This is a genomic window from Neptunicoccus sediminis (assembly GCF_001719615.1).
Classification (GTDB): domain Bacteria; phylum Pseudomonadota; class Alphaproteobacteria; order Rhodobacterales; family Rhodobacteraceae; genus Amylibacter; species Amylibacter sediminis.
In genome coordinates this window covers 1-55,526 of record NZ_MDVX01000016.1, presented here as the reverse complement: position 1 = coordinate 55,526, position 55,526 = coordinate 1, and the positions used below count along the sequence as shown (strand labels likewise).

At 58.1% G+C, this 55,526-nt stretch carries 55 protein-coding genes (1 of these 55 running past the window's edge); 30 read left to right on the top strand and 25 right to left on the bottom strand.

Annotated elements, in window-relative coordinates; genetic code table 11:
* The 4 genes in view from dapE to rnr are tightly spaced (at most 56 nt apart) and all read left to right on the top strand, a layout consistent with a single transcriptional unit that may run on beyond the window.
* On the top strand, positions 1 to 366 hold the 3' portion of the coding sequence (gene dapE / locus BFV97_RS15065) for a succinyl-diaminopimelate desuccinylase (protein ID WP_069301217.1). The gene continues 786 nt to the left of window position 1, outside the view; 366 of the gene's 1,152 nt are visible here — the last part of the coding sequence; the start codon falls outside the window, past its left edge; its stop codon occupies positions 364 to 366.
* On the top strand, positions 366 to 782 hold the full coding sequence (locus tag BFV97_RS15060) for a GNAT family N-acetyltransferase (protein WP_342672151.1): 417 nt from the start codon (positions 366 to 368) through the stop codon (positions 780 to 782). The genes dapE and BFV97_RS15060 overlap by 1 nt, the downstream gene beginning before the upstream one ends.
* A gap of 17 nt (positions 783 to 799) precedes the next feature.
* On the top strand, positions 800 to 1,369 hold the full coding sequence (locus BFV97_RS15055) for a TIGR04282 family arsenosugar biosynthesis glycosyltransferase (protein ID WP_069301269.1): 570 nt from the start codon (positions 800 to 802) through the stop codon (positions 1,367 to 1,369).
* Between the two features lie 56 nt (positions 1,370 to 1,425).
* Entirely contained in the window at positions 1,426 to 3,648 is a 2,223-nt protein-coding gene (gene rnr / locus BFV97_RS15050) for a ribonuclease R (RefSeq protein ID WP_069301215.1), read from the top strand.
* A 12-nt stretch (positions 3,649 to 3,660) separates the two neighbouring features.
* Here the strand turns inward: rnr and BFV97_RS15045 are convergent, their stop codons facing one another.
* Positions 3,661 to 4,410, bottom strand: coding sequence for a sulfite exporter TauE/SafE family protein (locus BFV97_RS15045; protein WP_083225674.1), 750 nt, complete (start codon positions 4,408 to 4,410; stop codon positions 3,661 to 3,663).
* The gene (locus BFV97_RS15040; RefSeq protein WP_069301214.1) at positions 4,403 to 4,804 is read right to left on the bottom strand and encodes a VOC family protein; all 402 of its coding nucleotides are present in this window, start codon (positions 4,802 to 4,804) and stop codon (positions 4,403 to 4,405) included. Before BFV97_RS15040 ends, BFV97_RS15045 begins: the two co-directional genes overlap by 8 nt.
* Before the next feature lie 67 nt (positions 4,805 to 4,871).
* Between BFV97_RS15040 and BFV97_RS15035 the strand changes: the two genes are divergently transcribed.
* Positions 4,872 to 5,687 carry an HTD2 family dehydratase gene (locus BFV97_RS15035; protein WP_069301213.1) on the top strand — a complete coding sequence of 272 codons (816 nt, stop codon included), beginning with the start codon at positions 4,872 to 4,874 and terminating at the stop codon, positions 5,685 to 5,687.
* A gap of 3 nt (positions 5,688 to 5,690) precedes the next feature.
* Here BFV97_RS15035 and BFV97_RS15030 read toward each other — a convergent pair whose 3' ends face one another.
* The gene (locus BFV97_RS15030; protein ID WP_157888342.1) at positions 5,691 to 6,770 is read right to left on the bottom strand and encodes an NAD(P)/FAD-dependent oxidoreductase; all 1,080 of its coding nucleotides are present in this window, start codon (positions 6,768 to 6,770) and stop codon (positions 5,691 to 5,693) included.
* A gap of 57 nt (positions 6,771 to 6,827) precedes the next feature.
* Between BFV97_RS15030 and mnmC2 the strand changes: the two genes are divergently transcribed.
* A complete protein-coding gene (mnmC2, locus tag BFV97_RS15025; RefSeq protein ID WP_069301211.1) occupies positions 6,828 to 7,511 on the top strand; it encodes a tRNA (5-methylaminomethyl-2-thiouridine)(34)-methyltransferase MnmC2 in 684 nt (227 codons plus the stop codon).
* Positions 7,512 to 7,515: 4 nt separating this feature from the next.
* On the top strand, positions 7,516 to 8,427 hold the full coding sequence (locus BFV97_RS15020) for a DMT family transporter (RefSeq protein ID WP_069301267.1): 912 nt from the start codon (positions 7,516 to 7,518) through the stop codon (positions 8,425 to 8,427).
* 6 nt (positions 8,428 to 8,433) lie between these two features.
* On the opposite strand, the gene BFV97_RS15015 is transcribed toward BFV97_RS15020, so the two are convergent.
* The gene (locus BFV97_RS15015; protein WP_069301210.1) at positions 8,434 to 10,389 is read right to left on the bottom strand and encodes a lytic transglycosylase domain-containing protein; all 1,956 of its coding nucleotides are present in this window, start codon (positions 10,387 to 10,389) and stop codon (positions 8,434 to 8,436) included.
* A 148-nt stretch (positions 10,390 to 10,537) separates the two neighbouring features.
* On the opposite strand from BFV97_RS15015, the gene dapA reads away from it, so the two are divergent.
* The 5 genes from dapA to BFV97_RS14990 all read left to right on the top strand — a co-directional run bounded on the left by dapA (position 10,538) and on the right by BFV97_RS14990 (position 14,704).
* The gene (gene dapA / locus BFV97_RS15010) at positions 10,538 to 11,410 is read left to right on the top strand and encodes a 4-hydroxy-tetrahydrodipicolinate synthase (RefSeq protein WP_069301209.1); all 873 of its coding nucleotides are present in this window, start codon (positions 10,538 to 10,540) and stop codon (positions 11,408 to 11,410) included.
* Positions 11,411 to 11,508: 98 nt separating this feature from the next.
* On the top strand, positions 11,509 to 12,027 hold the full coding sequence (locus tag BFV97_RS15005; RefSeq protein ID WP_157888341.1) for a P-loop nucleotide/nucleoside kinase family protein: 519 nt from the start codon (positions 11,509 to 11,511) through the stop codon (positions 12,025 to 12,027).
* Entirely contained in the window at positions 12,027 to 12,509 is a 483-nt protein-coding gene (gene smpB, locus BFV97_RS15000) for an SsrA-binding protein SmpB (protein ID WP_069301207.1), read from the top strand. The genes BFV97_RS15005 and smpB overlap by 1 nt, the downstream gene beginning before the upstream one ends.
* A 137-nt stretch (positions 12,510 to 12,646) precedes the next feature.
* Positions 12,647 to 13,498 (top strand): 3-mercaptopyruvate sulfurtransferase, encoded by an 852-nt coding sequence (gene sseA, locus BFV97_RS14995; protein ID WP_069301206.1) that lies wholly within the window; start codon positions 12,647 to 12,649, stop codon positions 13,496 to 13,498.
* Positions 13,499 to 13,519: 21 nt separating this feature from the next.
* Complete coding sequence (locus BFV97_RS14990) at positions 13,520 to 14,704, top strand: amino acid aminotransferase (RefSeq protein ID WP_069301205.1); 1,185 nt, start codon at positions 13,520 to 13,522, stop codon at positions 14,702 to 14,704.
* 3 nt (positions 14,705 to 14,707) lie between these two features.
* Here BFV97_RS14990 and BFV97_RS14985 read toward each other — a convergent pair whose 3' ends face one another.
* Together BFV97_RS14985 and BFV97_RS14980 are read right to left on the bottom strand one after the other, a co-directional pair.
* Complete coding sequence (locus BFV97_RS14985) at positions 14,708 to 15,313, bottom strand: TetR/AcrR family transcriptional regulator (RefSeq protein WP_069301204.1); 606 nt, start codon at positions 15,311 to 15,313, stop codon at positions 14,708 to 14,710.
* Between the two features lie 149 nt (positions 15,314 to 15,462).
* Complete coding sequence (locus BFV97_RS14980; protein WP_069301203.1) at positions 15,463 to 16,125, bottom strand: DUF2268 domain-containing putative Zn-dependent protease; 663 nt, start codon at positions 16,123 to 16,125, stop codon at positions 15,463 to 15,465.
* Positions 16,126 to 16,313: 188 nt separating this feature from the next.
* Here BFV97_RS14980 and BFV97_RS14975 point away from each other — a divergent pair, with 188 nt between their 5' ends.
* Entirely contained in the window at positions 16,314 to 16,943 is a 630-nt protein-coding gene (locus BFV97_RS14975; protein WP_069301202.1) for a queuosine precursor transporter, read from the top strand.
* Between the two features lie 318 nt (positions 16,944 to 17,261).
* Here BFV97_RS14975 and BFV97_RS14970 read toward each other — a convergent pair whose 3' ends face one another.
* Complete coding sequence (locus BFV97_RS14970) at positions 17,262 to 17,726, bottom strand: RNA polymerase sigma factor (protein ID WP_069301201.1); 465 nt, start codon at positions 17,724 to 17,726, stop codon at positions 17,262 to 17,264.
* A 217-nt stretch (positions 17,727 to 17,943) separates the two neighbouring features.
* On the opposite strand from BFV97_RS14970, the gene BFV97_RS14965 reads away from it, so the two are divergent.
* Positions 17,944 to 18,186, top strand: a complete 243-nt coding sequence (locus BFV97_RS14965) for an EF-hand domain-containing protein (RefSeq protein ID WP_069301200.1) — start codon at positions 17,944 to 17,946, stop codon at positions 18,184 to 18,186.
* 206 nt (positions 18,187 to 18,392) lie between these two features.
* Here the strand turns inward: BFV97_RS14965 and BFV97_RS14960 are convergent, their stop codons facing one another.
* Entirely contained in the window at positions 18,393 to 18,743 is a 351-nt protein-coding gene (locus tag BFV97_RS14960; protein ID WP_069301199.1) for a hypothetical protein, read from the bottom strand.
* A gap of 154 nt (positions 18,744 to 18,897) precedes the next feature.
* Here BFV97_RS14960 and arfB point away from each other — a divergent pair, with 154 nt between their 5' ends.
* Positions 18,898 to 19,311, top strand: coding sequence for an alternative ribosome rescue aminoacyl-tRNA hydrolase ArfB (gene arfB, locus BFV97_RS14955; RefSeq protein WP_069301198.1), 414 nt, complete (start codon positions 18,898 to 18,900; stop codon positions 19,309 to 19,311).
* 14 nt (positions 19,312 to 19,325) lie between these two features.
* Here arfB and pncB read toward each other — a convergent pair whose 3' ends face one another.
* On the bottom strand, positions 19,326 to 20,618 hold the full coding sequence (gene pncB / locus BFV97_RS14950) for a nicotinate phosphoribosyltransferase (RefSeq protein WP_069301197.1): 1,293 nt from the start codon (positions 20,616 to 20,618) through the stop codon (positions 19,326 to 19,328).
* Positions 20,619 to 20,713: 95 nt separating this feature from the next.
* Positions 20,714 to 21,322 (bottom strand): bifunctional nicotinamidase/pyrazinamidase, encoded by a 609-nt coding sequence (pncA, locus tag BFV97_RS14945; protein ID WP_069301196.1) that lies wholly within the window; start codon positions 21,320 to 21,322, stop codon positions 20,714 to 20,716.
* 104 nt (positions 21,323 to 21,426) lie between these two features.
* On the opposite strand from pncA, the gene trhO reads away from it, so the two are divergent.
* Positions 21,427 to 22,335: an oxygen-dependent tRNA uridine(34) hydroxylase TrhO gene (gene trhO / locus BFV97_RS14940; protein ID WP_069301266.1), complete on the top strand. Its 909-nt coding sequence runs from the start codon at positions 21,427 to 21,429 to the stop codon at positions 22,333 to 22,335.
* A 31-nt stretch (positions 22,336 to 22,366) separates the two neighbouring features.
* On the opposite strand, the gene BFV97_RS14935 is transcribed toward trhO, so the two are convergent.
* A complete protein-coding gene (locus BFV97_RS14935; RefSeq protein ID WP_069301195.1) occupies positions 22,367 to 23,620 on the bottom strand; it encodes an MFS transporter in 1,254 nt (417 codons plus the stop codon).
* Between the two features lie 88 nt (positions 23,621 to 23,708).
* On the opposite strand from BFV97_RS14935, the gene zapE reads away from it, so the two are divergent.
* The gene (gene zapE, locus BFV97_RS14930; RefSeq protein WP_069301194.1) at positions 23,709 to 24,782 is read left to right on the top strand and encodes a cell division protein ZapE; all 1,074 of its coding nucleotides are present in this window, start codon (positions 23,709 to 23,711) and stop codon (positions 24,780 to 24,782) included.
* Between the two features lie 114 nt (positions 24,783 to 24,896).
* Positions 24,897 to 27,983, top strand: a complete 3,087-nt coding sequence (locus BFV97_RS14925) for an ABC transporter transmembrane domain-containing protein (RefSeq protein WP_069301193.1) — start codon at positions 24,897 to 24,899, stop codon at positions 27,981 to 27,983.
* Positions 27,984 to 28,025: 42 nt separating this feature from the next.
* Here the strand turns inward: BFV97_RS14925 and BFV97_RS14920 are convergent, their stop codons facing one another.
* Positions 28,026 to 28,322: a DUF6552 family protein gene (locus BFV97_RS14920; RefSeq protein WP_245667765.1), complete on the bottom strand. Its 297-nt coding sequence runs from the start codon at positions 28,320 to 28,322 to the stop codon at positions 28,026 to 28,028.
* Positions 28,323 to 28,419: 97 nt separating this feature from the next.
* On the opposite strand from BFV97_RS14920, the gene BFV97_RS14915 reads away from it, so the two are divergent.
* On the top strand, positions 28,420 to 29,292 hold the full coding sequence (locus BFV97_RS14915) for a LysR substrate-binding domain-containing protein (RefSeq protein WP_069301192.1): 873 nt from the start codon (positions 28,420 to 28,422) through the stop codon (positions 29,290 to 29,292).
* 51 nt (positions 29,293 to 29,343) lie between these two features.
* On the opposite strand, the gene BFV97_RS14910 is transcribed toward BFV97_RS14915, so the two are convergent.
* Positions 29,344 to 30,606 (bottom strand): lytic murein transglycosylase, encoded by a 1,263-nt coding sequence (locus BFV97_RS14910; protein ID WP_083225672.1) that lies wholly within the window; start codon positions 30,604 to 30,606, stop codon positions 29,344 to 29,346.
* A gap of 71 nt (positions 30,607 to 30,677) precedes the next feature.
* The gene (locus BFV97_RS14905; protein WP_069301191.1) at positions 30,678 to 31,394 is read right to left on the bottom strand and encodes a helix-turn-helix transcriptional regulator; all 717 of its coding nucleotides are present in this window, start codon (positions 31,392 to 31,394) and stop codon (positions 30,678 to 30,680) included.
* 75 nt (positions 31,395 to 31,469) lie between these two features.
* On the opposite strand from BFV97_RS14905, the gene BFV97_RS14900 reads away from it, so the two are divergent.
* A complete protein-coding gene (locus tag BFV97_RS14900; protein ID WP_069301190.1) occupies positions 31,470 to 31,898 on the top strand; it encodes a DUF1801 domain-containing protein in 429 nt (142 codons plus the stop codon).
* A gap of 141 nt (positions 31,899 to 32,039) precedes the next feature.
* Here the strand turns inward: BFV97_RS14900 and BFV97_RS14895 are convergent, their stop codons facing one another.
* Positions 32,040 to 32,576 (bottom strand): NADPH-dependent FMN reductase, encoded by a 537-nt coding sequence (locus BFV97_RS14895; RefSeq protein ID WP_069301189.1) that lies wholly within the window; start codon positions 32,574 to 32,576, stop codon positions 32,040 to 32,042.
* Between the two features lie 199 nt (positions 32,577 to 32,775).
* Between BFV97_RS14895 and BFV97_RS19055 the strand changes: the two genes are divergently transcribed.
* From BFV97_RS19055 to BFV97_RS14870, 5 genes are read left to right on the top strand one after another with little or no spacing between them, the layout of a single operon-like run.
* Complete coding sequence (locus BFV97_RS19055) at positions 32,776 to 34,434, top strand: hypothetical protein (RefSeq protein ID WP_245667763.1); 1,659 nt, start codon at positions 32,776 to 32,778, stop codon at positions 34,432 to 34,434.
* A gap of 5 nt (positions 34,435 to 34,439) precedes the next feature.
* Positions 34,440 to 35,348, top strand: coding sequence for a hypothetical protein (locus tag BFV97_RS14885; protein ID WP_069301188.1), 909 nt, complete (start codon positions 34,440 to 34,442; stop codon positions 35,346 to 35,348).
* A complete protein-coding gene (locus tag BFV97_RS14880) occupies positions 35,345 to 36,385 on the top strand; it encodes a glycosyltransferase family 2 protein (RefSeq protein WP_069301187.1) in 1,041 nt (346 codons plus the stop codon). The genes BFV97_RS14885 and BFV97_RS14880 overlap by 4 nt, the downstream gene beginning before the upstream one ends.
* Complete coding sequence (locus tag BFV97_RS14875) at positions 36,378 to 38,642, top strand: glycosyltransferase family 2 protein (protein ID WP_083225671.1); 2,265 nt, start codon at positions 36,378 to 36,380, stop codon at positions 38,640 to 38,642. The genes BFV97_RS14880 and BFV97_RS14875 overlap by 8 nt, the downstream gene beginning before the upstream one ends.
* Before the next feature lie 44 nt (positions 38,643 to 38,686).
* Positions 38,687 to 39,592, top strand: coding sequence for a hypothetical protein (locus BFV97_RS14870; protein WP_069301186.1), 906 nt, complete (start codon positions 38,687 to 38,689; stop codon positions 39,590 to 39,592).
* 27 nt (positions 39,593 to 39,619) lie between these two features.
* Here BFV97_RS14870 and cobO read toward each other — a convergent pair whose 3' ends face one another.
* The 8 genes from cobO to BFV97_RS14830 all read right to left on the bottom strand — a co-directional run bounded on the left by cobO (position 39,620) and on the right by BFV97_RS14830 (position 45,449).
* A complete protein-coding gene (gene cobO, locus BFV97_RS14865) occupies positions 39,620 to 40,228 on the bottom strand; it encodes a cob(I)yrinic acid a,c-diamide adenosyltransferase (RefSeq protein ID WP_069301185.1) in 609 nt (202 codons plus the stop codon).
* A gap of 132 nt (positions 40,229 to 40,360) precedes the next feature.
* Positions 40,361 to 41,236 carry a 3-hydroxybutyryl-CoA dehydrogenase gene (locus BFV97_RS14860; RefSeq protein ID WP_069301184.1) on the bottom strand — a complete coding sequence of 292 codons (876 nt, stop codon included), beginning with the start codon at positions 41,234 to 41,236 and terminating at the stop codon, positions 40,361 to 40,363.
* Between the two features lie 63 nt (positions 41,237 to 41,299).
* Positions 41,300 to 41,710: a DUF1330 domain-containing protein gene (locus BFV97_RS14855; RefSeq protein WP_069301183.1), complete on the bottom strand. Its 411-nt coding sequence runs from the start codon at positions 41,708 to 41,710 to the stop codon at positions 41,300 to 41,302.
* A 137-nt stretch (positions 41,711 to 41,847) separates the two neighbouring features.
* On the bottom strand, positions 41,848 to 42,774 hold the full coding sequence (locus BFV97_RS14850) for an electron transfer flavoprotein subunit alpha/FixB family protein (protein ID WP_069301182.1): 927 nt from the start codon (positions 42,772 to 42,774) through the stop codon (positions 41,848 to 41,850).
* On the bottom strand, positions 42,774 to 43,535 hold the full coding sequence (locus BFV97_RS14845) for an electron transfer flavoprotein subunit beta/FixA family protein (protein ID WP_069301181.1): 762 nt from the start codon (positions 43,533 to 43,535) through the stop codon (positions 42,774 to 42,776). The genes BFV97_RS14850 and BFV97_RS14845 overlap by 1 nt, the downstream gene beginning before the upstream one ends.
* Positions 43,536 to 43,778: 243 nt before the next feature.
* Positions 43,779 to 44,351, bottom strand: coding sequence for a cob(I)yrinic acid a,c-diamide adenosyltransferase (locus BFV97_RS14840; protein ID WP_069301180.1), 573 nt, complete (start codon positions 44,349 to 44,351; stop codon positions 43,779 to 43,781).
* A gap of 1 nt (position 44,352) precedes the next feature.
* Positions 44,353 to 44,553, bottom strand: coding sequence for a twin transmembrane helix small protein (locus tag BFV97_RS14835; protein WP_069301179.1), 201 nt, complete (start codon positions 44,551 to 44,553; stop codon positions 44,353 to 44,355).
* Positions 44,554 to 44,615: 62 nt separating this feature from the next.
* Positions 44,616 to 45,449 (bottom strand): SDR family NAD(P)-dependent oxidoreductase, encoded by an 834-nt coding sequence (locus BFV97_RS14830; protein ID WP_069301178.1) that lies wholly within the window; start codon positions 45,447 to 45,449, stop codon positions 44,616 to 44,618.
* 183 nt (positions 45,450 to 45,632) lie between these two features.
* Here BFV97_RS14830 and BFV97_RS14825 point away from each other — a divergent pair, with 183 nt between their 5' ends.
* The 4 genes from BFV97_RS14825 (at position 45,633) to BFV97_RS14810 (ending at position 51,362) form a co-directional block, all read left to right on the top strand.
* Complete coding sequence (locus tag BFV97_RS14825) at positions 45,633 to 46,379, top strand: SH3 domain-containing protein (RefSeq protein WP_069301177.1); 747 nt, start codon at positions 45,633 to 45,635, stop codon at positions 46,377 to 46,379.
* A gap of 96 nt (positions 46,380 to 46,475) precedes the next feature.
* Positions 46,476 to 48,803, top strand: a complete 2,328-nt coding sequence (locus tag BFV97_RS14820) for a DNA topoisomerase IV subunit A (protein WP_069301261.1) — start codon at positions 46,476 to 46,478, stop codon at positions 48,801 to 48,803.
* 130 nt (positions 48,804 to 48,933) lie between these two features.
* On the top strand, positions 48,934 to 50,229 hold the full coding sequence (locus BFV97_RS14815; RefSeq protein ID WP_083225670.1) for a DUF898 family protein: 1,296 nt from the start codon (positions 48,934 to 48,936) through the stop codon (positions 50,227 to 50,229).
* Between the two features lie 17 nt (positions 50,230 to 50,246).
* Positions 50,247 to 51,362, top strand: a complete 1,116-nt coding sequence (locus tag BFV97_RS14810) for a M48 family metallopeptidase (RefSeq protein ID WP_083225669.1) — start codon at positions 50,247 to 50,249, stop codon at positions 51,360 to 51,362.
* A gap of 60 nt (positions 51,363 to 51,422) precedes the next feature.
* Here BFV97_RS14810 and BFV97_RS14805 read toward each other — a convergent pair whose 3' ends face one another.
* Both BFV97_RS14805 and BFV97_RS14800 read right to left on the bottom strand, forming a co-directional pair.
* Positions 51,423 to 53,402, bottom strand: coding sequence for a bifunctional 2',3'-cyclic-nucleotide 2'-phosphodiesterase/3'-nucleotidase (locus BFV97_RS14805; protein WP_069301176.1), 1,980 nt, complete (start codon positions 53,400 to 53,402; stop codon positions 51,423 to 51,425).
* Between the two features lie 160 nt (positions 53,403 to 53,562).
* Complete coding sequence (locus BFV97_RS14800; protein ID WP_069301175.1) at positions 53,563 to 54,936, bottom strand: cytochrome P450; 1,374 nt, start codon at positions 54,934 to 54,936, stop codon at positions 53,563 to 53,565.
* A 293-nt stretch (positions 54,937 to 55,229) separates the two neighbouring features.
* Between BFV97_RS14800 and BFV97_RS14795 the strand changes: the two genes are divergently transcribed.
* Positions 55,230 to 55,526 (top strand): GTP-binding protein (locus BFV97_RS14795; RefSeq protein WP_172827922.1); only part of this gene is annotated, 297 nt, incomplete at its 3' end.

Genomic DNA, 55,526 nt, shown 5'->3' with positions numbered 1-55,526 from the left:
TTTAACGACACATGGACATCCACCGCGCTGACCAACTGGCTGACGCGCGAGATGGACGGGGTGGCGAGCCTGTTCGACATCTCTTTTGATATGCAGGTCAAAGTCTCCGGCGAGAGCTTTTTCACCCCACCGGGGGAGTTGTCCACGCTGATTGCCAAGTCGGTGAAGGCGGAAACAGGGGTAGAGCCTGTGATGTCCACTTCGGGGGGCACCTCGGACGCACGTTTTGTCAAAAGCCATTGTCCGGTGGTGGAATTCGGGCTGGTGGGCAAGACCATGCATCAAGTGGATGAACACGTTGAAGTGGCCCAGATCGAACAGTTGAAATCAATATATACCCGCATCCTGACGGACTATTTCGCCTGATGCTGCGTGTTGAAGTCACCGACGATCTGGACAGTTGTTTCGCCCTGCGCCGTAAGGTGTTCATGGAGGAACAGGGTGTGTCCGAGGCGGACGAATATGATGGCAGGGACGGGGACGCGACCCATGTTCTGGCCCGTTTTGACGGAGTTCCGGTAGGCTGTGCACGGGTGGAACCCTTTGGCACAACCGCCAAGATCGGGCGGGTTTGTGTGCTGCCGGAGTATCGGGGCAAGGCTGTCGGGATCGCTTTGATCGAAACCTGCCACGATGCCGCCCGCGCGACAGGGGCGACGCGGGTGATCCTCGGGGCGCAAACACGGGCCTTGTCGTTTTACGAACGGCTCGGCTATGCCAGTTACGGCGATGTGTTTGACGATGCGGGCATTCCCCATCTGATGATGGAGCGGGGGCTGTGACGCCGCAGCTTTATATCATGGTTAAGGAACCCCGACCGGGCCGTGTGAAAACGCGGCTGGGTCGGGACATCGGCACAATTCCTGCCACATGGTGGTTCCGTCACCAAACCCGCCGGTTGATCCGCCGCCTCTCTGCGGACCCGCGCTGGCAGACGGTGCTGGCGGTTTCTCCGGATTGTGCAGGGCTGCACAGTCGCATCTGGCCGTCCCATCTGCCCCGTTTTGCCCAAGGGCAGGGCGATCTCGGGGACCGGATGGGCCGTGCCTTGCGCAGCTCTGTTCCGGGTCCGGTTCTGGTGATCGGGGCGGATATTCCGGGCATTACTCCGCGCCATATTGCCGATGCGTTCAAGGCGCTGGGCGATCATGATGCCGTGCTTGGTCCGGCGCCGGATGGTGGCTACTGGCTGGTTGGGTTGAAAAACGCGCGCCCTGCGCCGCGCGATCTGTTCAAAGGCGTGCGCTGGAGCAGCGAACACGCCCGCGCCGATACGCTTGCCACCCTGCGGGGGCTGTCCTGCGCGATGGTGGCGGAATTGCAGGATGTGGACCGCGCCTCGGACCTTGCCACAGTCACTGCGCCATAGACCGCCGAGCAGCGTTTTGCCCATGACCTTTGCATTGCGCCGTGGTATCGCAGGGTATGAAACAACTACCTACAAAAGAACAAGTCCTTGAATGGATCAAGGAAAACCCCGGCCAATCGAGCAAGCGGGACGTGGCGCGGGCCTTTGGGATCAAAGGCAGCGACCGGATAGAGCTTAAGCGGATTCTTAAGGACCTGACCGAAGAAGGTCATATCGAAAAGAAGAAACGCAATTACACAGGCGCGGGCGAATTGCCCCCTGTCTCCGTCATGATGGTGCTGCCACCGGATGAAAACGGCGATCTGTTCGCCAGACCGCTGGAATGGGACGGAGAGGGCGACGGCCCCCGCGCGTTGATCATGGCCAAGAAGGGTGATCCGGCCCTTGGTGCCAATGATCAGGTGCTGTTGCGCCTGTCACCGTCAAACGACCCTGATGTGAAATATGAGGGCCGTTTGATCCGGCGTATCGGGACTGGTCCACAACGCATACTCGGGATTTACCGTGTCGGCTCTGAAGGCGGGCGGCTGGTGCCGGTGGACAAGAAAGCAGACCGCGAGTTTATCGTGCCGGGGGCAGAGGCTGGCGGCGCCAAGGACGGCGAACTGGTCGAGGCCGAACAGATTGGCAAGCAGCGCCACGCAGGGCTTGGCAAGGCGCGGATTGTCGAACGCCTTGGCGATCCGATGGCGCCCAAATCCATTTCGCTGATAGCCATTCACCAGCACGGTATCCCCGATCACTTCCCCGACGATGTGCTGGCAGAGGCCGAAACCGCAAAGCCGGTGGCGCTGGGCAATCGCACGGATCTGCGTCATCTGCCCCTGTTTACCATCGACCCGTCCGATGCGCGGGATCACGACGATGCGATCTGCGCCATTCCCGATGACGATCCGAAGAATGAAGGCGGCCATGTTGTCTGGGTGGCAATTGCCGATGTGGCCCATTACGTGCGCCCCGGTTCGCAACTGGACAAGGAGGCCCGCAAGCGGGGCAACTCCAGCTATTTCCCCGACCGTGTTGTGCCAATGCTGCCCGATGCGCTTTCGGGGGATCTGTGTTCGCTGCATGAAGGTGTGGACCGCGCCTGTATCGCTGTGCGGATTGTGCTGAACGCCAAGGGCCGTCGGTTGCATCACGAATTTTACCGCGGGCTGATGCGTTCCCCCGCGTCCCTGTCCTATGAACAGGCGCAGGCCGCGTCGCAGGGTAAATACGACAGTGCGACAGAACCTTTGGCTGGACCGATCAACGACCTGTTTGCCGCTTATGCGAGTGCTACAAAGGCCCGCAATGAACGCCAGCCGCTGAACCTTGACCTGCCGGAACGCCAGATCGTTCTGTCGGATGAGGGCGTGGTCACAAGTGTTGCCTTCCGCGAAAGGTTCGATGCCCACAAGCTGGTTGAGGAGTTCATGGTGACGGCCAATGTTTGCGCCGCTGAAACGCTGGAACAAAAGCGCCAGCCGCTGTTGTACCGCGTGCACGAAGAACCGTCGCCTGAGAAACTGGAATCCCTGCGCGAAACTGCTGAAAGCGCGGGTTTGACCTTGCCCAAGGGGCAGGTGCTGAAAACCTCCAACCTCAACAAACTGCTGGATGCGGCGGCGGGAACTGAGGATGCAGAGGTAATTAACCTGACCGTTCTGCGGTCCATGACGCAGGCCTATTATGGCACGGACAACTTCGGGCATTTCGGTCTGAACCTGAAACGCTATGCGCATTTCACCTCTCCGATCCGGCGCTATGCCGATCTGCTGGTGCACCGCGCGTTGATCTCGGCCCACGGCTGGGGCGATGACGGGTTGCGCCCCGAGGATGCCGAAGGGCTGGCGGATACCGGCGACTGGATTTCCCAGACGGAACGGCGCTCCATGCTGGCGGAACGGGATACAACGGACCGCTACCTTGCGGCATTCCTGTCCGAGCGTGTCGGGAACGAGTTTTCAGGCCGCGTGTCCGGCATCGCGCGGTTCGGCTTGTTTGTGAAGCTGGACGAAACCGGCGCGGACGGGATGATCCCGCTGTCCAATCTGGGTCGCGAATACTGGGTTTACGATCACGAGAACAAGTCGTTGAAAGGGGATCGCTCCGGTCGGGTGATTTCGGTCGGGATGCCTGCCACGGTGCGTCTGGCCGAAGCGGCGCCGATGACGGGCGGTCTGTTGCTGGAACTGATCGAAGTGGGCGGCAAGCCAATGCCCAAAGGCGAAAGCGGCCGCCGTGCCCCCAGCAAGAAACGCAAGCTGGTCAAGGGGCGCAAGAAAAAGAAACGCTAACGACGGGGCGGCCTAAACTAAAAGTAGCCGCAGGATCAGGGTGGTTGCGGCAAGGGCCGACAGGCCAAGCGCGTAGGGCCGCAGTGCCTTGCGCTCCATCCGTTTGGCCAGCGGCATAGAGGTTGACAGGCCCAGCACAATCGCGGGGATCAGGGACAGGGCAAAGACCAGATGCCGCCCTGTCACCAGCCCCTGCCACGCCAGTGCAAGCACGGATACGCACATGCCCCAGAAGAAGAACGCATTCTGCATCGCGCGGGAGCGTTTGGCAGGCTCGTGCTGGTACAACAGCGCCATTGGCGGCGCACCGACAGCCGTGATCGTGCCCATCAGCCCTGCTGCAATGCCCGCGAGTGTCAACGACACAGGCGCAATCCGCACGCGGATACCCGACAGGCTGAGCGCGATACCGGCCAGGACCACCAGCCCTGTCAGCCCTGCAATCATGTCCACATCCGTGATCTGCGCCGCCACCATCGCGGCCAGCACCGCGCCAAGCGCACGGCCAAAGAAACCGGGAATGATCTCGGCCTTGTTGATCGCGGAAATATCCACCGCGGTAGAGGTCAGACCGACAGAGATTCCCAGCAGCAGCAAGCCCGCGGGCAGAAACTGCGGCGCCACCAGCGCAATCAGCGGCGCGGCAACGATACCGAACGCCTGACCGGACAGGCGCTGCACAAAGGACGACAGTGTCACCGCGCAGAAACAGGCGAACCACGTGCCCAGACCAATATCCAGAACCGCAAAAAGGTCAGTCATAGGAGGCGATTTCGATCAGGTTGCCATCCGGATCACGCAGATAGATTGAGGTCATCGGACCCTGTGCTCCGGTGCGGCGAACCGGACCCTCCAGAAGTGCGACCTCGCAGTGCTGGAGATGCGCGATCCAGTCGGTTAGCGGCGCGTTTGTAAGCAAACACAGATCGGCAGAGCCGCGCGTCGGTGTGCGGGCATGAGGGGCAAAGGGTGCATCGGCCGGATGCAGGTTGATCTTGATGCGGCCAAAGGCCAATGCACTGCGGATGGTGCCGTCTGCCACAATAAATCGCGTCTCTGTCATCCCCAGGACTCGGGTGTAAAAGGCAACGGTGTCGTCCATATCCCCGACCGTAAGAACCAGATGGTCCAAGCCTGTAAGTTCCGGTTTCGTCATGAAATATCCGCCGCCTCAACAAATTCACCCCTTGCCTATACCCGCTCAATCGGGCGATGAACAGGTTATGAAAGCACTTGGTAGAACTGTCGAAATTTCCGATACGCTTGATCCGGCCCGCGCGGCTGCGATGAAAGCCACGCTGGACCTGTCCGGCCCTGTTCCAGAGGCCCGCGATCCATTACCTCCCTTCTGGCATTACGCCTATTTCTGGGAACCGCAACGCCCTGCTGATCTGGGCCGCGACGGGCATCCCCGCACGGGAGATTTCATTCCCGATCTTGGTCTGCCACGGCGGATGTGGGCAGGGGGTGCGCTGGAGTTTCACGCACCGATCCGGCTGGGGGAGCCAGCGCTGAAGCGCACGACGATTACGGATGTTCAGGAAAAAGACGCCCGCAGCGGCAAGCTTGCGGTGGTAACGCTGGACCATAAGATCACCCAAAGGGGCCACCTGTGCCTGTCGGAAACCCAGTCGCTGCTGTACCGCGCAGAGGCCGCTCCGGATGCGCCAGCGCCTGTGCCACCTGTTGCACCGACGGATGAAACCGTCAGCCAGAGCCGCAAATTCTCGCCCACCGATCTGTTCCGTTATTCCGCGCTGACCTTCAACGGCCACCGCATCCATTACGACTGCGACTATGCGATGAAGGTCGAAGGCTATGCGGGGCTGGTGGTGCATGGCCCGATCCTTGCGCAAATGCTGGTGAATCTGGCCCACGGTATTTTGGGGGATCTGTCGCGCTTTTCCTTTCGCGCCACAGCGCCGCTGTTTGACTTTGAAGAAGCGACCTTCTGCGCCCGCCCCGAAGCTGATGACGGTCTGGCGCTTTGGGTGCGCGGACCGGACGGACGTATGTGCATGAGCGCGACAGCCGGATAGGGATTAGCCCCCGGCCAGATGCCAGTCTACGGTGAAACTTTCGGGGATGGCGTAGGGTTCGTCGCGGATCATATGGGCCATGACAGTCCCGAGACTGTGGGCAAGGCTGAAGCCGATCTTGAAGGCACCTGACACAGCGAACACCCCGTCCAGTTCGGGCAGTTTTCCCACCATCGGATCGCGCCGCCGCGCCTTGGGTCGTATACCGGCCCAGCGTTGCAGAACGGGCGCCTCTGCCAGTGCGGGGATCATGGCGCGGGCTTGCGCGATCACAGGTTCCAACTGGTCGTCGGGGTCGGTGTGGTCCCAGCTTGTTTCAGACGTGGACCCTACGGCCACGGTGCCGTTTTCATGGGGGATCACATAGACCCCGCCAGCATAGACCTGCGGTGCGCCGCGCAGATCTGCATCCAGCAGGGCGGCCTGCCCCTTGACGCCGGTTTTCTCGTGCAGCGGCACATAGGGCGCCATGAGGCGAAAGCCCTCTGCGCCTGCCGAAAGGATCACCGCGTCCGAGTTTGCGCGTCCGAATGGGCCGCTGATTCCGCCGGAAAAAACTGTTTCGACGGGATGGTTTTCAAGGATCGTTACACCACGGGCAATACAGGCTGTGGCCAGCGAGCGGGCGGCCTGTGCCGGAAAAATTCTGGCGGAGAGCGTATCATAAACCACCCCCAGCGGTGCGGCTTGTGCGGCAATCAGGTCGGGGCGCGGCTCAAGTGTCCAGTGGTATTGCCCGCGCCAGAGTGTGCGGGCTTCCTCAGCGCGGGCCACGGCCAGTTCGCGGCTGCGTTCGGTTTGCAGCGGTTGCAGCCGCCCGATACGCCCATAGCCGGAGCGCAGGCCCGAGGTCGCGTCAATGTCCGTCCAGAAGGCTTCGGCACTGTGCAGGGAGTCCAGTTGGAACTGTTTCTTGGGCGTCCACAGGTCCGGCACCAGCGGGGCAAGCGCCCCGACGATGCCGCCACTGGCACCACAGCCGATTTCGCCCGCCTCGTAGACCGTGACCTGATCCCCGCGCAGCGCACAGGCATAGGCGCTGGCCAACCCCCAGATTCCCGCCCCCACAACACTCACCCGCATGTGCATAACTCCGTCACGGCTTTCTTTCGTCTGGCGCTTGACCTAAAGCAATCGGGTATGAGCGACCAGAATGAATATGCAGCGCTTAGCTGGCGGAATGGAAAAATCCCTGTGGCGACACGGTTTGACGATCCGTATTTCTCTTTGGAGGACGGCATCGCGGAAACCGCCCATGTGTTTCTTGCAGGGAACGATCTGCCGGACCGCTTTGCCGAGGGGTTTCACATTGGCGAACTGGGGTTTGGCACCGGATTGAACCTGCTGTGTGCTTGGAAGGCGTGGGAGGATGCAGGCCAGACAACGCCCCTGCGCTACACCAGTTTTGAAGCCTTCCCGATGGCACCGCAGGATATGGCGCAGGCGCAGGCTGCTTGGCCGGAGCTGGCGGAATATGCCGCGCGGTTTGCAAGGGCTTGGGACCACGGGGCACGGCGGCTTGTCTGTGGAACGCTCAGGGCCGACGTGGTGGCCGGGGATGCCCGCAAAACCTTGCCCTGCTGGGGCGGTCGGGCCGATGCGTGGTTTCTCGACGGGTTTTCACCGGCAAAAAATCCCGAACTATGGGAGCCGGACCTGCTAACGGCGGTTGCGCGTCACACTGCAACCGGCGGAAGTTTCGCCACCTACACCGCAGCAGGGCATGTCAGACGGGCCTTGGCTTCCGCCGGCTTTGCCGTCAAAAGGACCAAAGGGTATGGCCGCAAGCGGCACATGACCCGAGGTACCCTTGAATCCGGATAGAATGATGACCAAAGACAACCCGCGTGCCGGTATCTGGCTGATGATTGCTGCGACGTTCGTGTTTGCAGCGCAGGACGGTATTTCCCGCCATCTGGCAGACACTTACAACGTCTTTATGATCGTAATGGTGCGCTATTGGTTCATCCTGCTGGTGTTGATGGCCGTATCCCGTGTCCGCTCGGGCAGTCTGTTCGGGGATGCGCGCACGACCCAGCCGTTTTTCCAGTTCTTTCGCGGTATCGTGCTGGCGGTTGAAATCCTTGTGACGATCCTGTCGTTTACCCTGCTTGGCCTGATCGAAGCCCATGCGATCTTTGCAGTTTACCCGCTGTTGATTGCGGCGCTTTCCGGTCCGGTTCTGAAAGAAAGTGTCGGCTGGCGGCGCTGGGCGGCAATCGGGGTCGGATTCATCGGGATGCTGATCATCCTGCAACCGGGGGTGAAAGTATTCTCGCCGCTCTCGCTGGTGTCCTTTGCGGGGGCATTGCTGTTTGCGCTTTACCACCTGCTGACCCGAATGGCTGCGGCCAAGGACAGTGCAGAAACCAGCTTTTTTTGGACCGCAATCAGCGGCTTTATCGTCATGTCAGCCATTGGTCCCTTCTTTTGGGAGCCGATGCTGCCCGAGGATCAGATCTGGATGGCGGTGCTTTGTGTAACAGGGGCGCTTGGGCATTATCTGCTGATCAAAGCCTATGAGATGGCGCAGGCCAGTGTGGTGCAGCCATTCGCGTTTATGCAACTGGTCTTTGTGTCTTTCATCGGCGTTCTGGTCTTTGGAGAGCATCTGCCGTTTTCCACAGCGTTTGGCGCCGCGGTCATTGTGGCGGCGGGTCTGTTCACGCTCTGGCGGGAAAACCGTGCACGAAAGGCGGCGTTGCGGGCCAAGGCCCAGGCGGGAACCACCGGCACCTGACACGTCTTAACCGCCGATCAGATCCTTGCTCAGCCGCAGCGGTTTTGCCGTGCCGCTCAGCCGCATCCGGTAAACGAACAGCGCCTCGCTGACCCGCATCACATAGTTGCGGGTTTCGCGGTAGGGGATGTGCTCTATCCAGTCGATCTGGTCGATCTGCGGATCGCGTGGGTCGCCGTATTCCTCGATCCAGCGGTCCGCGCGGTGGGGGCCGGCGTTATAGGCAGCAAAGGCGAGGATATATGACCCGTCATAGCGTTCCAGCATAGAGGCAAGGTAGGCCGTGCCAAGCTGTGCGTTATAGCGCCAGTCATTTGACAAACGGGTCTTGGAATATTCGACACCTATATCCTTTGCCACCTCTTTGGCTGTTCCGGGCATCACCTGCATCAACCCGCGTGCCCCGGCAGGGGAGACAGCTTCGGGGTTCAACTCGCTCTCGCGCCGTGCGATGGCCAGCGCCAGTTCAGGGGCTACATCGCCGGAATGTTTGGCCAGTTCGGTGACAGGGAAATAGCTGCGTGGCAGAATAAATCCCCGTTTCGCCGCTTCCTTGGCGACGGCCAGCGCCACATAGGGCCGGTCAAGCGACAGGGCAAGGTCCGCCAGATGGTTGGTTTGGTCTTCGGGCGCGGTTTCCGCCACATGGGAAAAAAACCAGCGCATCAGATATTGCCGGTCAATGGCGTGAAGCAGCAGACCCGCGCGCACCGGACCGGAGGCCGACAGCGGGCTGTCCGCCCAGTCAGGGACTTTGCCGGTGCCGGTCAACAGGGGATCAGGCTCTGCCCCGATCCGCTCTGCCGCCAGTTGCCCGTAAAAACTGGTCTGGTGTTCGGCGCCCTGACGAAAATACGCTGCCGCCTTGTCAAAATCCCCCAGCGCCTCGGCCGCGCGTCCACGCCAGTAGCCCGCCCGCCCGAGGCTGATCGGGGTTTGCACGGCATTGAAATGGTTTTCAAAATGGATCGCTGCCTGCTCTGGCGCGTCGAGCTTTTGCAGCGCAACATAGCCAGCGATCCATTCCAGATCCGCGTAATCGCCGCCCTCGCTCAGCCCATGCTGACTGGCGAGCCAATAGGCCAGATCGGGATTGCCGGCCCGCATCGCACGGCGAGCGTAAGTGCGGCGGCGGTTGCCCCATTCTTCGGCGCGCCCCAGATTGGACAGATCGGCAGATTGCTCTGCCAGCAGTGTTTCCGCATCGTCCCAGCGGTTTTTCTTCACCCGCCAGATAAAGCGGTCATAGGCCAGCCCGCCATTAAGTTGCAGGGCCTCGGGGACTTTGGCGATGGCCGCATCCACACCGTCGGCTGTTTCCTGTAACGCAATCCGCGCAAGCGCGAGTTTCTGGTGCCCCTCGGGGACCAGCGGCATCATCCGCCGCGCCGCCGTGATGCGCCCGCGCCATAACAACATGTCCTGCCGCGCGATGTGATGGGGTTTAAGCGTGTCTTCATATTCGGCCAGCAGAAGGGTTTCCAATGTGGACGACAACGATAGGGTGGTCCAGGCGCGGATCGCCTCGGCGCGGGCCTTTTCCGGTTGGTCATCTCGGGCATAGGCTTTGACAAGCCGCACCGCGCCCACGCCGGTTTGCGGTTGTTCAACGGTGAAATAGGCGATTACGGCTTTCGGGTCGGCGTCGGTCGGGATTTTCACCTCACCCTTGGCCCGCAGGGATTTCAGACCCGGCCAGTCGGGATGCTCTGTCAAAAAGGCCACATAGTCCGACCATTTCCCGTTGTCCCGCCGCAGGCGCTGCCATTCCAGCAAATCCCGCGCAATCGGATCGCTGATACCGTTCATCAGATCGTCCAGCTGCTCCCATTTGCGCGCGGCAATCGCGGCAAGAGCCTGCTCCACCCCCGTCGTATCCACCTTGGTCGCAGACTGGGCCACCACGCCGCGCGGCGCTGCAAAGGCCAGCAGCGAGACCGTAAGAATAATCAAAAAACGCATAAAACACCCCCAACGAAGCCCTATAGATAGCGCTTAACAACAGTATTTCACCCCTTTGGCGTTGCAATTCAATTTTTCGTCGTTCCGTTCTTTGAATTTCCCTGCTAATTGGACCCGACTCAATTCATCCCAACCGGAGGCCAAGCCCATGTTTAAAGGTTCCTATGTCGCGCTTATCACCCCGTTTTCAAACGGTAAGGTGGATGACAAGGCGCTTAAGGACTTGGTCGAATGGCATATTGCCGAAGGGACACACGGTCTGGTTCCCGTGGGAACAACCGGCGAAAGCCCCACCCTGACCCACACAGAGCACGAGCACGTGATCAAAGTTGTGGTGGAAACTGCTGCGGGCCGCGTGCCTGTGATTGCAGGGGCCGGTTCCAACAACACGGACGAAGCCCTGCGCTTTACCCAATACGCCAAAGACATCGGCGCGGATGGTGCGCTGGTGGTGACGCCTTACTACAACAAGCCGACACAGCGCGGGTTGATTGCCCATTTCGAAGCGGTAAACGAGGTCGGCCTGCCGATCATCATTTACAACATTCCGCCCCGTAGCGTGGTGGATATGCTGCCCGAAACGATGGGCCAACTGGCCAAGCTGGACAATATTGTCGGGGTGAAAGATGCCACCGCCGATCTGTCCCGTGTCTGTGCGCAGCGCATCCATTGCGGCACGGATTTCATCCAGATGTCCGGTGAGGACGCCACCGCCCACGGGTTCAACGCCCAAGGCGGTGTCGGGTGTATCTCTGTGACGGCAAATGTCGCGCCGAAACTGTGTTCGCAGCTACAGGAAGCCACGCTCTCCGGTGATTATGCCAAAGCGCTGGAGCTTCAGGATCGTCTGATGCCACTGCACGAAGCCGTCTTCACAGAGCCGGGTCTTGTGGGTGCAAAATACGGTGTATCCAAGCTCGGCCATTGCTCTGCCGAAGTGCGTCTGCCCCTGACGCCGCTGTTGGCAGAGACCGAAGCCAAGATGGACGCGGCCATGCGCACGGCGGGTCTGATCAACTGATCCGACCGCCTCGGCGTCTTGCGCCAGAGCGGTTATTGGAATTTTTACGGCGGGGGCATGAAATGCTGCCGCCGTTTTTTGTTGAAAGGAGCATGCTTTTGACCGGAATACAGAAACCCCGCGATGTTCACCTGATCGCCGGTTGCACGGGGGCCGGTAAATCCACTTACGCCTTTCGACTGGCCAAAGACATCGGCGGTGTACGTTTTGCCATTGATGAATGGATGGAGCGGCTGCACAATCAGGACAAACCCGACGAACTGCGGTTTGAATGGTTTTACGAAAGGGTGCAGCGCAACTGCCACCAGATGCGCTGTATGGCTGAACAACTGGTGCCCCTGAGTGTACCAGTCATTTTCGACTGCGGATTGACCAACCGCCATGAGAGGGGCATTTTTGTAAACTGGGCAGAAGAGCATGGTTTTTCCACGCAATTACATTATGTAGATGTTCCAACCGAAATACGCTGGCAACGGGTGTTGAAACGCAATGCAGAACAGGCCGAGACCTTTCAGTTTGAGGTCACGAGAGAGATGTTCGACGGGATCAACGCCATGTGGGAAGCCCCGAGCGAAAAAGAAATGCACCGTTTGCACGGTGTCAGGATAACAGACTGATGGCCGCAAAGAAAAAGAAAGCCGATCCGAATAACAAGCTCGTCGCTGAGAACCGCCGCGCACGCTATGACTATGCCGTTGAAGATACGGTGGAGTGTGGCATGGTGCTGCACGGCTCCGAGGTGAAATCCCTGCGGCTCGGCTCGGCCAATATTGCCGAAAGCTATGCCACGATCGAGGACGGTGAATTGTGGCTGGTGAACAGTGCAATCCAACCCTATGCGCAGGCCAAATCCTTCAATCACGAAGAACGCCGCCGCCGCAAGCTGCTCGCCTCCAAGCGGGAACTGGCCAAGATGTGGCAAAGCATCGGTCGGCAGGGGATGACCCTTGTTCCGCTCAAGCTTTACTTCAACGACAAGGGATTGGCGAAACTGCTGATCGGTATCGCCAAGGGTAAACGTCTTGCCGACAAACGCGAAACCGAGAAGAAGCGGGACTGGCAAAAGCAAAAAGCCCGTCTGCTGCGGGACAACAGCTAGGCGGGAATGCGGCACAAAGTGTCAGGGGGGCAATTCTCCCCTTGGCAAAGCGCCGCCTGTGTTTTCTTATGAAGCCCAACACTTGAAACCTGTTACAGGCAAGGGTACTCCCGAGGGAACAGCGCAGAGGTATTTTCATGGCACAAAGTGATCAAACAACCATCGTATCAACCGACTGGTTGGCACAGCATCTGGACGCACCGGACCTGCGCATTCTGGACGCAACGGCCTATCTGCCCGGTGATCCCCGCGATGCGCGGGCGAACTATGAGGCCGCCCATATTCCCGGTGCGCGGTTTTTCGACATAGACGATGTGTCCGACAGCAATTCCGACCTGCCCCATATGGCGCCCCCGACCGAGAAATTCATGTCCCGCATGCGTGCCCTTGGTGTGGGTGACGGGCATCGCGTGGTTGTCTATGACAGTGAAGGTCTGTTTTCTGCGGCCCGTGTCTGGTGGCTGTTCCGGCATATGGGTCAGAAGGATGTGGCCGTTCTGGATGGTGGCTTGCCGAAATGGATGGCCGAAGGCCACCCCACCGAAGACCTGCCCCCCGTGATCCGCGACCGTCACATGACCGCACGGCGGGATGCGACGCTGGTGCGGGATGTGACGCAGGTGGCGCTTGCCTCCAAACTGGATCAGGCAGAAATCGTCGATGCCCGCGCCGCCGAACGTTTTCGCGGTGAGGTGGAAGAACCCCGCAAGGGTCTGCGCTCCGGTCATATTCCGAACTCCAAGAATGTGCCGTTCAAAACCCTGCTGAACGACGACAGCACCTTCAAATCCCCCGATGAAATCCGCGCTGTCTTTAACGAGGCCGGCGTCGATCTGAACCGCCCTGTAATCACCACCTGCGGGTCCGGTGTGACAGCGGCGGTCCTGTCCCTTGCGCTGGAGATGATCGGCCATCGCGACCATTCGCTTTATGACGGGTCATGGGCGGAATGGGGCAGCTACAACGACTTGAAAGTAGAACAGGGCTAAGGCCCGATTAAGGATACGACGATGCTCGAAAACCTGACACAGCAACCGCCTGACAAGATTATCATGCTCAGCGGCATGTTCCGCGCCGATCCGCGCCCGGAAAAAATCGACCTTGGTGTCGGCGTTTACAAAGACGCCAACGGCAACACGCCGATTATGCGGGCCGTAAAAAAGGCCGAGCAGCTGCTGTGGGATACAGAGACCACCAAAAGCTACACTGCCCTGATCGGGGACGGAGCCTTTCACAAGGTGATGGCCGATCTGGTGCTCGGGGATTCCGTGCGCGCTGAGCGCCTGTCCTTTGCCCATGCACCCGGTGGCACAGGCGCGATCCGCCAGATTCTGGAACTGATCAAAGTGGCCTCTCCGGATGCGACGGTCTGGATGTCCGATCCCACATGGCCGAACCACCCTGCGATGGTCAAAGGCGTTGGCATTCCGATGCGCACCTACCGCTATTTCGATGCGGACACCGGGGCTGTGAATTTCGACGGTATGATGGCTGATCTGGCAGAGGCCAAAGCCGGTGATGTTGTGATCCTGCACGGCTGTTGTCACAATCCCACAGGGGCCAACCTGAATGACACGCAATGGCAACAGGTTGCGGATCTGTTGCTTGAAAAGGAAGCGATCCCCTTTGTGGACATCGCCTATCAGGGTTTTGGTGACGGTCTGCAAAAAGATGCCTACGGCGTTCGGTTGCTGGCAGAGAAATGCCCCGAGGTTTTGATCTCGGCAAGCTGTTCCAAAAACTTCGGCATCTACCGCGAACGCTGCGGTCTGGTGATCGCCATTTCGCGGGATTCCGAAAATGCCGGACTGACACAGGGTATGTTGTCCAGCCTGAACCGCCTGAATTTCAGCTTCCCGCCGGATCACGGCGCACGGCTGGTGACGATGGTGCTGAGCGATCCGGAACTGCGGGCCGATTGGGAGTCCGAACTGGAAGAGGTGCGCACCAGCATGCTTGGGCTGCGCAAGAAGCTGGCCGATGCGCTGCGCGCGGAAACCGGTTCCGACCGCTACGGTTTTGTCGCAGAACACCGCGGCATGTTCTCCCGTCTGGGGCTGACAGAGGAACAGGTCGTCAAACTGCGCGAGGATCACGGGATTTATATGATTGGTGACAGCCGGTTTAACGTGGCCGGATTGTCCGAAGCCTCGATTCCGAAAATCGCCAAGGCGGTTGTCGCTGTCGGCGGCTAGGCCCTAGGCGCCATAAAGGTTCTGGATGACCGTGCAGGCTCTGTCTGTGCGGTCTTCTTTTTGCGCTTCCGTCAATTCCGGCATTGCCCCGACGACCCGCTGCATTTGGGTGTCTGCGATCAGGACTGTCAGAAACATCTCTGCAATTTCACTAGAATTGCTGCGGTGCAGCAACCTGCGATCCAATCCGACTTGAACCAGGCGCTCTACAAGCGGTGTGATCAGGTCTTTGCCGCTCTGGTTGATCACTCCGCCCAGCGTGCCGGTGTGATATACGTCGCCCGCCGCTGCACGGTTCAGCACTGTAGCGCGGCGCCCTGTGACCCTTTCCAGCAACAGCGGTCCAAGCAGGCGAAGCTCTTCTATCGTGTCGCCATCCTCTTCGATTGATTTCTCTAATCGGGCTTTTGCCGCCGTTGCATCGGCGGTGACAAGGCTTGCAAATAGGGTTTGTTTATTGCCATACCAACGATAGAGGGTTTCATTGGAACACCCCGCACGACGGGCAATATCCAGCATAGACGCGCCTTTATAGCCTTTCTCGTCAAGAACGGCATAAGCGGCTTCTTCGATGCGGTGGCGGCGGTCTTTTTGCTTGGCGGTTTCCATAAATTCCCAGCCTTTCGACTATAATCGTATAAAACTTTACGGCTTCAATCAATCCGTAAACTTCTGTACGTTTCTGTCGGGGCTGTCGTTTGGATCTCGGAAAAGATCGTTATCGGATCGGGCTGGCAGTGTCGGCTTTAGGGAAGGGCCTAAGACACCATCGCCTGCGCTGCTACGGCGTTCAGAACTTTGGGAGCGGGCACGTTGATCAACCGCTCCGGCGTCAGTTCCGCACCGCTTAGCAGCCAGTTCTCGACGATACGCGCACCCATTGTGTAGCCGAGCCAGCGGGGATGGGCCCCTGCACCGGAAAACCATTCTGCATGATCGAATTTCGGAGACATCAGCGTGCGCTGATCCGGCCAGAGCCGCACCAGTTCCGCGTCATCAAAGGCGCAATCCCAAGGTTCGCGCGGCGAGTCAAAGACCAGACGGACAAATTGCGCCGCCAGACCCTCACTGACCATCGCGCCGCCAAGGGTGAACCCGTACCCCGGACCAGCCGCCCGCATCGCGCGGTGGGCGGTGTTGACCATTTGCCGCTGCACCAGCCCGTTGGTCAGGGTTTCTGCAAAATTCTCGTTATAAGGATCAAAGATCAGCGTGCAAAGGTTCGCGCGGCTGACATGGGCGGACATGCCGGTTTCCGGCACGACCGTTTCATTGCCCCGCTCGATCAGAACATCCATCTGCGACGGCCGCACAAAGGGGGACATTCCGGCATAAGCCTCATGGATTTGTCCGGAGATCCGGTCTTTCCATGCGCTTAAATCGCCGGTGGCATCCAGCCAATGTAGGGTCCAATTGCTCACAGTGTATTCCCAGCGCGGATGACAGTTGCCCTATCATAGTGGATCATATGGCTCTGCCAAGGGCTGCGGGCATGTTTTGGCAGGATTTCAAACTGCGCCTTGCCAAGACCGTAGCAAGGCGGTATGCCCCGCCAGCCCCGTTACACGGGGAAAAAGTGTCCGCTACCTTTTCAAAACGGAGAAAAAATATGTCTCGTGGCCTTATTCCTGGCGTTCTCGCCATGGCGGCAGTTGTTGTCGCTTCCAATATTCTTGTGCAATTCCTGTTCGGCAACTGGCTGACCTGGGGTGCATTTACCTATCCGCTGGCATTTCTTGTCACCGACCTGACCAACCGCATTTACGGGGCTAAGGCCGCGCGCAAGGTGGTGCTGGCCGGTTTCGCAGTGGGTGTGATCTGTTCGTTCATCGGCACGCAAATCATCGGGGAATACGGCCCGCTGGTCACATTGCGGATCGCGATTGCCTCGGGAACCGGCTTCTTGGTCGCGCAACTGGTGGATGTGTTTGTGTTCAACCGCCTGCGGGACGGGGCATGGTGGCGGGCGCCGCTGGCCTCTACGCTGGTCGGGTCTTCGCTTGACACGGTGCTGTTCTTCACCATCGCCTTTGCCGGCAGCCTGAGCTTTCTTGAGCCTGCCAATGACGTGTCCTGGGCGGGTGAAATGTTGCCCATGCTCGGGGTTGGTCCGGTTGCGCCGCTTTGGGTGAGCCTTGGGGTTGCAGACTGGCTGGTAAAGCTGTCGCTTGCAGTGATTGCGCTGATACCGTTTCGTTACCTCGTCGTTGCTTTGTCTGGTAAGAAAGCCAACATTTAGGCAGGAGTTAACCTTTTACCCACAAAATCTGGGATGACCTGCAAAAAATGCTTGGTGATTTCCAAAAGTCGTGGCACGATTTCCTTGCGGGGTTGAAAACAACCCCCGCGTGAAACAATCAGAAAGGAGGTGCCAATGATTATTGGGAAACAGGAGCAGCTGGTTAAGGTTACAAACGAGGTGAGCGTTTAGAGGGCAGCCCTTCTATACACACATCCGGTTTCAAGATTTTCCGATCTTGCTTGCCACCTCCAACTCTCGAGGAGAGCCCTGCCAGTGCTTCGGCAGGGCTCTTTCCGTTTCAGGGGGAGGGCGGGTTTACAAGTATTCCCGCAATTTGGATCGTGCGCGGCTCATCCGCGACATAACCGTGCCAATCGGCAGTTCCAATTGTTCTGCCATCGCGGAGTAGGACAGGCCCGCATCCACGCGCAACCGCATGACGGTGCGGTATTCCTCGGGCAGACGGCCAATGGCGGCCAGCGTCTGGGCGCAGGCCAGCGCCCCGTAGACATCGGCGTTTTCGTCCTCGGGGTCGTGATCGTCAATCGGCACATGAGACGGTGCGCGGCCCTTTTTGCGGATCTGGTCCAGAAACAGGTTCCGCAGGATAACCGCCATATAACGGCGCGGATGCTCTACATCGGACAGGCAGGTGTCACGGCTTAGAACGTGTAAAACAACGTCCTGCACCAGATCTTCGGCCTGATCGCGGTTGCGGGTCAGATGATGCGCGTAGATAAGAAGATCTTCAAGATGGTCAAACAGTTTATCGCGATTCATGCGAATGCTCCGGGTTGGTTTGCTGCCCTTATTAGCTACGCTTTATTTTTAGAAAGTCGTTAGGAGGGTTCCCGCCCACGGCCAAAACCCGCCAGTCCGCCTTGGCAGAATTCTGCCACCCTGAATTGAGCGATGGAATAAACCGCCCCCCGATTTCGTCCTTGTCTGTAGAGCACGCAAACTGTGTGTTCTTGAAGTAAACGAACAGGAGTTACCTATGCGTAAAATGACAATGACCTTCGCCGCTATCCTTGCCACTGCTTCCTTTGCACAGGCTGCCGATATGGCCGAACTGGACACCAATGCCGATGGCGCCCTGAGCGTGGAAGAATTCACAGCCGGACATGAAGGTGTCGATCCGGCGGTCTTTACCGAAGTGGACACTAACGAAGACGGTGCGATTGATGCTGCGGAATACGAAGCTGCCACAGCCGAGGATGGCGTGCTGGCGACAAACTGATCTCTCTCACCCCACGTTATGATCAGCGGAAAGGGTCGGTCCGGTTGGACCGGCCCTTTTTGGTCTGTTGCCGGACACGACGGCGTTGATAGGATGGGATGATCTATCAAACCGCGACCGCCGAAGTCGGCGTGCTGGCAAATAACCGAAGATACAAAAAAGGCCGGTCCATCGGGACCGGCCTATTTGCACAACATCGCTAAATATTAGCGCAGTGTCTCTTTAAGATATTCGGAGCGTGTCATGTGGTCATCGGTGCGACCGTTCAGGCGCTCAAATTCTGTACCATAGTTGCGGGACACATCTTCATCTTCTGTACCCGGCGTAACTGCTTTGTAACGCTCGTTATTCTGTACGTTTTCGGCAGTATCGTTCAGCTTTTGATCCGGCGTGACCGAGTCGTAACGTGCGTTGTCATCCACCTTTACACCTGTGTCATTCAGGGTCGTTTCCGGTGTCACTGCATCGTAACGTTCGTTGTCATTGTTGTCGGCATGTGCTGCGGTTACGGATGCCATGATTGCTGCGGCTGCTGTTGTTGTAATAAGAGTTTTCATGTCTCGTTCCTTTCGTTTCCGTCTTGCGATGGATTACATGTAGGAGCGGATCTGCCTTGCGACCACACACGGTTGTTATCAATAAAGTGATGTGTTTTCATGGAACAAATCGCGCGCGAATGCGTAGCAAAACGAAGGGCAACGCGGCGTTACAATGTACATCAACGATAGCATAACTCTTGAAGAATGGGAACTCACAGAAAGCTTTCACCGTGCCTCTGGTCCGGGGGGACAGCATGTGAACAAAACCTCCAGCGCGGTAGAATTGCGCTTTGAGGCGGAACGCTCTCCTAATCTGACAGGCGCTGTGAAGGCGCGGCTCAAGCGGCTGGCAGGGCGGCGCTGGACCAAGGACGGCGCGGTGATCGTAACATCGGAATCCCACCGCAGCCAACAAATGAACCGCGATGACGCCCGTGAGAAACTGGCAGAGCTGGTGCGCAAAGCCACCGAAGTACCCAAACGCCGGATCAAGACCCGTCCCACGCTTGGCAGCAAGCGCCGTCGTCTGGAAGGCAAGAAGCAACGGGGCGCGGTGAAGAAACTGCGCGGCAAGGTGGAGGAGTAAATCAGACCCCGCTGCTAAACGATCACGTCCATCTCTGTCTGCTCTCCAACACCGAAAACCCGTTTGTAGCGTGCAATTTCATCGGCTGGCCCCATCGCCTTGCGCGGGTTGTCTGACAGTTTTACAGTCGGGCGCCCGTTGGCTGCAACGGCTTTGCACACTAGCGAAAACGGGGCGAGCGCATCATCCGGCACCAGCCCGCGGAAGTCGTTGGTCAGCATTGTGCCCCACCCAAAAGCGATACGCACGCGACCGTTAAACTGATGGGCCAGCTCGATAATCTTGTGATCATCCAACCCGTCAGAGAAAATAATCCGTTTCTCGCGGGGGTCCTGTCCACGGGATTTCCACCAGTTAATCGCCATTTCCGCCCCCTTGGCCGGATCGCCGCTGTCAATGCGAATGCCGGTCCACTGGTCAAGCCATTCCGGTGCGCGGGCGAGAAACCCCTCGGTCCCGTATGTGTCGGGGAGCATGATCAGCAGGTTGCTGTCGTGTTCTTCCTGCCAGTCCGCCAACACCTGATAGGGGGCCTGTGCCAGTTCCGCATCGCTATCGGCCAGCGCGGAATACACCATCGGCAATTCATGGGCATTGGTCCCGATGGCCTCCACCTCTCGGCGCATGGCAATCAGACAGTTGGAGGTGCCGTTAAAACGCTCGCCCAGACCTTCGTGCATGGCCTGAACACACCAGTCCTGCCACATAAAGGAATGCCGCCGCCGCGTGCCGAAATCCGCAACGTTCAGATGTTCCACCTCGCGCAATCTTTCGATCTTTTCCCAAAGTTTCGTCATGGCGCGGGCATAAAGCACCTGCAATTCAAACTTGCCCATGCCCTTCAGAACCGCCCGAGAACGCAGTTCCATCAGGATTGACAGGGCGGCAATTTCCCAGAGCATGACCTCGGGCCAGGACCCTTCAAAGGTCAACTCGTACTGCCCGTCAACTTTCTCAAGGTGATAGGCTGGCAGTTGCAGCTTTTCGAACCACTCCATAAAATCGGACCGGAACATCTGGCGCTTGCCATAGAACATATTGCCGCGCAGCCAAGTGCTTTCTCCGCGGGACAACCGCAAAGAGCGGACGTGATCCAATTGCTCGCGCAGCACGTCCTCGTCCACAATATCCGCTAGCCGGATGGTTTTGGTCCGGTTGATCAGACTGAACGTCACCTGCGCGTCCGGTTTGTTGCGAAACACAGACTGGCACATCAGCAGCTTGTAGAAATCTGTGTCGATCAAAGAGCGGACGATCGGGTCGATCTTCCATTTGTGGTTATAAACTCGGGTGGCAATATCGACCATATTTCGGGCTCCGGTTGTCCGAATTGTGTTAGAACAGGGGTTTGGCGGCTTGTCCAGCCTGTCGGGGGGGGGAAGATGTCGGGCTGAAGCCCGACCTACTTGAGCAATACGCCGAGGCTGTCCATTTCTTCGAGCGCAACCGCCAGCGAGCCGTCCATGTCGATGGCGCGGCAGGCGTCCTGAAGGACCGTGACCTGAAACCCGAGTTTCACTGCGTCAACGGCTGAATAACGAACGCAGAAATCAGTCGCCAGCCCGACCATCACCAGCTTGCTGACTCCCCGTTCCCTCAGATACCCCTCCAGTCCGGTCGGGGTCTTGTGATCGTTCTCAAAAAAGGCGGAATAGCTGTCGATTTCAGGATGGAAGCCTTTGCGGATGATCAAATCCGCCTTGTCGGTATTCAAGCCGCTTTTGAAGGCAGCCCCTGCCGTTCCCTGCACACAGTGGCGCGGCCATAACACTTGCGGGCCATAGGACATTTCTGTCATCGAAAATGGCTCTGCACCCTCGTGATTATCCGCAAAAGAGCTGTGATCCGACGGATGCCAGTCTTGCGTCAGGATGCGCACGGGATAATCGTCCTGCAAGGCGTTCACGGTCTCGACGATCTCGTCGCCTCCTTCCACCGCAAGGCTTCCGCCCGGACAGAAATCATTCTGTATGTCGATCATAATCAAAGCGGTGCTCGTGGCCTGTGGCATGGCTGTCTCCCTGTTGTCCCGAATTTATGTGGTGCAGGGGGCGCTTCGTCAACCGTGCTGCTTTGCCACTGGAATTTCCTGCCAGACAAGGCTATATGCGCGCCATGTCAAAGATCGTAGTCGCAGCCCTGTACCACTTTACCCGTTTTGAGGACCACAAAGCCCTGCAAGCGCCGCTTCAGGCTGTCTGCGATGCGGGCGGTGTGAAAGGATCGCTGCTGCTGGCCTTTGAAGGGATCAACGGTACGATCGCAGGCCCACGGGCCGGAATTGACGCCGTGCTCGCCCATATCCGCAGCTTGCCGGGCTGTGCGGATTTTGAACACAAGGAAAGCTATGCCTCGGAAATGCCGTTCCTGCGCATGAAGGTGAAGCTGAAAAAAGAGATCGTCACAATGGGGCAACCCGATGTAGACCCGACTGCCAATGTGGGAAACTACGTCGAAGCACAGGACTGGAACGATCTGATCACCCGCGACGATGTGGTGGTGATCGACACCCGCAACGACTATGAGGTGGCCATTGGTACGTTTGAAGGCGCTGTCGATCCGCAAACCAAATCCTTTGGTGAATTTCCCGCATGGTGGGAAGAAAACAAGGACCGCTTCCACAACAAGAAAGTGGCCATGTTTTGCACCGGCGGCATCCGCTGCGAGAAATCCACTAACTTCCTGCTGAATGAAGGCGTTGAGGACGTGTACCACCTGAAAGGCGGTATCCTGAAATACCTTGAAAATGTGCCGGAAGAGAACAGCACATGGAACGGCGAATGTTTTGTCTTTGACAGCCGCGTATCCGTGAAACACGGGCTGGAAGAAGGGAAATACGAACTCTGCTATGCCTGCCGGATGCCGCTGGCACCCGAAGATTTCGCGCGCCCCGAGTATGAAAAAGGCGTCTCCTGCCACCAGTGTATCGACAGCCACTCCGAAGAGCGGAAAGAACGCTTTCGCGAACGTCAGAAGCAGGTGGCCCTGGCCGAAAAACGCGGCAAACAGCATATCGGTTCTTAAACCGACACCGGCTTCAATGTTCCAAAAATACTCAACCCGCCGCCGCAGAGACGCGCAGCTTTAGCGGTATTTCCTTCACAGGAAGATGCACGATGGCGGAAAACGCGCCGACACCGACGCCAACCCACCAGACCATATTGTAATTGCCGTAAAGATCGTAAAGCGCACCGCCCAGCCAGACGCCGAGGAAGCCGCCCAACTGGTGGCTGAGAAAGATAATCCCGTAAAGCGTCCCCATATAGCGCATCCCGTAGATATGCCCCACCAGCCCCGAGGTCAGCGGAACGGTGGCCAGCCATAACAACCCCATCAGAAAGCTGAACAGCAGCACGGTCACGGGCGTAATGGGCGTCAGGATAAACCACGCCGCCAACAGGGTTCGGCCGATGTAGATATAGGTTAGAAGATATTTCTTGCTCAGCCGTTTGCCCAGCAGACCCGCCGTAACCGTCCCGACAATATTGGCCAGCCCGATCACCCCGATGGACACCGCCCCAAGTGCAGAGGTGCTGGTGATCCCCATTCCGGCAAGCAGGCTGTCCTGCCCGATGGGACCGCACATCTCGGTCACAAAAGCGGGGAAGTGGGCGGTGATAAAGGCCAGTTGAAAGCCGCAGGAAAAGAACCCCAGAAAGATCAGCGAATAGGACGGGTCTTTGAAGGCTTTAAGCAGGATCTGGGACATGGTCTCTTCCAGCTCTGCGGTGCTGGTGGCTTCGGGGGCACGCAGCATGGGCAACAGCACCAGCACCAGCATGATGATCGCGGCGAAAATCACAAAGACCTGCGACCAGTTCATATAGGCCAGCAGGATTGCAGCCAGCGGCGGGCCGATCACTTGTCCCAAAGACCCTGCCGCCGTTCCGATCCCAAGCGTCAGAGAGCGGTTCTCATCGCTCGCCGCACGCCCGATGACGGCCAGAATGACGCCAAATCCGGTGCCTGCGATGCCAAAGCCGATGATGATTTCATAAAGTTGATGTGCCCCCGGTGTGGTGGCCGTACTGCTTAGCAACAAACCCGCAGCATAACAGAGCACGCCAAGAAAGATGGCCTTGCGATCCCCGAATTTTTCGGCAATTGCGCCGAATATGGGCTGGCCGATACCCCAAGCAAGGTTCTGGATGGCGATGGCCATAGAAAACTCGGACCGGAGCCAGCCGAATTCTGTGGCGATGGGGATCTGGAACACGCCAAAACTGGCCCGCAAAGAGAAACCCGTCATCAGGATCAGGCACCCTGCGATCAGGATCGGGGTAAACAGCGGCTGTTTGTGTTGTCTCATCGGAACCCATACTGCGTTGCGCAGCCCGTAGCGTCTTGTTAGGGGTGACAGAGCAAAATCGACCAGTCTGTGCAAGGGCAGAAACGTTATGGGCAGCATCACAGATATTTATCAACAGCGGGTCTCCAGCGGTGCCCTGCACGAAGATCCCGCACAGCTGGCGGTGCTGAAACTGTTTGAAGACGCCGCCGCACGCCTGTCCGCTGCGCCGGCAAAAAAAGGGTTTCGCGGCTTGTTTTCCAAGGCAGTTGAACCTGTGCGCGGAGTATATCTTTATGGCGGGGTCGGGCGGGGGAAATCCATGTTGATGGACCTGTTCTTTGACTCTCTGGAAGAGCCGAAGAAACGTCGCGTCCATTTTCATGCTTTCATGCAGGAAATCCACAACCTGATGCACGAAGCCCGCAAGAACGGGGTGGAAGATGCGATAGAGCCAGTTGCTGCCGATGTTGTGAAATCCGCCCGCGTGTTGTGTTTTGACGAAATGCAGATCACCGACATTACCGATGCGATGATCGTTGGACGTCTGTTTGAAAAACTGTTCGAGGCGGGTGTCCTGATCGTCACCACGTCTAACCGCCATCCCGATGATCTCTATAAGAACGGGCTGAACCGGAACCTGTTTCTGCCGTTTATCGAACTGATCAAACAGCGGATGGAGGTCTATAACCTCGACAGTGAGACGGACCACCGGCAGAACCGGCTTGAGGGGCATAAAACCTATTTCACGCCGATTGATAATGCCGCTGAAATGGCGATCCAGCGGGTTTGGACAGATGTGGCGGGCAGCAAGGCGGAGCCGCTGGTGCTGCACCATAAATCCCGCGAAATCCGCCTGCCTGCCTATCATAACGGTGTTGCTATGGCGACTTTCCGCGACCTGTGCGGCCAGCCGCTCGGTCCCGGGGATTACCTTACCATTGTTGAAGCGATCCGCGTTCTGATCCTTAAGGATATTCCGCGACTGGGCCGTGCCAACAACAATGAGGCGAAAAGGTTTGTCACGCTGGTCGATGCGCTTTATGAGGCGCGGACCAAACTGATCGCCAGTGCGGCAACCATACCGGAAAAGCTTTACGAGGAAGGCGAGGGTGCTTTTGAATTTGAACGCACCGCCAGCCGTCTGCGCGAAATGATGAGCGCGGACTGGGGGAAACCCTAGCTCACAAAACCGTTTGATTGCCCTGACCTGCCGATCGGGTAAACTAACCCCTGTTTGCGGGTGTCTGCGAGCTGTGTCTTGATCGCCGGCTGCGGCCGCCTAAGGAATTCCTGAATGGAAAAAAGCCTGTTCCGATACATCTGGAAATACTCCAAGCGCAGCCAGTTGTTGCTGCTTGCGCTGACAATTGTCACGTTCCCGGTGCTTTATATCAGTCTGGAACTGCCCAAGCGGATCATCAATGACGCTATCGGGGGCAGCGGCGAGGACATTGTTTTTGACGGAATCACGCTGAGCCAGACGCAGTTCCTGATGGTCCTGTGTTTCGGCTTTCTGCTTGCAGTGCTGACCAACGGTCTGTTGAAAATGCGCCTTAACACGATGAAAGGGGTGCTGGCAGAGCGTCTGTTACGGCGGTTCCGGTTCCAGCTTTTGACCCGAATGATGCGGTTTCCACGCCCCTATTTCCGCCAGACCAGTCAGGGCGAACTGGTGGCGATGGTCACATCCGAGGCCGAACCGATGGGCGGTCTGATGGGGGATATGATCTCGCAGCCGGTGTTTCAGGCGGGGCAGATGATCACGATTCTGGCCTTCCTTTTCGCCCAGAGCTTTTGGTTCGGGCTGGCCTCTGTTGCGCTGATCCCCTTGCAGGCATGGCTGATTCCGCGACTGCAACGCCAGATCAACCTGCTGAACAAATCCCGCATCGAAGAAGTGCGCCATCTGGCCTCTGACATCGGGGAAACAGCGGCGGGTGTCAGTGACATTCGCACAAACGGCGGGCTGCGCTATCGCACGGCGCAGTTCTCTGACCGGCTTGGCAGATTGTTCAACATCCGGTTTGAGATCTATCAGAAGAAATTCTTCATGAAGTTTCTCAACAACTTCATTAACCAACTGACGCCGTTCTTTTTCTACTCGGTCGGTGGCTATCTGGCAATCAACGGGCAGATTACCGTGGGCGCGCTGGTAGCTGCCCTTGCGGCGTATAAGGACCTTTCTTCGCCTTGGAAGGAACTTTTGATGTATTACAATCAGGTGCAGGATATGGGGTTGCGCTGGGAGATTGTGACCGAACGCTTTGCGCCGAAAACGCTGGTGGATGACAGCCTGTTTGAAGGCGAACCGGATAAAATCCCAAGCCTGTGCGGTGATATTGAACTGAGTGACGTCACTGTGCGCGATGACTCCGGTGATATTGTGCTTGAGGACATCACCCTGACCATTCCCAGAGGGGCGCGTGTGGCGATCAAGGCCACCAGTGAAACTGCCGCGCTGGCTTTTGCCGATCTGCTAACCCGAGAGGTGCTGCCGGCGCGGGGGCGGGTGCGCATTGCGGGGCAGGATCTCAACAGCCTGCACCAGTCTGTAGTCGCGAACCGGATCGGGTATGCCAGCCCCGTTCCCCAGATTTTCCAAGGCACGATGGGCGAAAACCTCTTGATGCCCTTCCGCCGCAAACCCTTGATTGAAAGCGATGTTTCCCCTGAAATACAGCGCTGGCAGGAAGAAGCCCGCCGCGCTGGGAACTGTGATGATCCGCTTGGGGTGAACTGGCTTGACCCGTCTCTGGCAGGGTTTAAGGACGAAGACGAAATCCGCGACTGGTGGTTCAATCTGGGCGAGGCGATGGGGATCGACGAGTTTATGGTGCGCCGTGCGTTACGCCATCGGCTCGACCCTGATAGCCAGCGCGAACTGGCCGACAAAATTGTGGAGTTACGGCCCGAAATCGCCCGCAGGCTAAAGAAAGCGGGGCTCGGGGATATTGTCCATCATTTCGATCCGCGCAAGTTCAACCCAGTCTCGCCACTGGGCAGCAACCTGTTGTATGCGGTGCCGACGCGGGCGCTGACGCAGGAAAGTCTGGCGGAGCAGCGCAAGTTCTTTAGCATTCTCAAGAAAGAAAACATCGTTGACGAAGTGGCGGAAATGTCCGCCAGCCTGATCGAAGGGGTGGCTGCCACCTTTGGCGAGGATGCCACCGACCACCCGCTGTTCCGCCAGCTTAACATGGATGACGCGCTGTATCACAAGCTGCGCACGGTGACGAAAAAACGCCGACAGCAGGGGAATGACGCGCTGACCCCCGAAGAGTTTGCCCTGATGCTAACCGTGCCCTTCGCCTTTAGCGCCGAACAGATTGGCCCCGCCTTCACCGACAGCTTCAAGCAGCGGGTTCTGGACATCCGGATGCAGAACGGGGAACATCTGGTGGCGGAACTGGACGGGTTGTTTGAAACCATCCACCCCGACCGCTATATGCCGGTGATGACGGTGCTCGGGAATGCGATTTTCGGGCGGATTTCGCGGATGGCAGGCGCGCGGGAGCGGGAGGTCGAGGATCTTGTCGTTGAGGTGCTGAACGAACACGGGCTGCGGCGGCTTGCAGCCCAGTCGATCTATGATCTTGTGACCACGTCGGGCGGGCAGAACCTGCCACGGGTTTTCCGCGAAAGGATTGCCTTCAGCCGGGCCGGTATGAAGAAACCCGACATCCTGATCCTGGGCAATGCGCTGGCCAGCCATGATTCCGCAAAACGGGCACAAATGCGCGAGAGGATCGGTGCGCTGATGCCCGATACCACCAAGATTTTCATCGAGAATCATTTCTCTAACCCCGACCTCTACGACCTGTATGTAGAGATCGTGGACGGGCGTATCGACGGTGTGCGGCGGGTTGAAGAACCGGCGGATGAAGACGCGAAACAAGATCTCAAACGCAAGTTGCGGGTGGTGGCGCAGACCGGACTCTTCGCCAATCTCGACCAGAAACAGCAAAGACTGCTGGCCTTTAGTGCACAGTGGTATCCGGCCAAGGCGGGGCAGGTGATCTTTGCGCGCAACCAAGCACCGGATGCGGCCTATCTTTGTGTGAAGGGCAAGGCGGGGATTTTTTGGGCCACCGAGGGCGACGAAGATCGTTTGGTCTCTGAAATTGAACCGGGCCGTCTGATCGGGGATTTGGCCATTATCCTGAACGAAAAGCGGGCGATGGACCTGATCGCGATGGAAGATTCGCTGTTCCTGCGGATCGGCGCGTCAGAGCTGTTGGCGGTGATTGAAAACGATACCAATGTTGCCACCAGCCTGCTGCGCACCGTCGCCGGACACTTGATCGGCGCTGCGGAAAACGCCCGCGCCGCACGGGAATTTGCAGTGAAAAAGGGACTCGACCTGTCCGAACTGGACGAATAATAGCCCCATCAACGCGGCGCACGGCAGGGCAGCGGCAAGGTTTCAGCCGCTGCTCATCCCTGCGATCATCGCGCCCAAGGCGACACTGTGGATCAGCATGATTGCACGGTCATTCCACAACACCCCGACCAGAAACCAGCCCAGCACCCCCACGAGGAATAAATACAGGTTCCACGGCGTCCAGCCAAAACCCGTGGCTGTATAGCCGAGTATCTGGATGATGGAGGCAACCCATTTTATCACAAAAGCCGCATCATACGGTCTTGGTAGAGGATTGGTTGCAGCCTGCTGCGAACTGTCGGTTTCAGGTGTAGATGATGGAATAAGGGTCATAGCCATGTCAGCCTCCGGTCTCTGTTAATCCAGATGTAGGCTGGAGGGGGCGGTGTTTCACGTCAGATTTGATTTCTCGTGACTGTAGGAATACTATTGGCAGATGAGCAATCTTCCCCCTCTGAATGCGCTGCGGGCCTTTGAGGTCGCCGGGCGGCATCTGAACTTTCGCGCAGCAGCCGAAGAAATGGGCGTGACTCAAGGCGCTGTGGCCCAGCAGGTGCGCTTGCTGGAATCCCAATTGGGCCAGCCGATGTTTGACCGTCTGCCCAAAGGTGTGGCTTTCACAGCGTCAGGGCGGGCCTATCACAACAGGATTGCAGCAGCCTTTGCCGAATTGCGCGCAGCAACAGAGGTTCTGCGGCCCGAGCCCGAAAAACTGCTAATCAGCGTGACGCCCACATTCGCAGCTAAATGGCTTATTCCGAACCTGCCTGAATTCTCCGAGCGGTATCCGGAGATTGACCTGCGTATTCTCGCCACCGAAAAAACTTCCAGTTTTCATGGTGATGGAATAGATCTGGCCGTGCGACTGGCCAAGCCGCCATTCGGGGCAGCGATAGAGGCGACACGGCTGTTCAAACAGCAGATCATTGCCATTGCTGCCCCGTCTTTCGTAGCGGACATGCCTGTTCCACTGTCACGGGACACGCTGGGCGCGGTTGTAAAGCTGCATGATTCTCATGACCTGTGGCCAGCGTTCCTTGACCACATCGGGGCTGTCGATCATTCGGGTCGGGGTATGCGGTTGAGCCAGACAGCCCTTGCGATTGACGCGGCTGTTTCGGGGCAGGGGGTGGCCCTTGTGAGCCGGTTCCTTGTAGAGCGGGAACTGGCGAACGGGCATCTTGTGCAAGTGGTTCCCGAAAGCCTTGAGGCAGAGCAGGATTTCTATCTTCTGTCACAGCGCCGCGCCGCTGGGGGTGCCGCGATAGATGCCGTGAAGAACTGGTTGCAATCGCGGGCTGAAAGTTAAAAACGCGCGGCCTGTGGAGCCGCGCGTTGATAGATTTTAGCGCGTTATGTCTTAGCGAATGGCGCGTCGCAGGAATTTCAGCACGTCCTGATCCGCCTTGCCGGTGGGTTGGCGCCCTGCGCGACGCTGAACGTCGCTGATCGCATCCAGCGTTTTCGGGCCGATGATCCCGTCCGGTTCCCCAATATCATAGCCCGCCTTGATAAGCAGTTCCTGCACTTCCAGCTTTTCAGGTAGACGCAATGCACCCGGACCACGGGGCCAGTCCCGCACAAATTCGCCGCCGCCGTTGATCTTGTCCGCCAGATGCCCGACGGCCATCGCATAGGAGTTGGCGTTGTTGTAGCGCTTGATAACAAAGAAGTTTTTGAACACAGCAAAGGCCGGACCATCAGCGCCCGCAGGCAGCAGGATCGCCGCATTGCCGTAGTTGGGAATTTTACCGCCCGACATGGTGCGCACGCCAAGTTCGGCCCAACGCGCCGGTGTTGCCTTCACCTTCAACGAGGCGTTGCCATAGTTAAAGCCTTTGGGGAGCTGTACCTCAATTCCCCAAGGCTGGCCTTTGACCCAACCGTTGCGGCGCAGATAGTTCGCCGTAGATGCCAGCGCATCGGAGGGATCACGCTGGTCCCAGACATCCCGTTTTCCATCGCCGGTGAAATCTACCGCCAGCGCGTCATAGCTGGTGGGGATGAATTGCGTGTGGCCCATCGCACCGGCCCAGCTGCCCATCATACGGTTCGGGGTAATGTCGCCGTTCTGGATAATCTTCAACGCGGTCAGAAGCTGCTGTTCCCCGAACTTGCGGCGGCGCCCTTCATAGGCGAGCGTGGCCAGCGCCTCGATGATGTTGATGTCGCCCATATTCTCACCGTAGGAGCTTTCAAGCCCCCAGATCGCCACAACCACGGACCATTCCACCCCGTAGGTGTTTTCGATCCGGCGCAGTTTGGACTTGTGCTTGCGTACCATCGCCTTGCCGTTCCTGACCCGTTTCGGAGAGGTCGCAGTGTCCAGATAATCCCAGATCTCACGGGAGAATTCCGCCTGTTTGCGATCGGAAGCGATGACCCGTGTGTTCAGCTTCACGCCTCGGAAAGCACGGTCATAGGTGCGGGCCGAAATGCCGTTGGCCAGCGCGCGGGCCTTGAAACTGCGCACCCATTGTTCAAAGCCGGATTGTGTCTGCGCCATCAACACCCCCTGATCCGGTTTGGCCGGTGGCGGCGGGGACGTCTCCACAGCGGCACCAAAGGCCAGACTGGGGAGGAATGCCAGCACGGCCACAAATTTTATTCCACGTTTTAGCATGCGATGCTCCTGCTCTGATCGCCTGGTTTTTTGCAAAGCATAGCGGGGAAACCGCTGTGGCAAAAGTAGAATCATGTGTGGAAGGGCGGTGGGCAATCTGTTGCCTCTTCGGATTGGACAGAGGCCAGAGCATCGCGCAACAGGCTGGTGCGATGGGGGCGAAAGGACTGGTCGGTGGGGGCCAGTTTTTGGATGCGATCTACGCGAAAGGCGCGGAAATCCTGCCGCAACTGGCATTTCGCCAGCAGCATCAGGGTCTGGTCCATAAAGATGATCGACAGTGGCCAGATGGTGCGCTCGGTCTGTGCACCTTTGGCATCGCCGTAATGGATGTGGATCGCCTGCTCGTCGCGGGCGGCCTGCCGGATGGTCGCGACATCGACGGTGATTTCGGGGCGGCTGTGAAAGCGTTTCGCGCTTAGCACGCTGTTTTGCATCTGGCGCGACAGACGGTCTGGCAGGCTCGCCGCGAGTTTTGCCAGCGCGTTGCGGGCTGCATCCGCAAGGACCGGATCCCCAATTTCGATCACTTCGCGCAGGCCAAGCACCAGCGCTTCGGTTTCGTCCGTGTTAAACAGCATCGGCGGCATGGCGGTGTCCTCCACCAGCGTATAGCCAAAGCCCGCCGCCCCGTCGATGATCGCCCCCGCGCGGCGCAGGCTGTCCACGTCGCGGTAGACCGTGCGCAGGGACACGCCAAGTTCGGCAGACAGTTGGGCCGCCTGAACCGGCGCAGGAAGCAACCGCAAAAGCTGCATCAACTGGAGTATGCGTTCGGATTTTGCCATAGTGTCAGGATACTACCGCGTGCTGACAGAAAGTGACAGTAGCGCTGTGGTCTTGTGGCAATAAAGGAGCCAGCCATGACCCCGTTGCCCCCGCCAGAGGTTCAAGCCGCGTTTGATACTTTTGCCCCTGAAGAACGGGAGAAACTGCATGTCGTGCGGCGTTTGATTTTTCAATGTGCCGTGGCGATAGAGGCTGGTCCGGTGACGGAAACCTTACGCTGGGGGCAGCCGGCCTATCTGGTGAAGAGGGGGAGCAGTCTGCGCTTGGGTATCGGAAAAACCGGACAAGCCGCGATTTTTGCCCATTGCCAAAGCAGTATTATCAGCGATTTTGCCACAGTTTTTGGTGCGGATTTCAAACTGGACGGGAACCGTGCGGTCTATCTGGAAAAGTTGGGGCCGGAGGTGTTAGAAAAGTTGCAGTTTCTGATCCTGCACGGGTTGCAATACAAACGTCTGCCCAAAGCGCGGCTGACAGTGGCGCAGATGACCCTGCAAATATGAAGCGTCATACAAGACGCTTCATAAATGAAGCTTCATATATCACGCGTCATATAAGACGCTTCATATAAGCAGGGTGATAATCGGGAAAGCCAAGCAAATTCAGTGCGTTGGGCGTTCGATCTTCCGCCACTTTATCGCCGGTCAGATAATCGCGCGCAACCGGTCCATCAGCTTTTGCACCGCTTTGACATAGCGCTCATCCTTCAGGTTTCCCTCTTCGTCAAACGCACCTGAGGCAGAGGCCACAGCCACCGCCGGGCCTTGCAGGACGATCGGCTGAAAGGGCGTCAGACACTGGCGCAGGGAATTTTGCGCCATCACACCGCCGGTGCGCCCGCCGGTTGCGGATAAAATTGCAATAGGGGTGTCGCCCATTGGCATCGGTTTTGCGCGGCTGACCCAATCCAGTGCGTTCTTCAGCACTCCGGAGATATTGCTGTTGTATTCCGGCGTTGCGATGACAATGGCATCCGCCTCCTGCATCTGCCCGTGCAATGTCTGTACTTCTGTGGGAATGCCTTCGGCGTCTTCCAAATCTCCGTCATAAAGCGGAAAACGGATGTTGGCATATGTCACCTCTGCCGGTCCAAATGCCGCCACCGCCTGATCCAGCAGTTTCCGGTTCAGCGATCCGGCGCGCAAAGAGCCGCAAATGACAAGAAGTTTCGGGTCGGCCATAGTCAATCCTTTCTGGTTTTCCCCCACATACGACGACCAGCGCATATGTCCAGCCCTTCTGCCGCTGCGCTTGCGGTTTTGCCATATTACAACATCGACAACCATATTGACCGCGGTATCGGCTGTTTGATTGTAGCTTGCCGCACCGCCGCCTATGGTGTGGAAAACAAATGACAACGGTCTACAAAGGGACAGAATCGTGGCAGGCAAAGACTATCAAATTGCGGCATTGTGGATGGAAGGCAGTCTCAGCTTTCTGGAGCAATTGTGCCTGAAATCCTTTGTGGATGCGGGTCATCACGTAAAGCTCTACCACTATGGTCCCCTGCGCAACGTGCCCGACGGAATGGAGCTTGCCGATGCGGCCGAGGTTCTGCCCCGCACGGATTTTCTGGCCCACGCCCGCACCGGTTCGCCCGCGCTGCATTCCGATCTGTTTCGCTACAAGATGCTGGAGCAAAATAAGGATACCATCTGGGCGGATACCGATGCTTACTGCATGAAGCGGTTTGAAACGCCCAACGGCCATTTTTACGGCTGGGAATCGGACAAACACATCAACGGCGGTGTGCTTGGTCTGCCCTCGGACTGCGATACTCTGGGGGAGTTGCTGGAATTTACATCAGACGAATTTGCCATCCCCACATGGTACGGTGACGACTACACCCGCGAATTGGAGGAAGCCCGCGACGCTGGCAATCCGGTTCACGCCTCCGAACAACCTTGGGGCGTTTGGGGGCCTCATGCGGTGACGCATTTCCTGCATAAGACAGGCGAAGCAAAATACGCCTTGCCGCAGGAAGGACTGTATCCTTTCACCTACAAAGACCGCCGCATGATGTTAAAGCGCAACTTTGACACCACGCCTTATGTGACCGAAAACACCTATTCCATCCATCTCTATGGCCGCCGGATGCGGGCCCGTCTGGTGGAAAAAGAGGGCGGCGAACCGCACCCCAAAAGCCTGCTCGGGCAGTTGATCAAAAAGCATAATATCGACCCCGCACAGGCGCCATTGCCCATGTCAAAGGCGCAACTGGCAGCAGCGAAGGCCCCGAAGGGTGCAAAGCCCAAACCGGCAGATAAGCCCAAACCGGCTGAACAAACCGCCAAGCCAAAGAAACCAGCCGCGCCCGTTGCTGCCAAGGTCGCGCCGCTGGACCCATCGGCACGGGTGGGGATCGGGCAGGTTAATCTGACTGACATCGCTAATAAATACAGCACGGACAAAGGCTCTGCGAAACACCGTTACACAGAGCTGTACCAGATGCTGTTCCTGCCCCTGCGCGGACGCAAGCTGAACCTGCTGGAAATGGGGCTGCTGAACAGCGGGCCGGAACATGAAGTCGCGGCAGAGCGGATCACCAATGATGCGCCTTCCGTGCATATGTGGCTGGAATATTTCCCCAAGGCGCAGGTCTACGGTCTGGATATTTCGGATTTTAGCTGGCTCGACAATCCCCGTTTCACCTATGTGAACTGCGATATGGACAGCCGCGAAAACATCAAGGCTGCGGCCACTGATCTGCCGCAGATGGATATTATTGTGGATGACGCCAGCCATGCCTCTCATCATCAGCAGGGTGCCTTTCTGGAACTGTTTCCCAAACTGGCGTCGGGCGGGTTTTACACCATCGAAAACCTGCGCTGGCAGCCCAAGCATATGGAAAAGCCGGGGTTCACCAAAACCGCCGACCTGTTCTACGGTTATCAGAAAGGCGGTGCATTCAGCCATTCCGACCCTTTAATCGCGGATGAGCTGAACGCCCTGAGAGAACATATTTCGGGGTGTTTCATCTATCAGGTCGGCTTTGACAAATCCCGCAAGGACCAGCTTATGGTTGTCCAGAAACGGTAGGGCCCATGTCTGAAGAGATCATGTCTGAAGAGATGGAGAGACAGGTCGAGCGCGGGATCATTCCCGACTGGTACCGCGATATTTATCCCGACGGAGAGCGGGACGGCTTTTACGAAAAGCTCGGCAGCCATTCCCTGTGCTATGTGGAACGCAGCCTCGGGCAGCTTGTGATCAGCTTTGACAATCTGGCAGAGGCCGGACACGACGGATACGACCGCGAGGCCTGGGCATCGGGGTTTTGTAACTACAACAACTGGTCCCATCTGGGCATTTTTGCACAGGGGCCAAGCTGGTTTCGCGATGAACGCCTGATTGCCCGACTGGAAAAGCTGCGGGACGATGGGTTCTTTGCGCAGTTCAACTATGTCACGCTGGCGGGGGCCTCTATGGGGGGCTTTGGCGCATTGGTGTTTTCCGCTCTTGTGCCAGGCGCCAATGTGATCGCCTTCAGTCCGCAATCCACCCTGATCGAGGATCATGCCCCGTGGGAAAACCGCTATGCCAAGGGGAAAGAATACGACTGGTCCCTGCCTTACGGGGACGGGGCGGCGGCGTTGGAAACCGCTGGTAAGGTCTATGTGATTTACGACCCTTACGAACCCACTGACAGCCAGCATGCGGCCCGTTTGATCGGGGATAATGTCGTGCATCTGCGGGCCTACGGGTTTGGCCACCGCTCTGCCCTGTTTCTGCGCAGGCTGGGTGCGCTGAAACCTGTCATGGGAGAGGGTGTCATCGGCACGCTGGACCCGCAACGCTTTGCCCAGATGATCCGCAATCGCGGGGCGGTGTATCTTTATAAAACACAGATGGAAAACTACATGCGGCGGCGCGGCCGCGAGGTCTGGGTGCCCAAGCTGCAAAAAGCCTTTCGCAACCGGCGCAAGCGTCTGGAAGCGGGGCAATCTACATGAGCGGTCTTCTCGGCGTTACCTGTCTGCGCAATGAGGGGCCATATGTGCTGGACTGGCTGGCCCATCATCTGGCGGCCGGTTTTAATCACATGCTGGTGCTGACCCATGATTGCGATGATGGCAGTGCGGAGCTGTTACAGGCTTTGGCCGCTGACGGGCGGATCACCCATCTGCCGTTCGACTATACCGCTGAGAAAACCGTGCAATGGCAGGCTTTGAACATTGCCAAACATCATCCGCTGGTGAAATCTGCGGATTGGGTGATGTTCTTTGATTGCGACGAATATCTGAATCTGCCAGAGCCCTATAAAAGCCTGAAAGACTTGGTGGCGACCCTGCCAGATGCCGAAGCAATTGCCTTTCCGTGGCGGTTGTTCGGGGCGGCGGGGCAGGAACGGTTTGACACCGCTCCGGTGACAGAGCGGTTCGTGCAGGCCGCGCCACGGGACATCCACTATCCGTTGGCCAATCTTTACAAGACGCTGTTCCGTCCGAAATCCTTTCGCCAGCTTGGGGTGCATCGCCCGCGTAACAAGAAAAACCGCGTGCCGCGCTGGTATGTGTCAAGCGGCCAGCCCCTGCCGGAAGGGGTGGCGGCCAACGACAAGGCAATCTCGCTTTATGGTCTGCTCGACACGGACGCGCCGATTGCCTATCTCAATCATTATTCTGTGCGGTCGGCGCAGGAATTCATGCTTAAGGCGCAGCGGGGCCTGCCCAACCACATGGACCGCGCCATTGACCTGTCCTATTGGGCCGAGCGGAATTTCAACACGGTGACGGACGACAGTATCGCGCGGATGGCCCCAATGACAGCGGTGCTGCGCGACCAGCTTTGCGCCCTGCCTGACGTGGCGCGGCTTCATGCTGCTTGTGGTGCGGAACACCAGCGCAGGATTGACCGGATGCTTGACGATCTGGACAATATCCGGCTGATCTGGCGGCTTGGCCTGCTGGCGGGCAGCACGCCACCGCCCCGAAAACGGGCGCAGATTTATATTCAACACCAGATTAGAGCGATGCAATACAATGGGTAATCCCGCCGGAAACGAGTTGATCCAACGCAGCCTTGGCGTGGTTGAGGCTGAAGGGATTGTCCTACTGGACGCGGTTTCGCAAATCCGTGAAGGCAAGCGCATCGTGCAGCTGTTTTTTCGCAGCGATGCAGACACGCTGCGGGTGTTTCCGGGTGAGGGGTTGCGCGTTTTGGAAACCCGTAGCATCGGCGGGGCCATGTGGTGGACCTGCGAGGCAGAGAAAACCGCAGGGCCGTTAAAGATGGTCTTTGCCGATACGCCGGTTGTGATTGATCCCGCACCGCAGGAAACGAGTATTTTTGGCCAGAAGAACTGCTTTGTGTCGATCCGAAACGGAGAGACCGCAGGTGCGGTGCTGGACTGGCTGGCCTATCATGTGAACCATCACGGCTTGCAGGGGGCGGTTATTCTGGACCGTGCAGAGCCGGGAAAAGACAAGGGTTTCCTGCGCAAGCTGCGGGACGGGGTGAAAGCCTTGCCACAGCCCTGCACTGTGCTGCTGCTGAACGGGGCAACGCCGCTTGGCCATCCGGATCGTCCGGCAGAATCCCATCCCTTTTGCGCACCTGATGCGCCCGGTAAGGACCGCATGGAGATTCCCGCGTCTGATCCTTGGGCCGCCCCCCTGCGGGAGGTCTTGATCTACGAACAAATTCGCAATCGTTTCCTTGGTGCGGCCCGCGCGGTTGCAAATATCGACGTTTACGACTTGATGGTCGAAGGCGAAGGGCCGGAGACCTTGTTTGATGCGGCTGTTGCTGCCCCCTCGGGCTGTATTCCGCTGGCGGGACGGCATGTGTACCCGTGGCGCACCCGCAAGAACGCGCCCGCGACATTCGGGGATCATATCTGTGTGCAATTTGATGCCCGCAAGCTGAAGCAACGCTGGTGTATCGCGCCCGCGCAGGCCTCTGACAGTGCAATCTGGCGCCTGATCCGCGTGGGCAATGTGGCGATGGATGTAAAAGATGCACGTCTTTTCTACCGCTTTATGTCCCTGCGCCACCCGACGCCCTCGGTTGCCAAGATCGTGCCAAAATCCAGCCTTGTGGAGCATGAACCGCTGCTTCGGATCGCCTGCAAACACTTTGGCGCCAAGCCGGTCCGCATGCCTGAAATCAAGCCGGAGAAAGACGCCGGACGGGGCCGCGCGGCGATTGTCACCTGTATGAAGAACGAAGGTCCGTTCATTCTGGAGTGGCTGGCCTATCACCGCGCCATCGGGTTTGACGATTTTCTGGTCTATACCAACGATTGTACGGACGGAACGGACACCATGCTCGACCTGTTGCAAAAGCGCGGGCTGGTCCAGCATCGGGACAACCCGTTTAAGAAAAGCGGTTTGAAACCCCAGCATGCCGCCTTGCAAGCTGCCGAAAGTGAAGAGGTGATGCAAAAGGCGGGCTGGCTGGTCTGTATGGATGTGGACGAGTTTATCAACATCAAATGCGGGGACGGGACGCTGGATGCGCTGTTCAAGGCGGTGCCTGACGCCAATATGATCGCGATGACGTGGCGGCTGTTTGGCAATGCTGACGTGGACGAATACCGCGACGAGCTGATTACCGAACGGTTTGACCGCTGTGCGCCGGAGTTCGCCAACAAACCCCATCAGGCGTGGGGGTTCAAAACACTGTACCGGAACGTCGGCCTGTTCAAGAAGATGGGCGTGCATCGTCCCAAGGGACTGAACCCGCAACTGTGGGAGCAGATCAACTGGGTCAACGGATCAGGCAAGCGCCTGCCCAAGGACATCTACCGCAATGCGTGGCGCTCCACGACGGAGACTTACGGCTATGATCTGGTGTCGCTGAACCACTATGCGGTGCGCAGCGCTGAAAGTTTTCTGGTCAAGCGCGATCGCGGGCGGGTGAACCACGTGGACCGCGATCAGGGGCTGGCCTACTGGTTCCGCATGAACAACAACGCCGAGGAGGAAACCTCGATCAAGCGGATGCTGCCCAAGCTGCGGGCGGAGTATGACAAGCTGCTGGCTGATCCCGAAATCGCCGCCATCCACGCCGAGGCGGTCAAACGTCACCGTGCCAAGATTGACGAACTGCGCGAGACGGAGAAATATACCATCTTTTACAAGGAGCTGACCGGACCGCGCCTGCGCAAACTCTCAAGGCTCCATTCCCATTTCGGGGCCAATGTGTTTCTGACCGGACCGGATTGCGTACCTGACGAGGTGGTTGCAAAAGACCCCGAAGAGGAGTTCTTTTTCACCATTGAACGGGGCGAGACGAACCATTAACTTTTGCTGCTCAGGCAGCCGGACGTAGTGAACAGGAATATCCATTGGAACTTCGCATCTTATATGGCGCCCACCAGACCGCGCAGGAACAGCTGCGGGCCCATCTGGAGCAGAACAGCGATCTGCTGGCAAAGCAGGGCATTTTCATGCCCGCCGCCGAAATTGCCGAAGTTGCTGTAAATGCTGCGATCAAGGCGCTGCGCAAGGGCAACGCCGATGAAACCACGGCTGCAACACTGATGGCCGAATTGTCCGGCGGAGTGGCCTACAAGCGGCTTCTGATCATCCGTCCGGCAATCAGCGGATCGTGGATGCGTCCGACGAAAGAAGGCACGCTTTATCCGCGCGGCAGTTCCACCGCCGTGCAACTGACCCGTCTGGTGGGGGCTGACAAGGTGCAGCTTTACTTTGCCACCCGCAATCCGGCGAGCTTTCTTCCCGCTTGCTACAATCTGGTGGTGCAGGCCGATCCCAAGCAGAGCTTTCAGGATTTCGCCTATCAGTCGGACCCATCCGACCTGCGCTGGTCCGAATATCTGCACCGTGTTCAGGGCAAGGAAAGCGAACTGCCCGTGACCGTCTGGTCCTATGAGGATTTCCCCTACATCTGGCGCAGTGTGGCACAGGCGTTTTCCGGTGTGACCAACAAAGAGGATCTTGTGGCGGCAGAGGGCAATGCCCAGCCGGAAATGTCTTTGAAAGGGGCCATGCTGATGCAGGCGTATCTGGCAGAGCATCCGACCAGTGACGAACCCAAGCTCCGCAAGCTGGCCCAAAAGTTTGAGGAAAAATTTCCGGCCAAATCGGATGATTCAGTGCCGGATGTCTGGCCTGCGGAACTGGTAGAGGCGCTGTCAAATGCCTATGACGATGACAATTACTACATCGACCGGATGGAAAACATCCGTGCAATCAGGCGTCCCGTCTACCCCGAGATGCTGGACGCCTGATGTTTCACGTAAAACCCTGCGTGGTGGTTAATACTCCACGCCGATCTGTGCCTTGATGCCAGAGCGGAACGGGTGTTTCACCAGTTCCATTTCCGTCACCAGATCAGCCAGTTCGATCAATTCTTCCTTGGCATTGCGTCCGGTCAGAACCACATGGGTCATTTCCGGTTTCTCGTTGGTCAGGAACTCCACCACTTCGTTCACGTCGATATAGTCATAGCGCAGCGCGATGTTGATCTCGTCCAGCAGCACCATATGGTTGCTTTCGTCGCGGATCAGGGACTTGGCCTGTTCCCACGCAGCCTGCGCCATTTCCGTATCGCGGGTTTTATCCTGTGTTTCCCAGGTAAAGCCTTCGCCCATCGTGTGGAAGGAACAGATGTCGGTGAATTTCGACAGGATCAAATCCCGTTCGCCCGTGCTCATGCCGCCTTTGATGAACTGCACAACGCCGCATTTCATGTCGTGGGCGATGCAACGGAAGATCATCCCGAACGCGGCCGAGGATTTCCCCTTGCCCTTGCCGGTGTGGACAATCACCAGACCCTTCTTTTCGGTCTTGGTGGCCATGATTTTGTCGCGGGCGGCCTTCTTCTTGGCCATTTTCATCGCGTGGCGTTCGGTATCTTCAGTCATTGCAGGTCCTCCTCAGCCCTTGGGCAGTGCGGGCAGATCCGGCGCGGGGCCGGTGTTTATCACAGTATGATCGCCGCTTTTCCTGTCCCTGTACCATGGCACAGCGACAGGTTCAAAGCGGCCTGCGGCGGATTAGCGGGTCGGAACCGGCGTTTCGCCGCGATAGTCATAAAAGCCGCGTTTGGATTTGCGGCCCAGCCAACCGGCCTCGACGTATTTGGTCAGCAGCGGACAGGGGCGGTATTTGGTGTCGGCCAGACCGTCATGCAGGACGTTCATAATCGCAAGGCAGGTATCCAACCCGATAAAATCCGCCAATTCCAGCGGCCCCATCGGGTGATTGGCCCCAAGCTTCATCGACGTGTCGATCGACTTCACGTTGCCGACGCCTTCGTAAAGCGTGTAAATCGCCTCGTTGATCATCGGCATCAGGATGCGGTTCACGATAAAGGCGGGGAAGTCTTCGGCGGTGCTGCTGGTCTTACCGATCTTGGCAACCACGTCTTCCACCGCGCGGAAGGTGTCTTCGTCCGTGGCGATGCCGCGGATCAGCTCGACCAGTTGCATCACAGGCACCGGATTCATGAAGTGTAGCCCCATGAACTGTTCGGGGCGGTCCGTACGGGACGCCAGACGTGTGATGGAAATGGACGACGTGTTTGAGGTCAGGATGGTGTTCTTGCGCAGATGGGGCAGAAGATCCTCAAAGATTGCCTGTTTGATGGCTTCCCGCTCTGTTGCGGCTTCGATCACCAGATCCACGTCGCCACATTCCTGAAGCGTGCTGACAGGGGAAAGCTGCTCCAGCGTGCGGGCCTTGTCGTCTTCGGTGATCAGGGAACGGGCAATCGCGCGGTCAAGGTTCTTGCTGATCGCGGCCATGCCTGCATCCAGTGCCTCACGCGAGATGTCGTACAGGCGCACCTGATAACCGGCGAGCGCAAAAACATGTGCGATGCCGTTGCCCATCTGACCTGCACCGATAACGCTGACTGTTTTGATTTCCATGAAGCTTCCTTTATGCTGCTGCGCAGCAATCTACACATTGCGCGGAAAGCTTCAAGCGATTGCTCAGCCGAAACCGGGGCCGCCCTCTAACTCGTGATGGGGGATCAGGCGGCTGTCGGCAACGGCCGCCTGCCGGTGAAAGACGATGGCTTGATAGGCGGGGTCTGTGACCATCTCCAGAAATGCGCCAAGCGTGGGGTAACGGGCGATAAAGGCAATGTCCCAGCTTTCGCTGTCCGGCCCGATCAGCATTCCTTTCGGGCTGCCCCGCCAGATGATCTCGCCGCCGACTCGGGCAAAGATCGGACCGCTCTCGCTGCCGTAGGATTTATAAGCCTCGGCGCCGGTGGCTTTGCGACCGTCCTTATAGGCCGCCTGATCCCGTAGCTTCACAAGGTTCAGCATGTTCACAGGCTGGTCGCGGGGCAGGGACTTGAAAGCGTCAAACTGGGCGCGGGTCGGGTCGATATTCATGGCGGGCCTCTGTTGGTTCTGGCTGTTTGCCCCAACCTAACCGCGCCTGTTCGATCTGTGGAGAAAACGCCACGTCATCCCCGCAAACGAAAAAGCCCGCCACAGGGGCGGGCTTTTCCAAAACATTTAAAACCGGATCAGAGCGCTTCTGTCAGCGCTGGCACAGCGTCAAAGAGATCAGCTACAAGGCCATAGTCCGCAACCTGAAAGATCGGGGCTTCTTCGTCTTTATTGATCGCAACGATCACCTTGGAGTCTTTCATCCCTGCAAGGTGCTGGATGGCGCCGGAAATACCGCAAGCGATATAAAGATCCGGTGCAACCACCTTACCTGTCTGACCAACCTGCCAGTCGTTCGGGGCATAGCCCGAATCCACCGCAGCGCGGGATGCGCCGACAGCCGCGCCCAGCTTGTCAGCCAGCGCTTCGATGATGGCAAAGCTCTCTTCGGAACCAACACCACGGCCACCGGACACGACGATCTTCGCAGATGTCAGGTCGGGGCGGTCGGATTCCTGAACCTTGTCTTCAACCCATTCGGACAGGTCGTTCCCACCTGCTGCCGCGATGGTTTCAACAGAGGCAGAACCACCGTCACCAGCCGCATCAAAACCGGCGGTGCGGAAGGTGATAACCTTCTTTTCGTCGCCTGATTTTACAGTCTGGATCGCGTTGCCCGCATAGATCGGACGCTCGAACGTGTCCGCATCGACAACGCCTGTCACATCGGAAATCACCATTGCATCCAGCAGGGCCGCCACGCGGGGCAGGATGTTTTTGGCGTCTGTTGTGGCCGGGGCTACGATGTGGCTATAATCGCCCGCAAGGGAAACGATCAGATCAGCCGTGGCTTCAGCCAGACGGTGACCGTAGATCGCATCCTCAGCGCAGAGCACTTTGGACACGCCGGCGATCTTACCCGCTTCGGCAGCCGCATCGGCACAGGTGGCACCACAAGCCAGAACAGTTACATCACCAAGAGCCGTCGCTGCGGAAACAGCTTTGGCTGTTTGGTCCAGCGCGAGTTCGCCATCGTTGATTTCGGCAAGAAGAAGTACAGCCATTAGATAACCCCCGCTTCGTCTTTAAGTTTCGCAACCAATTCGGCCACATCGGCAACCATCACACCAGCCGCGCGTGCAGCAGGTTCGGCAGTGCTGACAACGGTCAGGCGGGGTGCGGTATCAACGCCGTAATCAGCGGCTGTTTTCTCGTCCAGCGGCTTTTTCTTGGCTTTCATGATGTTTGGCAGGGAGGCATAACGCGGCTCGTTCAAACGCAGGTCAACAGTCACGATGGCAGGCATCTTGATCTTGATGGTTTGCAAACCGCCGTCCACTTCGCGGGTCACTGTGGCGTGGTCGCCGTCAATGTCCAGCTCGGAGGCAAATGTGCCTTGGGACCAACCTGTCAGCGCAGCCAGCATCTGGCCGGTTGCGTTCATGTCGTTGTCGATTGCCTGTTTACCGGCGAGAACCAGACCGGGCTGTTCTTCGTCGATTACGGCTTTCAGGATCTTTGCAACGGCCAGAGGCTCGATGTCTGTGTGTACGTCATCTGCAGCCACAACCAGAATGGCGCGGTCCGCACCCATTGCCAACGCGGTGCGCAGGGTCTCTTGGGATTGCTTGACGCCGATGGAAACCGCTACGATTTCCTCTGCTTTGCCAGCTTCTTTCAAACGGATCGCTTCTTCTACTGCGATTTCGTCGAAAGGGTTCATGGACATTTTGACATTCGCCAGATCAACGCCGCTGCCGTCCGCTTTCACGCGCACTTTCACGTTATAGTCGATCACGCGTTTGACAGGCACCAGTACCTTCATATGCGTTTCTCCTGTTTGTATTGCTCCGGGATTGGAGCAGGATTAAGAATCGTCCCGAATGGATTTACGAAAAACCTTTCAGTAACGATAGAGATAAATCGACGCGGCTCTTGCGTTTTACGCCAAGTTACATTGGCGAAAACCGCACCAACCACGGCCGCGCCTACGATCAAGCCGCGCCAGAGGGTGCTGCCAGCGGGTCCATTTTCTTCAAATATCCCCGCGCGGAGCGCTGTGAATTTCCTAGCGGTTCGCACCGGGCACCCATAAAATATCATCAGCACCGTTACTGTTCGCGACCCGTCCGGCCACAAAAAACCAGTCCGACAGACGGTTGAGGTATTTCACCGCCGCAGGGTTCACGCTTTCAACGGTGGACAGTTCCACCGCCAGTCGTTCTGCCCGTCGCGACACGGTCCGGCACAGGTGCAGATGGGCCGCCAGCGCCGAGCCACCGGGCAGGATGAAACTGCGCAGCGGCGTCAGGTCGCTGTTCATCCCGTCTATTTCGCGCTCCAGCCGGTCCACCTGTTCGTCATTGACCCGCAGGGGGGGGTATTCCGCATCCGCGTCTTTTTCCATTTCGGGGCGGCACAGATCGGCGCCCAGATCGAACAGATCGTTCTGGATGCGCGACAGCGCTTCGGCCAGTGCCCCAGTAGCGTGTAGGCGGGCCAGTCCGACTGTGGCGTTGGTTTCATCAACGGTGCCATAGGCATTCACCCGTGCAGAGTGTTTCGCCACCCGCGCCCCGTTGCCAAGCGCGGTGTCCCCGCCATCCCCTGTGCGGGTGTAAATCTTGTTCAATACGACCATGTTAACCCCCTGATCCGCGCAGGATAACAAACAGCAGGATCAGGATGATAGCAATAGCCTGCGCGATAATCCGATAGCGCATCAGCTTGTTGCCGTATTTGCGGTTGAAATCCCCGCCCGATGTAAAAGACCCCAGACCGAACATCAAAACGATGAACACAGCAAGGATCGCGAAGATTACGATATAGTAAAAGACTGTCATAAGCAGAGGCCTCTCTTTGCTTTAGACATAATCGCTTCCTGCCCCGTGGCCACAGGTTTTTGCTACATGCGTCCAAATATCCCGTCGAGCGCACGGGTCGGCAGCAGACGGCGCAGCATATCGGCCATGTAAGTTGGCCAGGTCACAAAGTAGCGGGGCTTGGGCCGTGTGCTCTCGATTGCATGGATCAGTTTCTCTGTCACCGCCTCCGGCCCCAGCTCTCCCCGGTCCGGTTTGCTGCCGGTCTTTTTCAGCTTGTCCAGCAACTCTGTTTCGTATTGATCGCGGATTTTGCTGTTTTCCCAGTCGATCCAGCGCTCGAACTGTTTGATGGCGTTTTTGCGGAAATCGGTGCGGATCGGGCCGGGTTCAATCAGGATGGTGTGAATGCCACTGCCGCGCAACTCCAGCCGCAGGGTGTCTGTCATGCCTTCCAGCGCAAATTTGGTCGCGTTATAAGCCCCGCGATACCGCATCGCGGCAAGGCCGAGCACGGAAGAACAGTTTACGATCCGCCCGTGCCCCTGTTTGCGCATGACCGGAATCACCTGCCGGATCAGGTCAAAATGTCCGAAGAAATTTGCCTCAAAAATATGGCGCAGGGCATCGCGACTGATGTCTTCAACCGGCGCCGGAATAGCAAACGCCCCGTTGTTGAACACAGCATCCAATGTACCGCCGGTCTGCGTGAGGCAGGTTTGTAGCGCGGTGGTAATCGAAGCCGCATCATCATAATCGAGCCGAAAGCTGTTTAGCCCTTCGGATTGCAGCCTGTCACAGTCCTCTTGGGTGCGACAGGTTGCAAAGACCTGCCAGCCCCGCTGGTGCAATCTGTGCGCAGCATCATACCCGATGCCAGACGAGCAGCCGGTGATCAGAATGGATCGTTTTGTCATGGGTTACATCCCGCCTCAACTGTGATCCCCTGCTTACCGCTCCGGCCCTGTGGGGTCCAGACAGACAGAAGATTTAACCATACTTGTTAAGGTTTTCCTTGGAACTGTCCAAAGCTGTGCCATGTCAACCCTAAGCCCGACGGGAAGCGGGATTTTGCTTGAACTGTTCTGAAAGGGGGACTTATGACACGTTTTTTCAACATCGTATTTATCGTGTGTTTGGCTGCGGTTTTTTACATGCGGAGCGAGTCTCCTGAAACTGCGGTGGCGCCTGTGCAGGCGGCCAAGGCCTCGGATGGGGCAGATGCCAAACTTGCGTCTTTGAAAGAAGATCCGGTGGTTAAGGCCAGCACCAAAGCACCGGCAGAAACCTCAGAAATCACTGCCGCTGCCAAAGCCGCGGTCGCAAAGTCTGAACACGTTGTTTCACATGAAATAGACGCGGCGCAGACCCGCTCCGGCAACTTGCGCTATATTATGGCGTCTAACCCCACGGCAACGCCGTTCACGGTTCTTGCGGCAAGCTGGCAGGCTGATGCAACACGCGCAGTGCCCGCCGTGATGAAAGCTGTTGCAGCCGCGCCAGCACCGACCGCTGCCAAGGCAAAACCTGCCACCGCGCCAGCACCGGCGCAGGACGCGTCTAGAGTGACGGAAGTTCCGGCGGTTGAGGTCAAGGAAACGGTGAAAGCCGAACCTGCGGCCGTTACTGAACCCGAAGCTGTACCGACACGCCTCTATGCGGTGTCAGGCAACGTTGTGAATGCCCGCTCCGGTCCGGGTACAGGCAACGCAGTTCTGGCTCAGCTAAAGCGCGGCGCCGTGGTGGAGGACACCGGAGAACGGGATGGCAACTGGTCCCAAGTGGTTGTGAAAGACAGCGGTCTCAAGGTCTGGATGCACCGCGATTTCCTGAACGAACTGTCATAAGGGTTCAACCCGCAGCGGATTCGCCCCTGCAAGTAATTCGCGTCAAGATGAACTGTGATCTGGACGCGGATTCAACAGGGCTATATCACGATCTGCATGTCTGACACTTTCGATGATCCCGATTCAATTGAAAACAGTGGTGGCACTGCCGTAGAAACCCTGCGCCGTGCGATTGGCGACAGGTATCTGACCTACGCTCTGTCCACCATTATGCACCGCGCTCTGCCGGATGCCCGCGATGGATTAAAGCCGGTCCACCGCCGCATTCTCTACGCGATGAGCCGCCTCAAACTGGCCTCTAACGGCAAGTATCTGAAATCTGCCAAGATCAGCGGTGACACGATGGGGGATTTCCACCCCCACGGCGACGCGGCGATCTATGATGCGATGGCCCGACTGGCGCAGGATTTCAACGTGCGCTACCCGATGGTGGACGGTCAGGGCAACTTTGGCAACATTGACGGGGATAACCCTGCGGCGGCCCGTTACACCGAAGCGCGGATGACAGCCGTGGCCGAAGCCATGCTGGAAGGCATGGAAGAAAATGCCGTCGATTTTCGGGACAACTATGACGGTCGCCTGACCGAACCTTCGGTTCTGCCTGCCTCTTTCCCGAACCTGCTGGCCAACGGCTCTACCGGGATTGCGGTGGGGATGGCGACCAATATTCCGCCCCATAACATCGAAGAACTGTGTTCTGCCGCGATCCGCCTGATCAAGGTGCCGGGCACAACGGACGAAAAGCTGCTCGACTATGTGCCGGGACCGGATTTCCCCACCGGCGGTGTGCTGGTAGAACCGCGCGAGAATATTGCGCAGGCCTATAAAACGGGGCGTGGCGCGTTTCGGGTGCGGGCGCGTTGGGAAAAAGAGGAACTGACGCGGGGCCAGTGGCAGATTGTTGTCACCGAAATTCCCTATCAGGTGCAAAAATCCAAGCTGATCGAAAAGATCGCAGAACTGATCAATGCCAAGAAAATACCGATTCTGGCGGATGTGCGCGACGAGAGTGCGGATGACATCCGGCTGGTTCTGGAACCGCGCAGCAAGACGGTTGATCCGATCGTTCTGATGGAAACCCTGTTCCGCCAGTCCGATCTGGAAACACGGTTCTCCATGAACATGAACGTGCTGATTGACGGCCGCACCCCCAAAGTGTGCAGCCTGAAAGAAGTCTTGCGTGCCTTTGTGGACCACCGCCGCGATGTGTTGCTGCGCCGCTCTCAATTCCGTCTGGACAAGATCGAAAAACGGCTGGAAGTGCTGGAAGGCTTTATTATTGCCTTCCTGAACCTCGACCGTGTGATCGACATTATCCGGTATGATGACGATCCCAAAGCGGCCCTGCTGCTGGAGGACTGGTCAAAGGATCATCCCAAAGCAATCAGCGAGGCGGATTATGTCGCGCCATCCGATGTGATCGCACCGGATGCCGAACAACTGACCGAAGCCCAGTCCGAAGCCATTCTGAACATGCGTCTGCGCAGCTTGCGACGTCTGGAAGAAATGGAATTGCGCAAGGAGCGCGAGGAACTCTGGGCCGAACTGGATGCGCTGGAGAAACTGATCGGTTCGGAAGAGCTGCAATGGGACCGGATCGTCGAAGAACTGAAGGAAACACGCACCCGTTTCGGCAAGAAGTCTGCGGGCGGGCAGCGTCGCACCTTGCTGGAAGATGCGCCGGAGTTTGAGGAAGTACCGCTGGAAGCCATGATAGAGCGGGAGCCGATCACTGTGGTCTGTTCCGCGATGGGCTGGATCAGGGCGATGAAGGGGCATATCGATCTCAAGCAGGAACTGAAGTTCAAGGACGGTGACGAAGGCCGCTTCTTGTTCCATGCGGAAACCACGGACCGGCTGTTGCTGCTGGGATCAAACGGACGGTTTTACACGCTCGGCTGTAATGCCTTGCCCGGCGGGCGCGGCATGGGGGAACCGGTGCGCCTGATGGTGGAGCTGCCCAACGAGGTGGAAATGGTCACGATGTTCTTGCACAAACCGGGGCGCAAACTGCTGGTGGCCAGCAGTGCGGGCGACGGTTTTGTTGTGGCAGAGGACGATGTGATTGCCCAGACCCGCACAGGGCGGCAGGTTCTGAACGTGCGCAACGATGTCAAAGCGCTGGTCTGTACGCCGGTTGAAGGGGATCACGTGGCCTGTGTCGGGGAAAACCGCAAGGTTCTGGTCTTCCCTGTCAGCGAACTGCCCGAACTTGGTCGCGGCAAGGGCGTCCGCCTGCAAAAATACAAGGACGGCGGGCTGAGTGACGCCAAAACCTTCAATCTGGCCGAAGGGCTTAGCTGGCTTGATCCGGCAGGGCGTACCCGCACCCAGATTGAACTGGACGAATGGATCGGCAAGCGGGCAAGCGCCGGCCGCATGGCGCCGCGCGGCTTTCCGCGGGACAACAAATTCACCGATTAAGGTCAAAACAACCGGCGCGGCACCAAGTGCCGGTTGTTTGCCATCCTCAGACGCCCGTGGATTACGGCTTTCCTGTTTCACGCTGGCCGTGCATTATCCCCCAAAGCCAAAGATTTCCTGAAAGGCCGTTATGAGCAGTGCAACGCCCAATGACCCGTTTTCCCGCCTGACAGCCCATGCGGACAGCCCGTCTGACGGACCGGCTGATCCGCCCATGCAGGTGGACTATCGCGGGACACAGGGGCCGCTGTTCCGCCTTGGCCTTAAAACTGCCTTGCTAACGCTTGTGACGCTTGGCCTCTACCGCTTTTGGGCCAAAACCCGCGTGCGCAAATACTTCTGGTCGGCTACGGCACCGGGGGGTGATCCGATGGAATATACCGGAAACGGGCTGGAAAAACTTCTCGGCTTTTTGATCGCGGTGGCGTTTCTGGCGGTTTATCTGGGGTTGTTCCAACTGCTTTTGATGTTCGCAGGGCTGTCCCTGTTGTCCGGTTCGGGCAGCGGGCAGGACACGGCGCTGCAAATCGCGGCGAGTCAGGCCACGCTGGTTGCGGTCTTTCCCTTTATCTTTTATGCCCAGTACCGCGCACGCCGATATATCCTGTCCCGCACCCGCTGGCGCGGGGTGCGGTTCGGGGTGGAACCGGCGGCTTGGGGCTATGTCTGGCGGGCCACAGGGCACTGGATTCTGACGATCCTGTCGCTTGGTCTGTTACTGCCGCGTCAGACATTTCTGCTGGAAAAGTACAAAATCGACCGCACGTGGTACGGCAATGCGCGATTTGTGCAGCACGGCCGCTGGCAAAGCCTGTATCCCGCGATGAAACACTATTTCATTGCGGCGGCGGCTATAGCGATCCCTGCCTTGCTTGCCGCCTCCAACGGTCAGCCGGTCTGGTTGGTGCTGACGTTCTTTGGCGCCTTGTGGTTCTATTATGCGGTGATTTATTACTCGGTTGCGTCTTTCCGGATCATGGCGGGGACCAAACGGCTCGGCAATACGGTGCAGTTCAGCGCGACTCCGCGCGGTGCCAAAGTGTTCTGGACCTATGTTCTGGGCGGTCTTTTATCGTCAACCTGTGCGGGGATGGTGTTCACGGCCTTTTTCATCGTTGCGGGGAATTTCCTTGGATCGTCCGATCTGTTCGCAGTCGAAGACCTGAGCGAATTCGGCGGTCTGGCGGATTTCGGACTGGCCGAGGCGATTGGCATTTTTATGGTTTTCTTGGGCTATATCATGATGCTGGTGCTTTACGGGGTGTTTGCCCTGATTTTCGTGCGTCAACCCATTCTGGAGCATTACGTGCAGGAGACGCAAATCCTGAACCCTGCCGCGCTGGACGACATTCAGCAGCGCAGCCGTGACGAGATGGTCGAAGCCGAAGGCTTTGCCGATGCGCTGGATGTGGGCGCGGCGATCTAACAACGAAAGGGACGGTTGTGGAAGTGAACGAACCGGCCAGAGGCAAGTATTTCGACGGTGTTTCGGCGCGTCAGCATCAGGTGGCGGTCCACCGCGACCACCAGCACGGAACCGAGGTTCTGGTGATCCGCCGAGACAGTGGTGCAGACATCCTGTGGCCTGTGTCCGAATTGCGAGAGGTCACGGATCAGGCGCGCGACGAAGGCATCGTTTTAACGCAGGGGCAGGACGGGATTGCCCGACTGATCCTGCCCCACGGACCGGCAGAGCATATCATCCGCGTCATTTCACCGAATCTTGGCAAGGTCAGCGTGTCCGGTTCAAAAATGCGCCAACTGTTTTTATGGGCTGGCGGGGCTGTGGCATCGGTCCTGATCATCATGGTCGTGATCCTGCCCTCTCTTGCCAACCAGCTTGCCACGATGATTCCGCCGGAAAGAGAGGCTGCACTGGGGCGCACTGCATTGTCCCAGATCAGCACCTTTCTGGGCGGTGATCTGGAAGAAATGACCTGCGACAGACCGGCAGGGATTCGGGCGCTGCGCAAGATGACCGCGCGGATCGTAGGGGAGGCAGAGGTGCCTTACGATCTGAAGGTCGCCGTGTTCGATCACGATATGATCAATGCGTTTGCGGTGCCGGGCGGTCAGGTGGTGCTGTTCCGTGGATTGATCGACGCAGCCCAGAGCCCCGAAGAAGTTGCAGGCGTGCTCGGGCATGAGGTCGGCCATGTGGTGCACCGCGATCCGACGCGGTTGATGCTGCGCTCTGCCGGTTCGGTGGGGATCCTTGGTATGGTGTTCGGGGATTTTGCAGGCGGTGCGCTGGCGCTGGTGCTGGCAGAGCAGATGATCTCGGCAAAATATTCCCAGCAGGCGGAAACCGGCGCGGATGTCTTTGCCCATAAAAGACTGGCAGCCGCAGGATTGCCCGCGGATTCCTTTGCCCAGTTCTTTTTGACGCTTCGGGAAGAACACGGCGACACCGCCGGTTTCATGTCCCATCTGGCGAGCCACCCCGACCTGCAAGGTCGCGCCGATGCGGCCCGCGCTGCGGATGCCATCGGGGATGGTCCGTTCACGCCGGTCCTGACCCCGTCCGAATGGCGTGCGCTGCAACAGGTTTGCGGTTAGGGCGCGCGGATCGGTTCCAATCGGGGCAGGTCGCTGTAACCCGCCCCAAGGGACGCCCATCTAGCCAAGCGTGATGCGGTAGCGGGCGAACCCGTCAGGCCCGTCACCGGCCTGTTCAAGCTGGACGCCCTTCACGTCGGAAATCCGTTCTGCCCCTTTCGGGCCGGTGTCAAACAGGACGCTGGTATTTTCCAGCGGTGCAAAACCCCAATTGCCATCGGCTGTCGGGTTGATGGTCCCCTGTTCCACGATATAGCGCACGATCACATCGCGGTTGGTGTCCGGACCTTCAAAGACGATCGTATCCCCCATCGCGCCGGGAAACGCACCGCCGCCACTGGCGCGGTAGTTGTTGGTGGCCACGATAAATTCCATATCATCCGTGACAGGTTTCCCCTGATACATCAGGTCCACAATCCGGCTGGCTTCGGGATTGATCACCACCCCTTTTGCGTCGAACTTTGAAGGCTGGGACAGGTCGATTTTGTAGGTCACACCGTCCATCACATCAAAGTTGTAGGATGGAAATTCGGGGTTCAGCAGAACCTGATCCGGCTTGCCCGGTTCAACGCGGTTGAACATACCGGCAGAGCGTTCCAACCAGCCCCGCACCTGTGCGCCAGTCACTTTCACCGCGCGTACCGTGTTCGGGTAGAGGTAAAGATCGGATACATTCTTGATCGCCACATCACCTTTTGGCACATCTGTGTAATACTCCGGCCCGCCCCGACCACCCGCTTTGAACGGCGCAGCGGCAGACAGGATTGGCAGGGCTTCCCATTCGGTGCCCTTCATCATCTCGGTGATATACCAGGTCTGCGCTTGGGATACGATCTGCACCGAAGGATCATCCGCCACCAGTGCGAAATAGGAATGCAGCGGCGCATCGGTTTTCCCGACCGAACGGCGCACATAGGCAAGCGTTGCATCGTGTTCCGCCTGAACGCTGTTTTCCACCATGGCAACACTGTCCACCAGAGCCACCGTTTTGCGGTTTTCGTCCCGTTCGGAAATCGGACGGGTTTCGGTAGAGGACGTGACCACCTGCCATTCGTTGCCGGATTTTTCCAGCATCAGGTCGATCACCCCAAGGTGCGATCCCCAGAAGCCGCCCATCGTTGCGGGTTTGCCGTGGATGGTGCCTTTATCGGCGTCAACTGCTGCAAAGCCTGCGTATTTCTCGCTCGGGAAGACCAGATGGCTGTGGCCCGTCATCAGCGCATCGATTCCCTCCACTGCGGCCAGCGGGACAGAGGCGTTTTCCATGCCGTCAGTCTCCTGTGCCGACCCGATACCGGAGTGGGACAGGGCGATGATAATATCGGCCCCTTTCTCTTTCATTTCCGGCACCCAAGCGCGGGCGGTTTCCAGAATATCGCGGGCTTCTACCTTGCCTTCCAGATGGCGGCGGTCCCAGTTCATGATCTGGGGCGGGACAAAGCCGATCAGTCCGATTTTCAGGCTGTGGGTTTCACCGGACCCGTCGGTGATCTCTTTGTCGAGGATCACATAGGGTTTCACCAGCCCCTTATCCGCACGGGGATTGGCGCCTTTTTCCGTCACCACGTTGGCACTGACCACGGGGAATTCTGCACCCGCAAGGGATTTCATAAGGAAGTCCAGACCGTAGTTGAACTCATGGTTGCCAAGGGTCGATGCCTCATAGCCGAGCGTGTTCATCGCCGTGATGATCGGATGGGTGTCGCCCTCTTTCATGCCCCGCTCATAGGCGATGTAATCCCCCATCGGGTTGCCTTGAAGAAAGTCACCGTTGTCGACCAGCATGGAATTGGTGGATTCCGCGCGGATCGTGTCGATATGGGCGGCGGTGCGGGCCAGACCGACATTATCCGCCGGACGGTCGGCGTAATAGTCATAAGGAAAGACGTGGACGTGCAGATCGGTGGTTTCCATAATCCGCAAATGGGCCTGATTGGCGGCGGCGTTGGCTGAAAAAGGATGTAGCGCCAGCAAAGCAGTGGAGGCCGCGCCAGCCCCTAGAAAACTGCGCCGGTTCATTCGGGTAAAAGATCGTGTCATGGTAATGCTCCCGTTGGCTGATGGCAGGCTCCGGCCAATTGGGGCCGGATGTGCCGCGCACCTAGCATGGGGGTGTGACAATCTTGTGAACCCCCGAAGCCAGGGCAAAGCGAATGCCAAAGCCTAGGACTGTTTCAGTACTGAAACAAGAAAATCCGTGTCAGCTCTGCGGGGCGGCGGAGATGCGCAAAGGCACGCCCCCTTGGGGGCGCAGGGTCAACACCAGCACAGGTTTCGGGTCATGGCCCTCAACCCGCTCAAACCGGAAGCGGGAGATCAGCGTGGACAGGATGATCGTGGCCTCGACCATTGCGAAATGGCTGCCGATACAGATGCGCGGGCCATCGCCAAAAGGCAGCCAGCTATAGCGGTCGTGGCTGGCATCGGGGCCGAAACGCTCCGGTTTGAACGCATCCGGTTCATCCCATAGCAGTTCGTTGCGGTGCAGGGCATAGACCGGCAACATCACCGTATCCTTGCGCCGGATGTCCCGCCCGCAAAGCGTATCCTCCGCCTGTGCCGTGCGGGACAGAAAGGCCGCAGGAGGGTAGAGCCGCAGCGTTTCTTTGATGACTTGCGTGCAATAGGGCATCCGCTCTGCATCCGCGCCGGTGGCGATCCGGCCTTGCAACACGGATTGGGCCTCTTCCCGCAGCTTGTCCTGAACCTGCGGATCAAAGGCGCACAGGTAAAGCGCCCAGCTTAGGGTCAGGGCGGTCGTTTCATGGCCCGCCACAATAAAGGTCAGCAAATTGTCCCGCAGTTCCGCACTGTTCATCTGGCGGCCGGTTTCGGGGTCAGAGCCTTCGAGCAGCAGGTCCAGCAGGTCCGGCACAGGTTTGGGGCCACTGGCGCGGCGGGCGTTGATGCTTTGGTCCGCGATGGATTTCATATTGCCAAGGGAATTCGGGCCAAATACCCGCGACCAGCGCGGCACCCAGGTGGGCACGCCGAGCACATCAAACAAGGACACCCGCGCGGTCTGGTCGATATAGGCGTCAATCGCCTTGTGAACGCCGCTACTGTCCATTGTGCCGGTGCTCGAAAAGGTGACATCGGAAATCACCTCAAAGGTGGCGCGGACCATTTCGTCAAATACATCGGCCTGTCCGTCGCAACGCTCCAGCCGGTCGCAAACAGCCTGCGCGCTGGCGGACATGATCGGGGCAAGCGCGGCGATATTGCGGTGGGAAAACACCGGCGCTGCAGCGCGGCGTTGCCAGCGCCAATGCGCCCCTTCCGCAATGAACAGACTGTCCCCAATCGCAGGACGCAAGATGTTCTTGGTGACATCGGACTTGGGATAGATGTCCAGTCGGTCCTTCAGAATGCGCCGGTTTGCTTCGGGGTCCATCACCATATGCCAGCGAATGATTCCGGTCTTGCCGGTGATGATGGGCTGTTTTGTAGCGATTTCGGGAATGATCTCTATCAGGTTCTCCCGCGCCTTGCGCAGGGTCTGCAAAACACCCAGCGGTTGTTGCACCAGTTCGACTTTGGGCGGCAGGGCAGGGGGGCGGGTTCCATCAGGCATGATCTGGCTCCTATAGGCTTAGTATAGGCCAAACCGCCACCGCTTCCAGTGGTTTGACGGGGCGGTTTCAGGCCAAAACCGGCGGGTTGGCGGCTGTGCTGGCGGTTGGATCGGGATTTCCCCGTGACAGACAGGGTTTGCAGCGCCTTTTCCCCATTTTGACGGTTGATTTTTGTGCTCAGGCCAATTACCTGACAGCAAATCGGAATCGGGGTGCAGTCGCATCTCTGCGGGTCTTGTGGTAAGGCCTATCACACTTGGCACTGTCGTGCCGCATGAAGACGGAGGCCATGATGGCAAAAGAGAAATTTGAACGCACGAAGCCGCATTGTAACATCGGTACAATCGGCCACGTTGACCACGGCAAGACGACTCTGACGGCTGCGATCACCAAGCAGTTTTCCGACTCGTTCAAAGCCTATGACGAGATCGACGGCGCGCCAGAAGAAAAAGCACGCGGTATCACTATTTCCACTGCTCACGTTGAGTATGAAACAGAGAACCGTCACTACGCCCACGTTGATTGCCCGGGCCACGCTGACTATGTGAAAAACATGATCACCGGTGCGGCGCAAATGGACGGCGCGATT

Excerpts from the sequence above, each read along its gene's own strand:
- BFV97_RS15060 (WP_342672151.1), top strand. The coding sequence starts at position 366 with ATGCTGCGTGTTGAAGTCACCGACGATCTGGACAGTTGTTTCGCCCTG.
- BFV97_RS15055 (WP_069301269.1), top strand. The coding sequence starts at position 800 with ATGGTTAAGGAACCCCGACCGGGCCGTGTGAAAACGCGGCTGGGTCGG.
- rnr (WP_069301215.1), top strand. The coding sequence starts at position 1,426 with ATGAAACAACTACCTACAAAAGAACAAGTCCTTGAATGGATCAAGGAA.
- BFV97_RS15045 (WP_083225674.1), bottom strand. The coding sequence starts at position 4,410 with ATGACTGACCTTTTTGCGGTTCTGGATATTGGTCTGGGCACGTGGTTC.
- BFV97_RS15040 (WP_069301214.1), bottom strand. The coding sequence starts at position 4,804 with ATGACGAAACCGGAACTTACAGGCTTGGACCATCTGGTTCTTACGGTC.
- BFV97_RS15035 (WP_069301213.1), top strand. The coding sequence starts at position 4,872 with ATGAAAGCACTTGGTAGAACTGTCGAAATTTCCGATACGCTTGATCCG.
- BFV97_RS15030 (WP_157888342.1), bottom strand. The coding sequence starts at position 6,770 with ATGCGGGTGAGTGTTGTGGGGGCGGGAATCTGGGGGTTGGCCAGCGCC.
- mnmC2 (WP_069301211.1), top strand. The coding sequence starts at position 6,828 with ATGAGCGACCAGAATGAATATGCAGCGCTTAGCTGGCGGAATGGAAAA.
- BFV97_RS15020 (WP_069301267.1), top strand. The coding sequence starts at position 7,516 with ATGACCAAAGACAACCCGCGTGCCGGTATCTGGCTGATGATTGCTGCG.
- BFV97_RS15015 (WP_069301210.1), bottom strand. The coding sequence starts at position 10,389 with ATGCGTTTTTTGATTATTCTTACGGTCTCGCTGCTGGCCTTTGCAGCG.
- dapA (WP_069301209.1), top strand. The coding sequence starts at position 10,538 with ATGTTTAAAGGTTCCTATGTCGCGCTTATCACCCCGTTTTCAAACGGT.
- smpB (WP_069301207.1), top strand. The coding sequence starts at position 12,027 with ATGGCCGCAAAGAAAAAGAAAGCCGATCCGAATAACAAGCTCGTCGCT.
- sseA (WP_069301206.1), top strand. The coding sequence starts at position 12,647 with ATGGCACAAAGTGATCAAACAACCATCGTATCAACCGACTGGTTGGCA.
- BFV97_RS14990 (WP_069301205.1), top strand. The coding sequence starts at position 13,520 with ATGCTCGAAAACCTGACACAGCAACCGCCTGACAAGATTATCATGCTC.
- BFV97_RS14985 (WP_069301204.1), bottom strand. The coding sequence starts at position 15,313 with ATGGAAACCGCCAAGCAAAAAGACCGCCGCCACCGCATCGAAGAAGCC.
- BFV97_RS14975 (WP_069301202.1), top strand. The coding sequence starts at position 16,314 with ATGTCTCGTGGCCTTATTCCTGGCGTTCTCGCCATGGCGGCAGTTGTT.
- BFV97_RS14970 (WP_069301201.1), bottom strand. The coding sequence starts at position 17,726 with ATGAATCGCGATAAACTGTTTGACCATCTTGAAGATCTTCTTATCTAC.
- BFV97_RS14965 (WP_069301200.1), top strand. The coding sequence starts at position 17,944 with ATGCGTAAAATGACAATGACCTTCGCCGCTATCCTTGCCACTGCTTCC.
- BFV97_RS14960 (WP_069301199.1), bottom strand. The coding sequence starts at position 18,743 with ATGAAAACTCTTATTACAACAACAGCAGCCGCAGCAATCATGGCATCC.
- arfB (WP_069301198.1), top strand. The coding sequence starts at position 18,898 with ATGTACATCAACGATAGCATAACTCTTGAAGAATGGGAACTCACAGAA.
- pncB (WP_069301197.1), bottom strand. The coding sequence starts at position 20,618 with ATGGTCGATATTGCCACCCGAGTTTATAACCACAAATGGAAGATCGAC.
- pncA (WP_069301196.1), bottom strand. The coding sequence starts at position 21,322 with ATGCCACAGGCCACGAGCACCGCTTTGATTATGATCGACATACAGAAT.
- trhO (WP_069301266.1), top strand. The coding sequence starts at position 21,427 with ATGTCAAAGATCGTAGTCGCAGCCCTGTACCACTTTACCCGTTTTGAG.
- BFV97_RS14935 (WP_069301195.1), bottom strand. The coding sequence starts at position 23,620 with ATGAGACAACACAAACAGCCGCTGTTTACCCCGATCCTGATCGCAGGG.
- zapE (WP_069301194.1), top strand. The coding sequence starts at position 23,709 with ATGGGCAGCATCACAGATATTTATCAACAGCGGGTCTCCAGCGGTGCC.
- BFV97_RS14925 (WP_069301193.1), top strand. The coding sequence starts at position 24,897 with ATGGAAAAAAGCCTGTTCCGATACATCTGGAAATACTCCAAGCGCAGC.
- BFV97_RS14920 (WP_245667765.1), bottom strand. The coding sequence starts at position 28,322 with ATGGCTATGACCCTTATTCCATCATCTACACCTGAAACCGACAGTTCG.
- BFV97_RS14915 (WP_069301192.1), top strand. The coding sequence starts at position 28,420 with ATGAGCAATCTTCCCCCTCTGAATGCGCTGCGGGCCTTTGAGGTCGCC.
- BFV97_RS14910 (WP_083225672.1), bottom strand. The coding sequence starts at position 30,606 with ATGCTAAAACGTGGAATAAAATTTGTGGCCGTGCTGGCATTCCTCCCC.
- BFV97_RS14905 (WP_069301191.1), bottom strand. The coding sequence starts at position 31,394 with ATGGCAAAATCCGAACGCATACTCCAGTTGATGCAGCTTTTGCGGTTG.
- BFV97_RS14900 (WP_069301190.1), top strand. The coding sequence starts at position 31,470 with ATGACCCCGTTGCCCCCGCCAGAGGTTCAAGCCGCGTTTGATACTTTT.
- BFV97_RS14895 (WP_069301189.1), bottom strand. The coding sequence starts at position 32,576 with ATGGCCGACCCGAAACTTCTTGTCATTTGCGGCTCTTTGCGCGCCGGA.
- BFV97_RS14885 (WP_069301188.1), top strand. The coding sequence starts at position 34,440 with ATGTCTGAAGAGATCATGTCTGAAGAGATGGAGAGACAGGTCGAGCGC.
- BFV97_RS14880 (WP_069301187.1), top strand. The coding sequence starts at position 35,345 with ATGAGCGGTCTTCTCGGCGTTACCTGTCTGCGCAATGAGGGGCCATAT.
- BFV97_RS14875 (WP_083225671.1), top strand. The coding sequence starts at position 36,378 with ATGGGTAATCCCGCCGGAAACGAGTTGATCCAACGCAGCCTTGGCGTG.
- cobO (WP_069301185.1), bottom strand. The coding sequence starts at position 40,228 with ATGACTGAAGATACCGAACGCCACGCGATGAAAATGGCCAAGAAGAAG.
- BFV97_RS14860 (WP_069301184.1), bottom strand. The coding sequence starts at position 41,236 with ATGGAAATCAAAACAGTCAGCGTTATCGGTGCAGGTCAGATGGGCAAC.
- BFV97_RS14855 (WP_069301183.1), bottom strand. The coding sequence starts at position 41,710 with ATGAATATCGACCCGACCCGCGCCCAGTTTGACGCTTTCAAGTCCCTG.
- BFV97_RS14850 (WP_069301182.1), bottom strand. The coding sequence starts at position 42,774 with ATGGCTGTACTTCTTCTTGCCGAAATCAACGATGGCGAACTCGCGCTG.
- BFV97_RS14845 (WP_069301181.1), bottom strand. The coding sequence starts at position 43,535 with ATGAAGGTACTGGTGCCTGTCAAACGCGTGATCGACTATAACGTGAAA.
- BFV97_RS14840 (WP_069301180.1), bottom strand. The coding sequence starts at position 44,351 with ATGGTCGTATTGAACAAGATTTACACCCGCACAGGGGATGGCGGGGAC.
- BFV97_RS14835 (WP_069301179.1), bottom strand. The coding sequence starts at position 44,553 with ATGACAGTCTTTTACTATATCGTAATCTTCGCGATCCTTGCTGTGTTC.
- BFV97_RS14830 (WP_069301178.1), bottom strand. The coding sequence starts at position 45,449 with ATGACAAAACGATCCATTCTGATCACCGGCTGCTCGTCTGGCATCGGG.
- BFV97_RS14825 (WP_069301177.1), top strand. The coding sequence starts at position 45,633 with ATGACACGTTTTTTCAACATCGTATTTATCGTGTGTTTGGCTGCGGTT.
- BFV97_RS14820 (WP_069301261.1), top strand. The coding sequence starts at position 46,476 with ATGTCTGACACTTTCGATGATCCCGATTCAATTGAAAACAGTGGTGGC.
- BFV97_RS14815 (WP_083225670.1), top strand. The coding sequence starts at position 48,934 with ATGAGCAGTGCAACGCCCAATGACCCGTTTTCCCGCCTGACAGCCCAT.
- BFV97_RS14805 (WP_069301176.1), bottom strand. The coding sequence starts at position 53,402 with ATGACACGATCTTTTACCCGAATGAACCGGCGCAGTTTTCTAGGGGCT.
- BFV97_RS14800 (WP_069301175.1), bottom strand. The coding sequence starts at position 54,936 with ATGCCTGATGGAACCCGCCCCCCTGCCCTGCCGCCCAAAGTCGAACTG.